This window comes from Ralstonia sp. A12, assembly GCF_000801955.1.
Lineage (GTDB): Bacteria > Pseudomonadota > Gammaproteobacteria > Burkholderiales > Burkholderiaceae > Ralstonia.
Genome location: NZ_JSZO01000006.1, coordinates 170,369 through 222,956 on the forward strand (window position 1 = coordinate 170,369; position 52,588 = coordinate 222,956).

Here is a 52,588-nt window from a genome sequence, read left to right on the forward strand (position 1 = left end):
CGGCCATCTGATAGAATCGCGGCCTCCCAGGCATCCGGAGGCCGTTCGTCGCCTACCTGCCTGGGCAGCACGTGCATCTGCCCATAGCTCAGTTGGATAGAGCATCGGCCTTCTAAGCCGACGGTCGGGGGTTCGAATCCCTCTGGGCAGGCCAAATTCCCTCATACATCAGAGCGCTTGAGCTACATCGCCGCTCGCACCATCGCCCCAGAACGTACCAATCGGAACAATATTCCGATTAATGGCCTTGACACTCCTTTGTCAATGTTTCTTATTGTTAATGTACCAACCGGAACAGAGATGCGATAATCGCGCCCGCGCTGCGGGTCATCCGGCGGCGTGCTCAGCCAATCAACCAAGCTCATCCATCTTGAAGCGACTCCAACTCAAAACAACAGCTGCAAAGGCCACAGCATGCCTGCTGGCTGGTTTCGCCTTGCTCGCGCCGCTGACCGTGCAAGCCAAGCCTTCCTCGCTGGACGACAAACTTGCCGCCACAGTCGAGCAATACGAGCAAAAGCCCAACGAAAAGAAACTGGCGGCCATCCGCGACCTGCTGGCCAAGGGCGCACGTGCGCACCGCGCGCAGCCGGCCGAATACGACGGCCCGCAAGGCATGTCCGCACTGGCGGTGGCCATCTCGAACAACGATGCCGACCTGGTCGACCTCCTGCTCACGCAGAAGAATGATCTGGAGATCCCCGTCTATCGTGATCTGGGCAATCAGCCGCTGGTCTATGCCATCTCGGGCATCGACACCAACGGCAAGGCTTCGCCGCAAAACCTGCGCATCGTCAAAGCCCTGATTGCTGCGGGAGCCAACGTCAATGCATTGAACACCGACGGCAACAACACGCCGTTGCTGCAAGCATCGGGGCTGCGCCTCAATGCCCCGAGCCTGGAGACCATGCGCCTGCTGCTGAGCGCCGGCGCCAACCCGAACCTGCGCAACCAGAATGGCGAGACCGCCCTCATGGGCATGGCTTCAGGCAGCCTGGATGCGACGAAGCTGCTGATCGGCGCTGGCATCGACGTGGGCGCGCGCTCCAAATCCGGCGCCACCGCGCTGAACTACGTGTGCGAACGCCACGTCGATTTGCGCCGAAAACCTGACCCGCAGGCCAGCGAGCGCATCAAGCTGCTGCTCAAACCGGGCACCGACCTCAACTCGGTGGCGTGGATGAAGACATCGGGCGACGCACCGGTGCCGCTGGCATCGGCCGCACTGGTTGGCAACGCCGACTGCGTGCGTGCACTGATCCAGGCCGGCGCCAATCCGGACGCCCGGTACTACTCCGATGCTGTCGCCGCGGCGTCACCGGATCTCAAGAGCGTTACCGTGCGCAAGGACGTGCTGGCGAATCCGAGCTTCCACGATGACAGTACGCTGGCCATCTTCCGCAGCGTCAAGCGCTGAAGCGGAGGGGTGAACTCCCGTGCAAACCAGGGCGGCAGGCAATGGGCCTACCGCCCTTTTTCTTTGGCGACAACGGCACACCAGGTGCCTCAAGACTGGTCTCGGTTGAATACAATCCGCGTCAGCAAAGACGCCGTAGAAGACGACCGCGTCGCCTCTCAACCGATACGGAAGCCCATGGTCCAACTCCGACCCTCCACCCCATCAGACGCCACCCGCGTACTGGAAATCTGGCGCAGCGCCGTCGAAGCAACGCACCACTTCCTCAGCCCCGAAGATCGCCTCGCCATTGAATCGGAAGTCGCCACGTTCCTTCCCGGCGCGTCGCTGGAACTCGCCGTGAATGCCGCCGACGTGGCAATCGGCTTCATGCTGCTCAGCGCGAATCACATGGAAGCGCTATTCATCGACGCGAGCCATCGCGGGTCGGGTGTTGGCCGCTACCTAGTGGAAGCAGCGCTCAGACGTCATCCGAACCTGACCGTCGACGTGAACGAACAGAACACGCAAGCCGTTGGCTTCTATGAGCGCATGGGCTTTGAGCGCTGCGGCCGATCAACGCTGGATGGCCAAGGGCGGCCTTACCCGCTGATCCACCTGCGCTATCGGCCGGCCTCATGAACTCACGTGGTTACGCGGCCGGAAAACCATCGCGTCTCGCCAACCACACCACAGCCCACGCGGCCACAAGCAACACCAGCAGTACCGGAACAAACGCGCCGACCCCAAGCTGTTCAAGCAGCACGCCGCCAACCATGCCGCCGCCGGCAATCGCCGCGTTCCAGGTGGTGACCAGCATGGATTGCGCGACATCCGCGGCGTCCCCCGCCGTCTTGGCAAGCGCCGTCTGGAAAAGCGTTGGCATCCCGCCAAACGCCAGCCCCCAGGCCGCCACCGCCAGATAGACGAAAGCTGGCGCGCGGCCCGCCCAGCCCAGCACCACGGTGGCCGCACCAAACAGCAACAAGCTGGCAAGGGTCAGGCTGCGCAAATGCCGATCGATCAGGGCACCAACGCCGCCGATACCTGCAAGCGATGCGATGCCGAACACCAGCAGCACCCGATCGATCTGCTCGTCCAACTTCGCCGTCGCAAGAAAGGGCGCGATGTAGGTGTAGAGAATGTTGTGCGCGAGCACAAACGTCAGCACCGCGAACAAGACAGGCCGCACGCCGGGGATGAGGAATGTGGCACGCAACGACAGCGGCCGCTTGGCGGCAAGGCCGGCGAAATCCGGCACCTGTACGCGAACCCAGACGATCAGGATCACCGCCAGCGCGCTCATGATCCCGAAACCGGCACGCCACCCCATCACGCTGCCAAGAAACGTACCGACGGGCACCCCCAAGGACAGCGCCAGCGGCGCGCCCAGCATGGCGACGGCAATTGCACGCCCCTGTTGATGCACGGCGACCATGCGTGCTGCGTATCCGGCCGCGAGCGCCCACAGCAGGCCCGCTGACACACCCGCCACGAACCGCGCCAGCATGGTCAGGGCATAGCTCGTCGAGAACGCCGTCACCGTATTGGCAAATGCAAAGCCGACGATAGCGGCGAGCAACAACGGTCTGCGCCGCAACCGTTGCGTGAATGCCGTCAGCGGGATGGCCGCCACCAAAGACCCAATGGCGTAGATCGTGACAAGCTGGCCAACCAGCGCCTCGGAAACCCCCAGCCCGCTGGCCATGAGTGGCAACAAACCTGCCGGCAGCGCTTCGGTCAGAACGGTGATGAATGCGGCCATTGCAAGTGCCAGCAGCGGGCCCATGGGCAAGCAGCCCGTAGCGCGGGAGGGTGCACCACCCTGCTCGCTTGGCCGCAGCGCAAGCTCCTTTGTGGTCCGCATCAGCGCACCTCCTGCAGATCGGTCAGCGCGACAGTGTGACTGAGCAATTGCCGCGACGTGATGTACTCGGGCCGCCCATCGGCCAAACGCGGCCGGAAATCCGGAAGGTAGCGATCAACGCCCTCATCGAGATCCAAACGCCCCCGCGCGACCAGCACAACGGCACCGACCAGCCGCTGCGCGTCGATGGCCTGTTGAACAACACGTTGGATACGTTCGTGCAGAAGCGCGGATGGGGCCTCGGCGCGCTGCAGAAGAGCGGAAGCGGACAAGGTGAACTCCTTTCTCGATCAGACTTCCGCCACGATAGAAAGCCCACGATTCAAGAAAAAGTGGGGTAGATTTCACTTCTATCAGGACATGGATGTCCGCAATCGAGGACGCACCTTGGATAGCCTCAACAACTTTGTCGTGTTCGTGCAGGTGGCTGAGACACGCAGTTTTGTTGCCGCCGGCCGGTTGCTGGGCGTGTCGGCATCTGCCATCGGCAAGAGCATGGCAAGGCTGGAAAACCGGCTTGGCGTACGTCTCTTTCATCGCAGCACACGCAGCGTGACCTTGACCGCCGAGGGCACGTTGTTCCTAGAGCGCAGCCGCCGCATCCTGTGCGAAATCGAGGCCGCAGAGCTGGAGTTGTGTCAGGCCAACGGAGCACCTCGCGGCCGCCTGCGCGTCAGCCTGCCGTTGGTCAGTTCGCTGGTCCTGCCGGTACTCAGCGACTTCATGCGCATGTATCCCGACATCGAACTGGACCTCGACTTCACAGACCGGCTGGTCGATGTCATCGAAGAGGGTTTCGATGCCGTGGTTCGCACGGGCACGCCCGCCGACTCGCGGCTTTCGGCGCGCAGGCTCGGTACGTATCAGGCCATGCTGGTCGCCTCCCCCGCGTATCTGGCACAGCGCGGCACGCCCAAGGTGCCGGCCGATCTGCTCAACCACACCTGCCTGCACTATCGCCTCCCCAACAGCGGCAAGCTGGAGCCCTGGCCATTGCGTCGCGCGCCGGGCGAACCTGAGTTGGTGCTCCCGACATCGATGATCTGCAACAACATCGAGGCGCGCCTGTGCTTTGCGTTGCAAGGTCTGGGGATTGCGTTCCTGCCGGATTTCTCGATCCGGAAAGTATTGGCCGATGGCCAACTGTGCCCGGTCTTGGCGGATCACTTGGAGTGGAAGGGAACCTTCAACGTGCTGTGGCCTGCCAGCAAGCACCCTTCCCCCAAGGTCCGGGCGTTGGTCGATTTTTTGTGCGAGCGCGTGTTCCCCGCTGACAGCGCGGCAACACCCTCGCCTCGCTTGGCCGAAGCCCGTCGCACCCGCCAGAAATCGCGCTAGTCGGTGCTCCGTGCCCGGCGCTGGTGATGACGAGCGTCGTCAACCAAAGACCCCCATGAGGGCGTGACGCAGCAACAGCGCGGCCAGCACCAGCATGGTCGACCCGATCAGGCCATCCAGCACCTGCCACGCTCTGGGCTTGGCAAACCACGGGGCCAGCCAGCGCGCGCCAAACCCGAGCACCACAAACCAGAGCACGCTGGCTGAACTGGCTCCCGCCACAAACCAGCCGCGCAACGCCACCGGATGCTGAGCGCCAATGCTGCCCACCAGCAGCACTGTATCGAGATAAACGTGGGGATTGAGCAGCGTGAATGCCGCCGCCTGCGCCAGTGCAGCACCCCGGCTCAATCCATCGCCACTTTCAGACACCTGCAATTGGCTGGCATGCCGCGCCCGTTGCAGCGCCCGCCATCCGTACACCGCCAGAAAGGCCGCACCTGCCAATGACATTGCGGTGGCGAGGCCAGGGCGCTCACCCAGGGCCTGAGCCATGCCCATGACGCCAGCGGTCAACAGCAACGCATCCATCACCGCGCAGAACAGCACTACGGTGCCCACATGCTCACGACGCAGCCCCTGGCGCAGCACAAACGCGTTCTGCGCGCCAATGGCGACGATCAACCCCAGACACAAGACCAAGCCTTGAAGGGAGACAGATAACGCCAGCGAAGTGGGAGTCAGAAAGGTATCCATGCGCGCAGCTTGCCCGCGCGCATCAATGAAGACAAACTATCTTCTCTTCATTCAGTTTAGTTTTACTTACCTTATGCTGGATTACTCCGCGCTATCTGCGTTGGCCGCTGTGGTTCGGGAAGGCAGTTTCGAGCGTGCTGCCCGCACGCTCCACGTCACGCCATCAGCGATTTCACAGCGCATTCGGCTGCTGGAAGAACGCGTGGGCTGCGCGCTGGTCGTGCGCGATCAACCCTGCCGTGCAACAGAGACAGGGCGACAGCTTTGCCAGCATGTCGACCGTGTCCGATTGCTCGAACAGGAGTTGCAAGGCGCCCTACCCGTACTGGCGCCGGAGGGCATTGCGCGGGTGCCGCTGCCCGTTGCCGTGAATGCCGACAGCCTGGCCACCTGGCTCGCCCCTGCCATCGCTGCCTTTGGCGCACAGCATCCAGTGCTGATGGAGGTGGCCGTGGATGACCAAGACCACACCACGGAATGGCTGCGCAGCGGCGCCGTGCTCGCCGCCGTGACTGCCACGGCCCGCCCGGCTGCGGGCTGCAACAGCCAGCCGCTGGGCGCCATGCGCTACCTCGCAGCCGCCAGTCCGGCATTCGTGCAACGTCATTTCGCGGATGGGGTCGGCGCCGGCAGCTTGGCCCGCGCCCCCAGCCTGCTGTTCAACACCAAGGACGAATTGCAGGCGCGCTGGGCACGGCGCCTGTGCCATCGGCATGTCGATCTGCCCCGGCACATGCTGCCCTCGCCCCAGGCCTTTGTGGCGGCGGCCGTTGCAGGCATGGGATGGGGCCTGCATCCGCAGGCGCTGATCGCCTCGCACCTCAAAAACGGCTCGCTGGTTGAGCTGGTGCCTGACACCCCGCTGGATGTGCCGCTTCACTGGCAATACGCGCGGGCGGCGTCGGCGTTGCTCGATGGGTTGAGCCGCAACGTTCTGGCTGCCGCACACGCTGCCTTGCTGCCCGCCTGAGCGGCGTCACTGCACAGGATTGCGGGAAACGATGCGGCGCCCTGCCCGCAACGAAGTCGTTTCCAATTGTTACTGGCGTGAGGCATGGTCGACTTGGCGCAAGCACAAAGGGTGGTGCGAGAACCAATTGCGGCAGTACAGTGCATGCCATGAAGCCCGCCCTCTACGCCCCGTCCCTCGTCCTGCTGGCCTTGCTTGCCGCATGCGGATCGCCCGCGCCGTCGCAACAGCAGCTTGCCGATCAGGCCAATGCAGGCAACACGGCCAGCACCAGTGATGCCGGTAACGGCTGGCAAGCGCTGCGCGTTCGCTATTTCGACTGCGTCCAGCACCGCGCGGACGAGCAGGCGCTCAGTCAGGCGGATACCAAAGCAGTGGTGTCATCCGTGCTGGACGCGTGCGAAGGGGAGCTCAAGACCATGCACGACGCCTTCCACGACTATCTCAGCGCGCAGATGGTGTCGTCCCACGGCAAATCGGGCGCGCGCCAGGCGGCCAATCAGGTCACCGAGAGCTCACGCGAGAAGGCACGCGTGTTCGCAACGGACTACGTGAAGTACGCGCGCTATCAGCAGGCCAAGGCACGCTGAGCGCTGCATGCCCGGCTGACAGGTCTACAGCATTTCGAGCGGCCGCGGCCCTTTCGGCGGCGGAAAGATGCGGTCCAGCTCGGCCAGTTGCATGGGCGTCAGTTCATGTTCCAGCGCAACGAAGTTCTCGCGCAACCGCTCACGATGGCTGGTCTTGGGAATGGCGATGATGTCCTCGCGCGTCAGCAACCAAGCCAGCGCCACCTGTGCCGGCGTCATGCCGCATTCCTGAGCAAACCGCACCAGCTTCGGATGACGCGTGAGGTGCGCCTGCTCGATGGGCGAATACGCCATCACCGGCACGCGGCGTTCGCGCAGCCAGGGCAGCAAATCCCATTCGATGCCGCGTCGGCCCAGGTTGTAGAGCAGCTGGTTGACCGCAGTTTGATCGCCACCTGGCACATCCCAAAGTTCTTCCGTATCCGACAAGTCAAGATTGCTCACGCCGTAGTGGCGGATCTTGCCTTCGCGCTGCAAGGCCTGCAGACCTTGCACGGTCTCTTCCAGCGGGACACTGCCGCGCCAGTGCAGCAGGTACAGATCAATGCGATCGGTCCCCAGCCGGCGCAGGCTGCGTTCGCACGCCGCAGCAATGCCGCGGCGGCTGGCGTTGTGCGGATAAACCTTGCTGACGAGAAACACCTCGTCGCGCCGTCCGACAATGGCCTCGCAGATCATCTCTTCGGACAAGCCTTCGCCGTACATTTCCGCCGTGTCGATCAGACGCAGGCCGAGGTCGAGCCCCAGGCGCAGCGTGGCGATTTCCTCAGCGCGGGCGGCGTGGCTCTCGCCCATATTCCACGTTCCCATACCGAGCGCTGGCACGCGCTCGCCGTCGGGCAAAGTGACATGTTTCATGCGTGTGGTTCCGGTTGAAGCCGGTGGGCGGCCGCGGCCTGTGCGGCCTTGCTGCGCCCACGCGTGCTCGTTAGCACCTCATGAATCTACAAGACGTCAGCCGCGCGGGTAAGGCCCGATCCGTCCGGTCAGAAAATACGCGGCCCAAGCCCGCTACCGCGCGGTTTGCGCCCGGCGTGCCCGCCCACCTCGGCCAACGACTTCCCGCAGCGCTTGCGCAAACCGCGTGACAACCGGTGCTGCCGCATCCTCGTCAAAGGTGAATTCCACGTCAAAGCGATCCGACACCTCTCGCAGCGGCACCAACTCCACGGTGGGGGGACACAGGGCGGAAAGGCTCTCCGGCACAAACGCACACCCCATGCCTGCCGCCACCAGGCCAACCACGGTTGGGATGTCGCTACCGATCTGCGCCACGTGCGGTGTGAAGCCGGCACGCTCGCACTGCCGCATCAAGAAGCGATGGTGAGCCGAAGAGCGCTCCGGATCGAACCACACGAACGGCTGGTCCGCCACGTCTGCCAGCCGCTTGGGTGTCTTTTGCTGGGCGGATTGCGATGCGGGCATGGCCAGCACAAAGCGGTCACTCAGCAACGCAACGCCAGACAGATGCGGCGCCTCGTCACGACGCCAGGCCATGATGCCGCCGTCGATCTGTTTGCGCGCGAGGGCAGCAGCCTGCTCTGCCGAGAGCATTGGTGTGACCGACACTTTGACTTCCGGGCACGCCGCACGAAACGCCTGCAGCACATCCGTCACAACGGCTGAGCTGAGATAGTTCGGCAGCACACCCAGGTGCAGTTCACCTAGCTGACCGGCTGCGCAACGCAAGGCCCGGTCCCGACCAGTCTGCAGGTCGGCCAGCAGTTGCCTGGCATCGTGCAGAAAACTCTCGCCGGCGGCAGTCAGTTGCACGCCCCGCGCCTTGCGCGCCAGCAGCGGCGTGCCGATGGCGGCCTCCAACTCATGAATCTGCCGCGACAGCGCAGGCTGAACGATGCCAATGGCGCGTGCACCAGCCACCACGCTGCCCGCCTGTGCCACCGCAATGAAGTAGCGAAGATGGCGTAACTCAATGTTTCGCATATCGATTCCGCACGCTCCTATCCATACTTACCAAGCATAGCAAATCCGCCTATAAAGCATTTGTACGCATAACCTTGAATGCCTAGGATGGGTGCCTCCTTGAACATGCGTTGCAGCACGGCACGACGAGACATGACGCTCCACATCCACACGCCCTTCGTACAGTCCCAACCCTACTCACGGCGGCTAGGCAAACCGGTGTGGCTGAAGATGGAGGCAGCACAGCCGTCGGGCTCGTTCAAGCTGCGCGGCATCGGTGCCTTGTGCGAGGCGCAGCGTGCTGCCGGGGCGCAGCGCTTCATCTCATCGTCCGGAGGCAATGCGGGGCTTGCAGTGGCCTACTGCGGACGCAAGCTCGGTGTTCCCGTCGCCGTCGTGGTGCCGGAAAGCACGCCACAGCGGGCGCGCGATCTGATCCGCGAGGAAGGCGCGGGGCTGATCGTGCACGGCGCCGCATGGGCAGAAGCCAACGCCTATGCGCAGTCCTTGATCGGCCCGGGGGATGCCTTCGTGCACCCATTCGACGATCCGGTCATCTGGCAAGGACACGCCACACTGGTGGACGAGATGGCGGCATCCGGACACAAGCCCGGCGCGATCATCCTCGCCGTGGGCGGCGGTGGGCTGTTGTGCGGTGTGATGGAAGGGCTGCAACGGAATGGCTGGTCCAGCGTGCCTGTCATTGCGGTGGAGACTGAGGGGGCAGACTGTTTTGCGCGCTCGATCGCGCAGGGCAAGCCAGTTGAGCTCCCCACGATCTCTAGCGTGGCGACCTCGCTGGGTGCAAAGCGGCCGTGCGACGGTGCGCTTGAATGGGCCGCCCGCCGTGAGATCTACAACGTCGTGGTGTCGGACACGCAGGCGGTGAACGCCGCGCTACGGTTTCTTGACGAGCACCGCATGGTGGTTGAACCCGCCTGCGGGGCCGCATTGGCAGCCCTGGATAGCGGGCACCCTGCCCTCAAGGCGGCCGCCAGCATTGCCGTGGTGGTGTGCGGCGGGGCCACGGTCACGGCCCAGCAACTGCAGGACCTGGCGGCAAGGTTCGATTGATTGCGGCGGCTGACTACCCCATCGGGTTCACGCCAATCCAGCGCACATGGAGATAGAACGCAAACGCAACCCAGGCGACCACACCAATCACAACGGGAATCACATCACGTGAAAGCGTTCCGTCGGGATAGACAACACCTTCCACGCGATCCCGCCGCCGCGCAGCCGCAAAATCAACCAGCGCCCAGACAAGAAACGCTCCAAACAGCACGACCGCGTGCAACGTGCCGTTTGCCAGCAGATGCGCCAGCGCCCACAGCACCACGCTGAGCGCCTGCGGATGCCTGACCCACGTCTTGAAGTGGTTGCCCGGAATGTACGCCGCCACGAAGAGGATGAAGGCCGCAAGCGTGAGCAACCCCGCAAGATGCGGCGCCCACGCTGGCCGGGTCCACAGCATGACCGGTTCGTGCCGCGCGATGCCGTACCCCCAGATGACCAGCGCCAGCCCAATAATGGACGCCACGGAGTACACGCCTTTCCAGCCCTTCTCGCCCATCTGGGCGATCCGCGCCTTGCGCCACCCTTCCGCAAGAATCCGAACGGAATGCACTCCCAGGAAGATCAGCAACCCCAGTATCAAGACGAACATGACGGGCTCCTTGCTGCGGCTGTCGGCAGATGGCGACGATTGTCACGCAGATGCGCGAGCCATGCCAAGATGGGCGCCTCCTCCGGCCAACGGTGCCCTCCATGCCTGCTTCCAAAACGACCATCGCCCTGCCGAACCCGCACCCTGTCTTCGGCAGCACCGAGGTGTTCAAAACGTTCAACTATGCGCCGGCCGTTGCAGCAGGTGGTTTGCTGTTCATCGCCGGCCAGATCGGCGTGCGCGCGGACGGCACCGTACCGGACACGGCAGAAGAGCAGATCGATCTCGCCTTCCAGCGCTTGGGGGCGGTCCTGCAAGCAGCCGGACTGGGCTTTGAAGACCTCGTTGAACTGGTCAGCTATCACGTGGATGTCGGTCAGCAACTCTCGTCTTTCCGCGCGATCAAGGACCGCTACATTCAAGCGGAAGCTCCGGCGTGGACCATCCTTGGCGTGGCTGCCTTGGCCAGACCGACGTTGCTTGTCGAGATCAAGGCGGTGGCCGCAACACGCGCTGCGTAATCAACGACGGATCGCCACAAAACAAAACGCCCTTCGAGTTTGACCTCGCAGGGCGTTTTCGTGACGGCTTACAACGCGTTGAGCGGAATCTTCAGATACTGCACGCCGTTCGGCTCGGCCGGCGGCAATGCACCCGCGCGGATGTTCACCTGGATGGACGGCAGCATCAGCGTCGGCATGCCCAGTGTGGCATCGCGCTTGGTGCGCATCTGTACAAAGTCGTCCTGCGTAACGCCATCGCGCACATGGATGTTGGCGCGGCGCTGTTCGGCCACCGTGGTGTGGCACGTGGCCTCGCGGCCTGCGGGCGGATAGTCGTGGCACATGTAGAGCCGCGTGTCATGCGGCAAATCCAGCAGACGGCGGATCGACTGGTACAGCGTGCCCGCATCGCCACCGGGGAAGTCGCAACGTGCGGTGCCCACATCCGGCATGAAGAGCGTGTCGCCAACAAACACGGCATCCCCCACCTGATAGGCCATGTCAGCCGGCGTGTGCCCCGGCACGGCCAGGGCTTTCGCTTCCAGATCACCAATGCGGAACGTCTCATCCGGCGCGAACAGGTGGTCGAACTGTGAGCCATCGAGCTGGAACGACGGCTCCAGGTTGAAGATCGGCTTGAACACGCCCTGCACCACGCGAATGCGCTCGCCGATGGCAATGTGCCCGCCAAAGCGCCCCCGCAAGTACGGCGCGGCCGACAAGTGATCGGCATGGGCGTGTGTTTCCAGCAGCCATTCGACGCGCAACCCGTGCGCTTCGATAAAGTCGGCCACACGATCGGCCGACTTGGTGCGCGTGCGGCCCGATTTCGGGTCGTAATCAAGTACCGAATCGATCACAGCGCATGGCGTACCCGGCCCAGCATGGACCACATAGGTCATGGTGCAGGTGTCGGCGTCGAAAAACGGTTCGATCTGGGCGTGCATGATGGGGCTTCCGCTAACAATCTATATTTTTATAGAATATCGCCAGACATTCTGTCTGCCAATAGCGCCGAATCGAGCGAACGGCGGACGACACGCTCCGCGCCCTGATGACTGACCCGACGACCGACCCGACCGACATTGTGCCGCTCCCAGAAGCGGCCATTTCCATGCTGCGCGAATCCGCCTCCCAGGCGTGCGCGGTGCTCAAGGCCATGGCCCATGAAGACCGCCTGCTGCTGCTCTGCCAACTCACGCAGGGCGAGCGCAACGTCGGCGAGCTGGAAGCGCTGGTCGGCCTGCATCAGCCCAGCCTGTCGCAGCACCTGGGCGTGCTGCGTGACGAAGGCTTGGTCGCCACGCGCCGCGAAGGCAAGTACATCTACTACCGGCTGGCCAGCTTCGAGGTCATCCAGATCATGCAGACGCTCTCTGCGCTGTACTGCGGCAAGGTTCTGAAAAGCGTCCGATAAGCCACCCTGCATGGCACAGGCTTGCGATGCGCCAACGCCGTGCCAATCATCGAAGCACCAGCCGGTTTGCCCGGCAGCCCCAACTGAAATTGCATGCATTCCGAATCCCCCTCCCTGCCCGCGTCCGTGCCTGCCGTCGACTGTGACGTGCTTATTCTTGGCGGCGGTGCTGCCGGCATCGGCGTGGCGGCAAGCCTGCGCCGCCGAAGTCGCCACCACAGTCCGCAACTCGGCATCACCATCGTCGAGCCGTCTGACGTGCACTACTACCAGCCGGCATGGACGCTGGTTGGCGGCGGTATGTTCGACGCGAAGGCCACGGCACGACAGACAGATTCACTGCTTCCCGCCGGCGTACAGCGCATCCGCGCGGCAGCCACGCGCGTCGATGCCAATGCGCACCGCGTGCAGCTCGACAATGGCCAGACGCTTTCCTATCGCCAACTGATCGTCTGCCCAGGGCTGCGCCTCGCGTGGGAGCGCATTGAAGGCCTGGAAGCGGCGCTCGGCCAGAACGGCGTTACGTCCAACTATAGGTTTGATTTGGCGCCGTACACGTGGTCCTTGGTGCGCAGCCTGCGTTCGGGCCGTGCGTTGTTTACGCAGCCGGCCATGCCGATCAAATGCGCCGGCGCACCGCAAAAAGCGATGTACCTCGCGTGCGATCACTGGCAGCGCACGGGCGTGCTCGATCGCGTCAACGTGGAGTTCAACCTTGCCGGGGCAGCGCTGTTTGGCGTCGAAGCCTTCGTGCCGTCGCTGATGCGTTATGTGGAGCGCTATCGCAGCAAGCTGATCTTCGGCTCCACGCTGGTAGCTGTCGATGGCCCGGCCCGCATGGCCTGGTTCGAGCACAAGAACGCCGCCGGCGAAGTCGTGCGCGTCGCCAAACCGTTCGACATGCTGCACGTGGTGCCGCCGCAGGTGCCACCCGCCTTCATTGCTGAAAGCGGTCTGGGCGATGCCGCCGGCTGGTGCGAGGTCGACCCCGCCACGCTGCAGCACGTGCGCCATGTCGATGTGTTCTCGCTCGGCGATGTCAGCTCCACGCCCAACGCCAAGACGGCCGCCGCGGCGCGCAAGCAGATCGTCGTGGTCGCCGAGAACCTGCTCGCGCATCGCGAAGGTCAACCCTTGCCCACGCACTACGACGGCTACGGTGCCTGCCCGCTCACCGTCGAGCGCGGCAAGGTCGTGCTGGCCGAGTTCGGCTACGGGGGCAAGTTGCTGCCGACCTTCCCGCTGGTGCCGACGGTGGCGCGCAAATCCGCCTGGTGGCTCAAGAAGACGCTGCTGCCGTGGCTGTACTGGAACGCCCTGCTCAAGGGCCGCGAATGGCTGGCGCGGCCGACCACACCTTCGGGGCGCTAAGACATGTCGCCAATGGAAATCGGCTGGATCATCAGCGCGGGGCTGGGCTCGGTGGTGGGGCTCATCCTGGCGCTCACGGGTGCGGGTGGTGCCATCGTCGCGGTGCCGCTGCTGATCTTTGGGTTGCACTTGTCGGTGCCTGAGGCGGCGCCGATCGCGCTGCTGGCGGTGGGCTTGTCAGCGGGGCTGGGCGCCATGCTCGGCCTGCGCGAAGGCAAGGTCCGCTACAAGGCCGCGGGGCTGATGGCGCTGTGCGGCGTGGTGGTGTCGCCATTCGGCATCTGGGTTGCGCACCGTGTGCCGAATACACCGTTGACGCTGCTGTTTGCGGTCGTGCTCGCCTACGTGGCGGTACGCATGTTCCGCCAGGCCCGCGCAGGAGCACCTGCGGCAGCCGCGCCACGACATGCAGCGCCACCCTGCCACCTCGACACCACAACGGCCAAGCTAGTCTGGACGCTGCCGTGCGCGCGTGCGCTGGCCGCATCAGGCGTGGGCGCGGGATTCCTGTCTGGGCTGCTCGGCGTGGGCGGCGGCTTCGTCATCGTGCCGGCCTTGCGCCGCGCAACTGATCTGCCGATGCAAACGATCGTTGCCACATCGCTGGCGGTGATTGCGCTGGTCTCCACCGGTGGCGTGGTGGCGTCGGCTATTGGCGGTCATGTCGACTGGCATATCGCACTGCCGTTTGCAGCCGGCGCGCTGACCGGCATGCTGGCAGGACGCAGCTTTGCAAAGCACCTGGCCGGGCCGGCACTGCAGCAGGGGTTCGCCGCATTTGCCGGCGTCGTGGCGCTGGGATTGATCGCCCGAACTCTGATTTGACCAACGTGTTGTGAAAGCGGTACAATCGCCGGCTTCGGAGCGTAGCGCAGCCTGGTAGCGCAACTGGTTTGGGACCAGTGGGTCGGGAGTTCGAATCTCTCCGCTCCGACCAGAATTTGGCAGTCAACAAAAACGGCTTACGTTTATCGCGTAAGCCGTTTTTGTTTGGGCGGCAGATGGCGTCATACGGTAGTGATATAAACACGGCATCAACGCCATCTCGCACCACCCGTAGAACCGCTCCATGAACCTCATCCTGTGGCGCCACGCCGAAGCCGAAGACGTGGCCGCATCGCTGCGCATTCAGCGCAGCACCGATCTCCAACGTGAACTGACCAAGCGCGGAGAGAAGCAGGCCGAGAAAATGGCCGCCTGGCTTCGCCCTCGCCTGCCGGAAGACACGCGCGTGCTGGTCAGCCCCGCCGTACGCACGCAGCAGACCGCGCGCGCGCTCACCGAGCATTTCCAGACGTTGCCCGAGATCGCGCCGGGCGCGGACGTCAGCGCCATCCTCGCGGCCATCGATTGGCCGTCCAGCACGAACCTGCTGCTGGTCGGCCACCAGCCGTGGCTCGGCCGCTTGGCCAGCCTGCTGATTGCGGGCGTCGAAATGGATTGGAGCGTGAAGAAAGCTGGCGTGTGGTGGCTGTGCCGCCGCATGCGCGAAGACGAGGCGCAAACCGTGCTGCGCGCGGTGGTCAACCCCGACCTTGTGTGACACGTCATCGTTGTCACAACAACGCCACGCAAAATTCACGCAACGGTCACGATTGACTCGCTTTTGTCGCTGATCTGTCATGCAGCGTCTCTAGAATCGCCTCGAAATCTACCCTTGGGGATCCGAATGCGAGACCTGCCGACGCCCACCCAGCCGTTGATCGACGCACTGCCGAGCCTGAACTTGGGCAACGCCAACGCACGGAGGGGTCTTCCTCGCCAATCCGACGCTGTTCCGACGCGTGACAAGCCTGTTCTGGCCGTTTCGTGGGCGCGCCACCAGGATGAAGTGACCGAAGCGCAACGCCTGCGCTACAAAGTCTTTGCCGAGGAAATGGGCGCCCGCCTGCCCTCAGCCCATGCAGAACTCGACGTCGACATGTTCGACGCCGTGTGCGATCACCTGATCGTGCGCGACCAGAAGACGCTGCGCGTGGTCGGCACCTACCGCGTGCTGCGTCCGGACGCCGCCAAGCAAATCGGCTGCCTGTATTCCGAATCCGAATTCGACCTCGTGCGCCTGACGCACCTGCGCCCGAAGATGGTCGAACTGGGCCGCTCGTGCGTGCACCGCGACTACCGTTCGGGCAGCGTCATCATGGCGCTGTGGGCCGGCCTGGGTGAATACATGCAGCGCTACGGCTTCGAATCGATGCTGGGCTGCGCCAGCGTGTCGATGGGTGACGGCGGCCACTTTGCGGCAAGCCTGTATCGCAGCTTCGTCGACGACGGTTCGTTGGCTCCGATCGAGTACCACGCCTTCCCGCGCGTGCCGCTGCCGGTGGAAGAGCTGAACCAGAACCTGGAAGTCGACCCGCCCGCGCTGGTCAAGGGCTACCTGCGCCTGGGCGCCCGCATCTGCGGCGCACCGGCCTGGGATCCTGACTTCAACGTTGCCGACTTCCTCACGCTGCTGCGTCTGTCGGACATCAACCCGCGCTACGCACGCCACTTCCTGCGCGGCTGATCGCACCACCGCTGCAAAACAAAACGGCCCGGTTCGAAAGACCGGGCCGTTTTGTTTGGATCGGCACTGCAGCGTGCCTAGTTTCCGCCTGCTTATACGTAAGTCACCTTGTAGCGGCGGCCAATGCGCTGCCATTCATCGGCTTCTTGCGTGAGACTGTACTCGACCAGCGGGTTCTGCTCGATCCAGCTCTTGGGCAGTTCCACTTCAAAGCCACCTTCGTTGAGCTCGCCTTCGCTCTGGCGCACCTTCAGGCCGGGCAACTGGATCGCCCCGCGGCGGCGGCACAACACAAAGGCCAGACGCAGGCTGAACAGCATCCGCCAATCCAGGAACTTGCCGCCACCCGACAGCTTGCCAAGCTTGCCGGCATGCCCCAGCAGCAGCGTCGCCAGGCGCGCCTGATCGGTCTTGGAAAAGCCCGGCATATCGGCATGGCTGGAAATGTAGGCCGAGTGCTTGTGATAGCCGCTGTGCGAGATGCTCATGCCAATCTCGTGCAGATTTGCAGCCCAGCCGAGCAGTGCGAGATTGTCTTCGCGGCGCTCATCGGGCGGATCGGGAAACTGCGACAACAGCGCCGTCGCCGCATCACGCACGCGATGCGCTTGCGCACGATCCACGTTATAGCGACGCATGAACTGCTCGATCGTCACCGTACGCATGTCTTCGTGGTGACTGCGGCCGAGCAGGTCGTACAGCACGCCCAGGCGCAACGCACCGTCGGTCACGTCCATGCGATCGATGTCGAGCTCGGCAAACACACCAAGCATGATCGACAGGCCGCCCGGCAGCACCGGAATGCGGTCCGACTTCAGGCCGCTCAACTTCAAGCGGTTAGTGTTCTCCGCCTTGATCAACGCACGCTTGAGTCGCTCCAACCCTTCGCGGGTGATGCCGTGCTCGCTGCCCTTGTCGTTGAAACCGTTGAGCTCGATCAGTTCGGCCAGCGCGCGCGCCGTACCCGACGAGCCCACCGCCTGGTTCCAACCGGCCGTGCGGTACTGTTGCACGAGGATCTGGATTTCGCGACGCGCGGCCAGTTCGGCCTGCTTCATCGCGTACTCATCCACATTACCGTTCGGGAAGAAATGGCGGCTGTGCGAAACGCAACCGATGTAGAGCGATTCCATCAGCTTGGGCTTGTAGCCGTTACCGATGATGAACTCGGTCGAACCACCACCGATGTCGACGACGAGGCGATTGCCCTGGCACGCCGGCGCGTCATGCGATGCACCGAGATAGATCAGCCGTGCCTCTTCGCGGCCCGCAATCACTTCAATGGGGAAGCCGAGCGCGGCCTCCGCCTCGATCAGGAACTCCTGCGCGTTCTTGGCCACGCGAAGCGTGTTGGTAGCCACCGCACGCACGTGGTCGGGCGAGAAATCACGCAAGCGGTCGCCAAAGCGGCGCAGTGCATCGACACCGCGGCGGCGCGCAGGTTGATCCAGGTATTTATCTTGCGTAAGCCCGGCGGCCAAACGCACCGGCTCGCGCAGTGCATCGACCTGGAATATCTGGCTGCTGCTGGCGCCATTGGCGGTGACGGTTTCGTCAACGCGACCGATCATCAGACGGAAGCTGTTGGAGCCCATGTCGACAGCGGCCAGCAGACGGGGGGTGGGACTCATGAATGGAAAACGGGTTGAAACGCGATGGGCGTTTTTAGGGATTGTGGTTCGAAGCGCTGCGCCACAAAATATGTCTCTATTGTGTCGTCAACGTGACAATTCAAATGTGTCACAAATTTGACACCAGAATATGAAAAAGTGGCCGGATAGTCATTCGCTGGAACAGAACATGTCGACATTGCCCGCGGGCGATCTGCTCAATCGCGAACTGGGCATCCTTGAATTCAACGCCCGTGTACTGGCCCAGGCGGCCGACCCTGGCGTACCGCTCATGGAGCGGCTGAAGTTCATCTGCATCGTGTCGAGCAATCTGGATGAGTTCTTTGAGATCCGCATTGCCGGGTTGAAGGAACAGATGCGCGACAACCCCTCGTCTCTCACGCCCGATGGCCTGTCGGTGCAACAGGCGTTTGGTGTTGTGACGGAGCAGGTGCGGCAACTGGTCGCGCAACAGTATGCCATGTTGCAAGACGAGATCCTGCCCCTCCTGGAGAAGGAAGGCGTCTTCTTCCACATGACCACCAACTGGAACGAAGCCCAGCGCGCGTGGTGCCGCAGCTTCTTCCAACGCGAGCTGGTGCCCATCCTGACGCCGATGGCGCTGGACCCGGCACACCCCTTCCCGCGCGTGCTCAACAAGAGCTTGAACTTCATCATCGAGCTGTCGGGCAAGGATGCCTTCGGCCGTGAAGCTGAACTCGCCATCGTGCAGGCCCCACGCGCCCTGCCCCGCCTGGTGCAGATGCCGCCGGAGCTGTCGGGCTATCCGTACGGGTTCGTGCTGCTGTCGTCGTTCATGCAAGGCTTTGTGCACGAGTTGTTCCCGCAGATCGATGTGCATGGCTGCTACCAGTTCCGCGTCACGCGCAACTCCGACCTGTTCGTGTCGGAAGATGAAATTACCGACCTGCGCGAGGCGCTGCAGGGTGAACTGTCCACGCGCCACTTTGGTGATGCAGTGCGCCTGGAAATCGCGCATGACACCTCACCGGCGCTGGTGCGCCGCCTGCTGCAGGAATTCGGCCTGACCGAGGCCGACTGCTATCGCGTCAAGGGCCCGGTGAATCTGGTGCGCCTGCTGCAGGTGCCCGACATGGTCGACAAGCCGGTACTCAAGTACCCGCCGCACGTGCCAGCGACGGTCAAGCAGGTGGCCAACAGCTCGAACATCTTCGATGCCATCCGCCAGGGCGATATCCTCCTGCACCACCCATACGAGAGCTTCACGCCCGTGCTGGAGTTGCTGCAGCAAGCCGCGCGCGACCCAGACGTGGTGGCCATCAAACAGACTGTCTATCGCACGGGCAACGAATCGCCGGTGATGGAAGCGCTCATCAAGGCCGCGCGCAACGGCAAGGAAGTGACCGTCGTGGTCGAGCTGCTGGCGCGCTTTGATGAAGAAACGAACATCAACTGGGCCGACCAGCTGGAATCCGCCGGCGCGCACGTCGTGTACGGCGTGGTTGGCCACAAGTGCCACGCCAAGATGCTGCTGGTGGTGCGTCGTGAAGTCTCCGGCAAGGGCAAGACTGTCAAGCTGCACCGCTACGTGCACCTGGGCACCGGCAACTACCACCCCAAGACTGCCCGCCTCTATACCGACTTCGGCCTCATGACGGCCAATGAGCAGATCTGCGAAGACGTGCACCACACGTTTCAGTTGCTCACCGGCACGGGCGCACAGGTCAAGCTGCACCACCTGTGGCACTCGCCGTTCACGATGCACGAGAACCTGGTCGAACACATCCGTGCAGAGGCGCGCGCTGCCCGCGCAGGCAAACGTGCGCGCATCATCGGCAAGATGAATGCGCTGCTGGAACCGACCATCATTGATGAGTTGTACAAGGCGTCGCGTGCTGGGGTGAAGATTGACCTGATCGTGCGCGGCGTGTGTGCGCTCAAGCCAGGCGTGCCGGGGTTGTCGGAGAACATCAGCGTGCGCTCGATCGTCGGGCGCTTCCTGGAACATCACCGCGTCTACTACTTCCATGCTGCCGGCGAGGAAGTCGTCTACCTTTCCAGCGCGGACTGGATGGACCGCAACCTGTTCCGTCGCGTGGAGGTGGCCTTCCCGGTGCTCGACCGCAAGCTCAAGGCACGCGTGATCAAGGAAAGCCTGCAGGTGCATCTGCGCGACAACGCATCGGCTTGGGTGATGCAGGCGGACGGCACGTACGTGCAACGCCAGACGCGCGGCAAACACGTACGCATCAGCCAGCTCGAATTGCTGAACCACTTCTCGCCGCAGGCTGCAGCAGCGGCAGAAACGGCTGCAGCAGTGGCCGCTGCGACAGCGGCTGAACCGACGGCTCGCACACCGGTAGAGATTTCAGCGGGCTGATCCACCCTGCTCCGCAAAACAAAAACGCACGCTGTTGAGCGTGCGTTTTTCATTGGGCGATGTGCTTGCCGTGCGGTTGAATCAGGCAGCGCGCTCGTCGCTGATGCTCACGCTGCGTACCACCGTGCGCTCCGGTGGGAACACCGCGCGGAAGGTGCTGCCCTTGCCGTGCTCGCTTGTCACCTGCAGCTCTCCGCCGTGGCGCGAGAGCACGTGCTTGACGATCGCCAGGCCCAGGCCCGTGCCACCGGTATCGCGTGAGCGGCTGCGATCGACGCGGTAGAAGCGCTCGGTCAGGCGCGGGATATGCTCGGGGGCGATGCCGATGCCCGTATCCGTCACGGAGAACATGCCGTGACCATCCCTCACGCTCCAGTCGAGGCGGATCGTACCGCCATCGGGCGTGTAGCGCACGGCGTTGGAAGCCAGGTTGCTGAACGCCGAGAGCAGTTCCAACTCAGCCCCGCACACACTTACCGTCGGGTCGCACGTCATGCTGATGGTGTGCCGGCCAGCAGAAAGCGCTTCGATGTCGTGCTCAAGCTGCAGCATCATGCGCTGCATCGGCACCGGCGTGACCGACGGCGGCTCGGAGTTGCCTTCCAGCGTGGCCAACGCCAGCAAGTCTTCCACCAGGTGCTGCATGCGCATGGCTTGCGTATGCATCATGTCCAGGTAGCGCTTCTTGTCTTCTTCTGGCAGCGGAATGTCGCGCACCGTCTCCAGAAAGCCCGAGAGCACCGTCAGCGGTGTCTTCAGCTCGTGCGAGACGTTGGCGACAAAGTCGCGGCGCATGGCCTCGGTATTCTCCAGCTTGGTGATGTCTTGCGACACCAGCAGCTTGCGGTCTTCGCCGTACGGCAAGACCTGGACAGAGACGATGCTTTGCTTGTGCGGGCCCACGTCATGCATGGTGAGCGGCTCCTCGAACTCGCCGCGCGCTAGGTAGCGGACGAACTCCGGTCTGCGGATCAGGTGGGTAATGCGCTGGCGCAGATCACGCTTGGCAGAGAGGCCAAAATGCTCCTCGGCCACGGCGTTGCACCATTCGATCTGGTCTTCAGCGTCGAGCATCAGCACGCCATTGGGCGATGCTTGAATGGCCTGGATAAACCGGCTGTGCTGCTGCTCGACCTGCAGCACCTGCGTGCGCCAGCCCTTCATGAGCCGGTGCAGGCGGTAGTAGACCTCGCCCCATAGGCCGAGCGCACTGGGGATCTCGCCGTAAGCCGGCGAGTCCAGCACGCGCCACAGGCGCTGGATCTGATAGACGTAATAGAGGAGCATCGCCAGCAGCAGCGCGCTGAGCACAGCCAGCGCAGCCACATGGTTGGCGAAGACATACAGACATGCCGTCAGGATGCCCATCAGGGCGACGAAGACGACAAAGCGGGTCCAGAAGACGTTCATGAGGGCATTCTAAGCGCTGGACCGCGAGGATCGTATGACAGCGTCGTGTGAACGCGCGGCAGAGAATGAGGGGCTCGCGCGTTCGATCAGGCGACGACGGTTACTGCCCCGGATTGCGGGCCAGACGATAGCCGCTGCCGCGTACCGTTTCGATCATGTTGCTGTAGCCGCCGGGAGCGAGCGCCGCACGCAGGCGCTTGATGTGCACGTCCACCGTACGCTCTTCCACAAATACGTGGTCGCCCCACACCTGATCGAGCAACTGCGAGCGGCTGTGCACGCGCTCCGGATGCGTCATCAGGAAATGCAGCAGGCGGAACTCGGTCGGGCCCAGGTCGAGCTTGATCGGGTTTTCTGCCTCGATGTTCGCGGCCGTCACGCGGTGCGTGGCCGGGTCCAGCTTCAGGCCGTTGATGGCGACCACGTCGTCTGTCAGCTGCGGCGCGCGGCGGCGCAGCACGGCCTTGATACGGGCCAGCAGTTCCTTGGGCGAGAACGGCTTGGTGACGTAGTCGTCAGCGCCGCTGTCCAGGCCCATGATCTTGTCCTGCTCTTCGCTGCGGGCGGTCAGCATGATGATCGGGATCTGACGCGTGCGCTCGTTGGCACGCAGCTCCTTCGCGAACATCACGCCGGACTTGCCCGGCAGCATCCAGTCCAGCAGGACCAGATCTGGCAGCACGTCGCTCATCAGCGACAGCGCCTGTTCAGCGTTGTACGCACGGATCGGGTAGTGACCTGCGTGCTGCAGGTTGACAGCGATCAGTTCGGCGATCGCCGGCTCGTCTTCCACGACCAGAATGCTACTCGGCATACTCACGTCTCCAATCCTGCCTTTTTATTCGCCTTCGCCCAGGATCTCGCGCTCCAGCGCTTCGCGCCCGGCATGCCGGACGTCGGTTCCCTTGACGATGTAGATAATAAACTCGGCGATGTTCTTCGCGTGGTCGCCGATACGCTCGATGGCCTTGGCAATGAAGAGCAAGTCCAGCGCCACCGAAATCGTGCGCGGGTTCTCCATCATGTAGGTGATGAGCTCGCGCATGAAGCCGCGGAATTCCTCATCGATGGCCTTATCTTCCTTCAGGATCGACACGGCCGCGACGGTATCCAGGCGCGCGAAGGCATCCAGCGCGTGGCGCAGGATCGTCGCGGCCATCTCGCCCGAGCGCTCCACGGCGGCGTAGTTCAGTGCGTGTGCCGACGGGTCTTGCATGAGGCGCTTGGTACGCTTGGCAATCTTCGCAGCCTCATCGCCGGCGCGTTCCAGGTTGGTGATGGTCTTGGAAATGGCCATCACCAGGCGCAAGTCGCGGGCGGTCGGCTGGCGACGCGCAATAATGTTGTTGCAGTCGCCGTCGATCTCGATTTCGAGCGCGTTGATTTCCTGCTCCACCGCGAGCACTTGGTCGCTCATGGCGGTGTCGAAGTTGGCCAGGGCGCGCATCGCACGGGCGATCTGCGCTTCCACCAGACCGCCCATCTGCAGCACCTTGGTGCTGATGGAGGTCAGATCGGTATCAAATTGCGATGACAGATGTTTCTCGGACATCGGTTTCTCCTTGCCTTGTGTCTTCGGCTTCAGTGCGTGTTGCAGATCAGCCGAAGCGGCCGGTGATGTAGTCTTCCGTTTCCTTGCGGCGCGGCTTGATGAAGATCTTCTCGGTCTCACCAAACTCGATCAGCTCGCCCAGGTACATGTACGCCGTGTAGTCCGAGCAACGTGCCGCCTGTTGCATGTTATGCGTGACGATAACGACGGTGTAGTCGTCCTTCAGCTCGGCGATCAGTTCTTCGATCTTGCCGGTGGAAATCGGGTCCAGTGCCGAGCAAGGCTCATCCAGCAGCAGCACTTCGGGGCGGATGGCGATGCCGCGTGCGATGCACAGACGCTGCTGCTGGCCACCCGACAAACCGTAGCCCGACTGGTTGAGCTTGTCCTTCACTTCGTTCCACAGCGCAGCCTTGGTCAGTGCCCATTCCACGCGGTCGTCCATTTCCGAGCGCGACAGGCGCTCGAACAGCTTCACGCCAAACGCGATGTTGTCATAGATCGACATCGGGAACGGCGTCGGCTTCTGGAACACCATGCCGACCTTGGCGCGCAGCAGGGCGATATCCATGCGCGAGGTCAGCAGGTTCTCGCCGTCCATGTTGATCTGGCCTTCGGCGCGCTGCTCGGGATACAGCGCGTACATCTTGTTGAACGTACGCAGCAGGGTCGACTTGCCGCAACCCGACGGGCCGATGAACGCAGTCACCTGCTTTTCGGGAATCTGCAGCGAGATGTTCTTCAGCGCGTGGAACTTGCCGTAGTAGAAGTTCAGGTCACGCACATCGATCTTCGGGCTTTGCGTGCGCACTTCGAGGGACGTAGCAGTCATGGTCATTTCTTGGTGAACAAGGCACGCGCGAGGATGTTCAACCCCAGCACACCCAGCGTAATCAGGAACACCCCGGCCCAGGCCAATTGCTGCCACTCGGGGAACGGGCTCATCGCAAACTTGAAGATCACCACCGGCATGGTCGCCATCGGCTGATTCAGATCCAGGCTCCAGAACTGGTTGTTCAGCGCGGTGAAGAGCAGCGGCGCGGTCTCACCCGCAATACGAGCGATAGCCAGCAGCACACCGGTAATCACGCCGGCATACGACGCCTTGAGCGTGATCGACAGGATCATCTTCCACTTGGGCGTACCGAGCGCCATGGCAGCTTCACGCATGGCGTTGGGCACCAGGTTCAGCATGTTCTCGGTCGTACGCACCACGATCGGAATCTGCAGCAGTGCCAGCGCAAGCACACCGGCAAGGCCCGAGAAGTGCTGCACCTTGGCCACCACGATGGCGTAGACGAACAGACCGATCACGATGGACGGTGCCGACAGCAGGATGTCGTTGATGAAGCGCGTGGCGCTGGCCAACATCGACGTCTTGCCGTACTCGGCCAAGTAGATGCCAGCCAGGATGCCCAGCGGCGTGCCGATCAGCGTGGCCATCGCCACCAGCATGAACGAGCCTGCAATGGCATTGGCCAGACCGCCTCCCGGCGTGTTCGGCGGCGGCGTCATCTCCGTGAAGAGCGACAGCGACAGGCCGCCCACACCCAGCGAGAGCGTTGTCCACAAAATCCACGCCAGCCACACCAGGCCGAAGCCCATGGCGGCAAGCGAGAGTGCCAGCGCAATGCCGTTAATGTTGCGACGGCGGGCCTGCAGGCGCGACTTGATCTTCTCGGAGTCGGCGCGAACGGCAGGAATGGATGGCGTACGCATGGTATTGGGTCTCATGGCGTCGGGCAGATCGTGCTGGTTCACTTGTGACCCTCGCTCTTCTGCAGGCGCAGCAGAAGCAGCTTGGACGCCGCCAGCACGATGAACGTGATGACGAACAGGATCAAGCCCAACTCCATCAGCGCGGCGGTGTGCAGGCCCTGGCCCGCTTCCGCAAACTCATTGGCCAGCGCGGAGGTGATGCTGTTGCCCGGCGAGAACAGCGACGCGTCGGACAGCAGGTTGGTGTTGCCGATCACGAACGTCACGGCCATGGTCTCGCCCAGAGCGCGGCCCAGACCCAGCATCACACCACCGATCACACCGGCCTTGGTGTACGGCAGCACCACGTTCCACATGACTTCCCACGTCGTGCAACCCACGCCGTAGGCGGATTCCTTGAGCAGCGTCGGCGTGATTTCGAACACGTCGCGCATCACCGCCGAGATGTACGGGATGATCATGATCGCCAGGATCACGCCAGCGCACAGCAGGCCGATACCGATCGGCGCGCCCTGGAACAGCGCCCCGATGACCGGGATCTTGCCGATAGTCGCAGCCAGCGGCTTTTGAAAGTACTCGCCGAAGATCGGCGCAAACACGAGCAGGCCCCACATGCCGTAGACGATGGACGGCACAGCAGCAAGCAGCTCGATGGCGGTACCCAGCGGTCGGCGCAACCAGGCCGGCGACAGCTCGGTCAAAAACAGGGCAATGCCGAAGCTCACGGGCACGGCAATGATGAGCGCGATCAACGAAGTGACCAGCGTGCCGTAGACGGGCACGAGTGCGCCATAGATGTCGGAGGGCGGATCCCACTCCGAATTCCACAGGAACGACAGGCCGAATTTCTGGATCGAGGGCCAGGAGCTGATGATGAGCGAGACGATGATGCCGCCCAGCAGCAGGAGCGTAACGATTGCAGCAAGGCGAGTCAGACCGCCAAACACCAAGTCGCCAGTGCGGCTTGGCGCCCGCATGCGGGAAGCGCCGGAAGAATCAGAGAGCGTGGCCATGAGGGAAACCGGTCAGCCGTGAGAGAAGCTGTTGAAATGGCGCGGGCGGCCGATCTGCACCGCCCGCCCGCACCTTGTGCTGCACTTATTTACGACACTTAGGCAGCGGGCAACGATCAGTAGATCGCCTTACCCGACGCGTCCTTCACGCTCGACTTCCACGTGGCGCGAATCTGGTTCTTCACAGCATCCGGCAGCGGCACGTAGTCCAGACCCTTGGCAGCATCATCGCCACCCTTGTAGGCCCAGTCGAAGAACTTCATGACTTCAGCGCCCTGCTCCGGCTTGGCCTGGGTCTTGTGCAGCAGAATGAAGGTCGCACCAGCGATCGGCCATGCGTCCTTGCCCGGCTCGTCCGTCAGGATCTGGTAGTACGACTTGCTCCACTCGGCGCCAGCAGCGGCAGCCTTGAACGCTTCAGCAGTCGGTTGCACGGTGGCGCCCGCCTTGTTCTGCAGGTTCACGTGGGTCATTTTGTTCTGCTTGGCGTAAGCGTACTCAACGTAGCCGATTGCGCCACCCAGACGCTGCACGAAAGCGGCCACGCCTTCGTTGCCCTTGCCGCCGGTGCCGATCGGCCAGTTCACGGTCGTGCCTTCGCCAACCTTGCCCTTCCACTCGGCGTTCACCTTCGACAGGTAGTTCGTGAAGATGAACGAGGTGCCCGAACCGTCAGCGCGGCGCACCACCAGGATGTCCTGGTCCGGCAGCGGAGCCTTCGGGTTCAGCTTGACGATGGCCGGATCGTTCCACTTCTTGATCTTGCCGAGGTAGATGTCGCCCAGCACTTGGCCGTTCAGGGTCAGGCCGCTGATGGCTTGGCCCTTGGAGTCCTTCAGGTTGATCACCGGCACCACGCCGCCGATCACGGTCGGGAACTGGATCAGGCCGTCCTTGCTCAGCTCTTCGTCCTTCAGCGGCATGTCCGATGCGCCGAAGTCGACGGTTTTGGCGGTGATCTGCTTGATGCCGCCCGACGAGCCGATACCTTGGTAGTTCACCTTGGCCTGGGTCGCCTTGTTGTAGTCGGCCGCCCACTTGTTGTAGACGGGGGCCGGGAACGTTGCACCAGCACCGGTGATGTCAACTGCGAATGCGGCACCAGCGAAAGCCAGCGCAGCCACGCCCGCGATTGCGGATTTAACCAGTTTCATGTGTTCTCCAGAGGAGCGGTTGAGCGATGACAGATTTTTGACACCCGAACTTTAGGTCGCCCACATGACACTTCTGTGACAACACAAAAACTTCTCAGAACCGGCTTAAAACGCACGAAAGTCGGTCTTAAGGCATAAAAAAAGCGGCGCAAGGGCCGCTTTTTTGTTGCTTCTGCAGCGTTCGTCCGGCAATTTACTGGAACGTTGCCGCCAGGCGCTCTGCGTGCTGTGTAGCAAGGTCGGCATCCTGTGCCTCAACCATCACCCGCACAACGGGTTCGGTGCCGGACGGACGAATCAGCACCCGCCCCTTGCCGTTGAGCTCAGCCTCGCTGGTCTTCAGCGCAGCCTGCAGGCCAGCGTGCGACTTCCAGTCGAAACCCTTCTCGACGCGCACGTTGATCAGCTTTTGCGGAAACAGACGGACACCGTCCAGCATCTCGTCCAGCGTTTGGCCGCTGCGACGCAATGCCGCAAGCACTTGCAGCGCCGAGATGATGCCGTCGCCCGTGCTGTGCTTGTCCAGGCACAGCAAATGGCCCGAACCCTCTCCGCCCAGCAGCCAGCCGTTCTTCTTCAGCTCTTCCAGCACATAGCGGTCGCCCACCTTGGCACGTACAAATTCGACACCCTGCGCCTTGAGTGCCAGCTCCACAGCCAGGTTGGTCATGAGCGTGCCGACGGCACCCGGCACCGCCTGCCCCGCTGCGCGACGCGCCTGCACCATCACGTAGAGCAGCTCATCGCCGTTGTACAGGCGGCCATTCCGATCGACCACTTGCAGGCGGTCAGCGTCGCCGTCGAAGGCCAAACCGATGTCGGCGCCATGCTCGCGCGTCGCTTCAACCAGCTTGCCGGGCGCTGTCGCACCGTAGCCGTCGTTGATGTTGCGGCCGTTCGGCTGATTGCCGATCGACACGACATCCGCGCCCAGCTCGTGGAAGACGTGCGGTGCAATGTGATACGCCGCACCATGCGCGCTATCCAGCACGACCTTCATGCCGAACAGGTTCAGATCATTCGGGAACGTGCTCTTGCAGAACTCGATGTAGCGGCCGGCGGCATCTTCAATACGGCGGGCACGACCCAGCGCGTCCGAAGCCGCGTACGCCATCGGCTTTTCCAGTTCGGCTTCGATCTGCAGTTCGGTCTCGTCCGGCAGCTTGTCGCCGCTGGCCGAGAAGAACTTGATGCCATTGTCATAGTAGGGATTGTGCGAGGCTGAGATCACCACACCCGCCGACAGGCGCAGCGCGCGCGTCAGATAGGCCACCCCAGGCGTCGGCAGCGGACCGCTCATCAGCACATCCACGCCAGCGGCCGTAAAGCCGGCTTCCAACGCCGCTTCCAGCATGTAGCCCGACAGGCGCGTGTCCTTGCCGATCAGCACGGTCGGCCGACCGTGGCCATGTGATTCGGCGCCGTGCGCCAGCACGCGGCCGGCAGCATAGCCAAGGCGCAGCACAAAGTCCGGCGTGATCGGGCTTTCGCCCACGCGTCCGCGAATGCCATCGGTGCCGAAATACTTCCTGGACATGGGGAATCTCTCCTGCAGAATGTTTCTTTATTGTTTGTAAGGTCCCGGCCGCTGCCGGGCAATCGTCTGTTCGCTCGACCCCGACCGCGCTAGGCCAAAACGATCGTCATGCGAGCGGTGGATCAACCCGCTCGTGACGCATCGCCCACCAGACCTGCAGCGCCTCCACCGTCGGTCGCACATCGTGCACACGCACGATAAAAGCGCCCCGCTCCACTGCCAGCAACGCAGCCGCCACACTGGCGGTGATGCGTTCAGCCGGTGGTTTGCCGCCCAGCACTGCACCCAGAGTCGATTTGCGCGACAGACCTGCCAGCAACGGCAACCCGATCCTCTCGAACTGCGCCAAGCGATTGAGCATGGTGAGATTGTGATCCGGCGTCTTGCCAAAGCCAAATCCCGGGTCCAGTGAGATGCGCTCGGCAGCTACTCCGGCAGCCAGCAGCGCCTCGGTCTGCGCGCGCAGGAAGGCCTCCACCTCGCCCATCAGATCCGTGTAACTGGGCGATTCCTGCATCGTTTCAGGATCCCGCTGCATGTGCATCACGCACAGGCCTGCATTGCCCTTGGCCACAGCCTCAATCGCGCCGGGCCGGCGAAAACCCCAGATGTCGTTGATGAGATCAGCGCCGCCATCCAACGTGGCGCGCATCACCTCGGGCTTGTAAGTGTCGACGGACAGTGGCTTGCCGCAATCGCGCAGGGCCTCGACGATCGGCATCACACGGTCCAACTCTTCCTGCAAGCCTAGTGGTGCGGCGCCTGGCCGGCTCGATTCACCACCGATGTCGATCATGTCGACACCCTCGGCGATCAGTAGCTCGGCATGCCGCAACGCTGTATCGCGGGTGGCATGCTGGCCGCCGTCAGAGAACGAATCGGGCGTGACGTTGAGGATGCCCATGACCAGCGGGCGCCGGTTACGTGCATAGCGAAAGCGTCCGCACTGGAAGTGCGTCGTTGCGGGAATGGAAGCAGACAAGATATGCAGATCAGAATGCAGCGCAGGACCGGAATGCTACGCCAGGCATGCCCAAAAAGCGTCAACAAAAAAGCCGGTGCGCGTGCACCGGCTCTTCTGCGCTGCCCTCGGGGCAACAAACTACAACATCATCACGCCGTGGCTGGCACGTTGCCCGGGTTCGCGGCGGGCGTACCGCCACCCGGTGGGGTGCTGCCGCCACCGGTCGAGCCGTAGCGCGGTGGGCGCGGCGGCTTGCCGTCCATGATGTCGTTGACCTGGTCTGCGTCGATGGTTTCCCATTCGAGCAGCGCGGCAGTCATGGCTTCCACCTTGTCACGATTCGCTTCCAGCAGGCCCTTGGCCAAGGCGTATTGCTCGTCAACAATGCGGCGGATTTCCGCGTCGACCTTTTGCTGGGTCGCTTCAGACACCGTCTTCGATGCCATGCGGCCGAAGAAACCGTCCTGCTCGGTGTCGACATACACCATGGTGCCGAGCGTATCGCTCATGCCATAGCGCGTCACCATGTCGCGGGCCATCTTGGTGGCGCGCTCAAAGTCGTTGGAGGCACCGGTGCTCATCGCGCCCAGGAACACCTCTTCCGCAGCACGCCCGCCAAACAGAATGGCGACCTCTTCAAGCATCGTGTCCTTGTAGGCGTAATGCTTGTCGTGCTCCGGCAACTGCCAGGTCAAACCGCCAGCCCAGCCGCGCGGCATGATCGTGACCTTGTGCACCGGGTCAGCCTTCGGCAGCAGCTTCGCAACCACTGCGTGGCCCGACTCGTGGTACGCCGTGGCCTTGCGTTCCTCTTCGCGAATCACGGCCGACTTGCGCTCCGGACCCATGTAGATCTTGTCCTTGGCGTCTTCGAAGTCCTGCATATCGACCACACGCTTGTTACGGCGCGCAGCGAAGAGCGCAGCTTCGTTCACCAGGTTAGCAAGGTCAGCACCCGAGAAGCCCGGCGTGCCACGTGCCAGCACCGATGCGTCGACGTCGTTGCCGATCGGCACCTTGCGCATGTGCACCTTGAGGATCTGCTCGCGGCCGCGAATATCCGGCAGGCCAACGTAGACCTGACGGTCGAAACGGCCCGGGCGCAGCAGCGCCTTGTCGAGCACATCTGCACGGTTGGTCGCGGCGATGACGATCACACCCGAGTTGGCTTCAAAGCCGTCCATCTCGACCAGCATCTGGTTCAGGGTCTGCTCGCGCTCGTCGTTGCCGCCGCCCATGCCAGCGCCACGATGGCGGCCGACCGCGTCGATTTCATCGATGAACACGATGCAAGGCGCTTGCTTCTTGGCGTTCTCGAACATGTCGCGCACACGGGCCGCGCCCACGCCGACAAACATTTCAACGAAGTCCGAACCGGAGATGCTGAAGAACGGCACCTTGGCTTCGCCAGCAATGGCACGCGCCAGCAGCGTCTTACCGGTACCCGGGGGGCCCACCAGCAGCACGCCACGCGGGATGCGCCCGCCCAGCTTCTGGAACTTCTGCGGATCCTTCAGGAAATCGACCAGCTCGACGACTTCTTCCTTCGATTCGTCACACCCTGCCACGTCAGCAAACGTGACGCTGTTGTTGTTCTCGTCGATCAACCGCGCTCGGGATTTACCAAACGAGAAGGCGCCGCCTTTCCCACCGCCCTGCATCTGCCGCATCATGTAGAACCAGAACACGATGATCAGCAGCGTCGGACCGAGATAGGTCAGTATCGAATAGAAAATATTGGGCTCGTCTTCGGCCTTACCGGTCACCTGCACGCCGTACTTCATCAGGTCGCCGACCATCCAGATGTCGCCCGGCGAGATGATGGAATACTTGTTGCCCTCGTTGGGCGTGACCAGCAGCGTACGGCCCTGCACTTCAACGCGCTTGACCTTGCCGGCCTTCGCGTCGTCCATGAATTGCGAGTACGTCACACCTTCTTGGGTGCGCGGCTTGTCGAACTGCTTGAAGACGGTGAACAGCACCAAGGCAATCACCAGCCAGATGGCCGCCTTCTGAAACCAGTTGTTATTCAAGGCGAGACTCCTTTAGAAATGCCTTGACGGGATGCTTGGCATTGTAATGCACGGATACCGCCGCGGGTTGATTGCCCGCAAGACCGTCGGCACCTGACCTTGTCACCCGACCTTTCCTGAGTAACGTCCGTCAGCCCGGATGCTTGAGCTGGCGGCCCAGCAGGAACGTCTCGGACGACTTGTCGCGGGAGGCCTTGGGCTTGCGTGGCGCCACGATCTTGAAATGGCGCTTGAACATCTCGACGATCTGACTATAGCCGCTGCCGTGGAAACATTTGATCAGCAGCGCGCCCTCAGGTTTCAGATGTGCCATGGCAAATTCCACGGCCAGCTCGGCGATGTGCTCCATGCGCGCGGCGTCCGCCGACGCCACACCCGAGAGATTGGGGGCCATATCGGACAAAACAAGGTCCACTTTGCCCCCGCCGGTGGCTTCCAGCGTGATTTCTTCGAGTTGCCGGAAGACCTCGTCCTCACGGAAGTCACCTTGGATGAAAGCGACGTCCGCAATAGCCTCCATCGGCAGGATGTCGATGGCGACGATGGCGCCGTCGATGCGGCCGTCCTTGGCACGCGGCGAGGCGGCCAGCTTGTTGCGCACGTACTGGCTCCAGCTGCCCGGCGCAGCACCCAGATCGACGATGACCTGGCCCGGCTTGATCAGCTTGTCCTGCTCGTCGATCTCCTTGAGCTTGTAGGCGGCGCGCGCGCGGTAACCCTCGCGCTGCGCCAGCTTCACGTACGGATCGTTGATATGGTCGTGCAGCCACGACTGGTTGAACTTGTTCTTTGCCATCGAATTGGTTGCCTCGCCGCCTAAAAATGGCGGCAAGGGCTGATTTTGGCGGATAATACGCGCCGTTTGTCTTTTTGCGCGATCCCGCCCTCATTTATGCCTGCCCTCATCCTCACCCCTGCCCAACGATCGGAACTGCGCTCGGAAGCGCATGCACTGAACCCGGTCGTCATCATCGGTGCGGAGGGTCTGACCAAGGCCGTTCTGGCCGAAATCGACCGCTCGCTGGCGTCCCACGGGCTGATCAAGATCCGCGTGTTCGGCGATGACCGCGAAGCACGCATCGAACTCTATGACACCATCTGCGCCCGCCTGCAGGCTGCACCCGTGCAGCACATCGGCAAGCTCCTGGTGATCTGGCGCGAAGGTCCGGCGTACCTGAAGGAAAACCAGCCGAAGGACCTCAAGCCGCCTCGCAAGACCACCGTTGGCGCCGGCCCGCGTTCCGTCACGGTGCGCAAGGCGAATCCGAACGCCACGCGCCGCCCGAAGCCGGTTCGCCTGAGCGTGCTCGGCAACGAGCGCGTCACCGCCGGTGGCAACGTCAAACGCGCCAAACCGCGCCAAACCAGCCAGAAGAAGAAGGCACTGTCCTGATTCCGCCCTGCACAAAAAACGACCGGCATTTCAGCCGGTCTTTTTTTTTGCCTCAGGCGGACTGCCGCAATCCAGCTGCTTTCCAGATCAGCGCGAGGCCAAGCAGACTTTGCGCCAGATAGAACACGCTCGACACACCATGCAACATGCCGAACCGAGCACGGTAAGGCGAATCGCCCACTGCAACGCCAAGCGCATCAGCCTGCTCGCGCAGCGAGGCCATGAACGGCTGCAGGCCGAAATAGCCCACCAGCACGCACACCAGCATCGCCAGCACCAGCCAGCGCAGCCGCTTGTAACCGTCCTGCCCGCGCCGCACCAACGCCGTGGCAGCCAACAGCAGCAAACAGCCTGCTGCCAGACCGATCCACGCTTCTGCGTGGAACAGCCGGCCAGCAATCGAACCGGCCAACTGACGGTCATCCAGCATGGCAAACAGCGTCGGGGCGACGATGTAGCCGATGGTCCAGAGCGATCCGCACCATACCGTGGCAAGCAACTGAAAGAAGCGCTGGGGCATGGTGGTCGTTCCGGCCGGAGATAGTTAGAGGTACTTGACTGCCAGGACTTCGTACTCGCGCTCGCCGCCCGGGGCGATCACGGTGGCAACGTCGCCTTCGAACTTGCCGATCAGCGCACGGGCAATCGGTGAACTGATCGAGATCTTGCCGGTTTCCAGGTCGGCTTCGTCATCGCCGACGATCTGGTACGTGACGGGCTTGCCCGAGTCCAGGTCTTCCAGATCAATGGTGGCGCCAAAGACCACACGGCCCTCGGCATCCAACTCAGCGGGGTTGATGATGTTGGCGGCAGCCAGCTTACCTTCGATCTCTTGGATGCGGCCTTCGATAAAGCCTTGGCGCTCTTTGGCGGCGTCGTAGTCGGCGTTTTCGGACAGGTCGCCCTGGGCACGTGCCTCGGCGATGGCGGTAACGACAGCCGGACGCTCCTTGGTCTTCAGACGTTGGAGTTCGTCTTTCAGCATCTCGGCACCGCGCTTGGTAATTGGAATGGTGCTCATGTTGAGTAATTCGGGATCACAAAAAAATCAGCCGCTGCGAAGCGGGAGGGCGCGTAGCGCACACCCGCCTGACGGCGGCTGTCGTTGTTTTGACACGGACGCTGTAGTGTAGGCGAACCGCCTAGAGGCGGCAACTGCCGCCCCCAGGGGCTCTAGCCGCGACGCTATGCCGCGTCGCCGGGCCTGATCGACACCTTACAGCGTGGCGTGCAGGCCCTGGAGGTCGTACACATCCAGGTGCTGCATGTGCTTCAGACCCTCCACCGCGGCGCGAGCACCGGCGATGGTGGTGTAGTACGTCACACGCTGTGCCAGCGCCGCTTGGCGGATCGAGCGCGAGTCAGCGATCGCGGTGCGCGTCTCGTCGACAGTCGTGAACACGAGTGCGATCTCGCTGTTCTTGATCATGTCGACGATGTGCGGACGGCCTTCCTTCACCTTGTTGATCACGCGCACCGGAATACCGGCAGCTTCGATGGCCGAAGCCGTACCGCGTGTCGCCACGATCGGGTAGCCCAGCGTATGCAGCGCGCGGGCGACTTCCACCGCGGCAGGCTTGTCGCTGTCCTTGACGGTCATCAGCACGGTGCCCTTCTCAGGCAGGCGCGAACCGGCGGCGAGCTGGCTCTTGAACAGGGCCTCGCCGAAGGTCTTACCGACGCCCATCACCTCGCCGGTGGAACGCATTTCCGGTCCAAGCACCGGATCAACGCCCGGGAACTTGTTGAACGGGAACACAGCTTCCTTGACGCTGTAGTACGCCGGCACGACTTCCTTCTCGATGCCTTGCGAATCCAGCGACTGTCCGGCCATGCAGCGTGCGGCCACCTTGGCCAGCGAGATGCCAGTTGCCTTCGACACGTACGGCACCGTACGCGAAGCGCGCGGGTTCACTTCCAGCACGTAGACGATGTCTTCGCCGCCCTTCTGCTGGATGGCGAACTGCACGTTCATCAGGCCGATCACGTTCAGCGCGCGGGCCATCGCGGCGGTCTGGCGCTTGAGTTCATCCACGGTGGCTTGCGACAGCGAGTACGGCGGCAGCGAGCAAGCGGAGTCGCCCGAGTGCACGCCGGCCTGCTCGATGTGCTCCATCACGCCGCCGATGAAGACATTCTTGCCATCGGAGATGCAATCCACGTCGCATTCGATGGCGTCGTTCAGGAAGCGGTCGAGCAGCACGGGGCTGTCGTTCGAGACCTTCACGGCCTCGCGCATGTAGCGCTCAAGGTCGCGCGGCTCGTGCACGATTTCCATCGCGCGGCCACCCAGCACGTACGACGGGCGCACCACCAGCGGGTAGCCGATTTCTTCGGCCAGCTTGAGTGCTTCGTCTTCAGCGCGCGCGGTGCGGTTGGGCGGCTGACGCAGGCCCAACTCGTGCAGCAGCTTCTGGAAGCGCTCACGGTCTTCGGCCGCATCAATCATGTCCGGCGACGTGCCGATGATGGGCACGCCATTGGCTTCCAGATCCAGCGCGAGCTTCAGCGGGGTCTGGCCACCGTATTGCACGATCACGCCGACCGGCTTTTCCTTATCGACGATTTCGAGCACGTCTTCCAGCGTCACCGGCTCGAAGTACAGGCGGTCAGACGTGTCGTAGTCGGTCGAAACGGTTTCCGGGTTGCAGTTGACCATGATGGTCTCGTACCCGTCTTCGCGCAGTGCCAGCGCTGCGTGCACGCAGCAGTAGTCGAACTCGATGCCCTGACCGATCCGGTTCGGGCCACCGCCCAGCACCATGATCTTCTTGTTGTTGGTCGGCTCGGCTTCGCACTCACCGTGCTCGGCTTCGTACGTCGAGTACAGGTACGCGGTGTTGGTGGCGAACTCGGCGGCGCAGGTGTCCACGCGCTTGTAGACCGGGCGGACCTTCTCGGCGATACGCTTTTCGCGCACGGCCTTGGCGGTCGTCTTCATCAGCTTGGCCAGGCGGCGGTCGGAGAAGCCCTTCTGCTTGAGCAAGCGCAGTTCGGCAGCCGACAGGCTATCGAGCGTGCGAGCCTTGACCAGCGCTTCGGTCTTGACGATGTCTTCGATCTGCGCAAGGAACCACGGGTCAACGGCGGTCTCGGCGTACACCTCGTCAATCGACAGGCCCAGGCGGAACGCATCGCCCAGATACCAGATGCGATCCGGACCGGCTTCGCCGATCTCTTCGATGATCTCGTCGCGGTCGGTCGACTTTTCGTCCAGACCGTCCACACCCACTTCCAGACCGCGCAGCGCCTTCTGGAACGATTCCTGGAAGGTCCGGCCCATGGCCATCACCTCGCCCACCGACTTCATCTGCGTGGTCAGGTGGCTATCGGCCTGCGGGAATTTTTCGAATGCGAAACGCGGCACCTTGGTGACCACGTAGTCGATCGACGGCTCGAACGACGCCGGGGTCGCGCCACCGGTAATCTCGTTCTTCAGCTCGTCCAGCGTGTAGCCCACGGCCAGCTTGGCCGCAACCTTGGCGATCGGGAAACCGGTCGCCTTCGAGGCCAGCGCCGACGAACGCGACACACGCGGATTCATCTCGATCACGATCATCCGGCCATCTTGCGGATTGATCGAGAACTGCACGTTCGAACCGCCCGTGTCGACGCCGATCTCACGCAGCACGGCCAGCGAGGCGTTACGCAGGATCTGGTATTCCTTGTCGGTCAGCGTCTGCGCCGGGGCCACGGTGATGGAGTCACCGGTGTGGATGCCCATCGGGTCCAGGTTTTCGATCGAGCAGACGATGATGCAGTTGTCGGCCTTGTCGCGCACGACTTCCATCTCGTATTCCTTCCAGCCGAGCAGCGACTCTTCGATCAGCAGTTCGTTGGTCGGCGAGAGGTCGAGACCACGCTTGCAGATCTCTTCGAACTCTTCGCGGTTGTAGGCGATGCCGCCGCCCGTGCCGCCGAGCGTGAACGACGGGCGGATCACGATCGGATAACCGCTGGTGCCGGTTTCCTTCGAGATCTTCGACTGCACGGCCAGCGCTTCTTCCAGCGAATGCGCAATGCCCGACTTGGCCGAACCCAGGCCGATCTTGGTCATCGCGTCCTTGAACTTCTGGCGGTCTTCAGCCTTGTCGATGGCCTCGGGCGATGCGCCAATCAGCTCGACGTTGTACTTGGCCAGCACGCCGTGGCGGTGCAGGTCCAGCGCGCAGTTCAGCGCGGTCTGACCGCCCATGGTCGGCAGGATCGCATCCGGGCGCTCCTTGGCGATGATGCGCTCGACCACTTCCCAGGTGATCGGCTCGATGTAGGTCACATCGGCCGTGCTGGGGTCGGTCATGATCGTGGCCGGGTTGCTGTTGACCAGGACCACCTTGAAGCCTTCCTCACGCAGCGCCTTGCAAGCCTGCGCGCCGGAGTAATCGAATTCACACGCCTGGCCGATGATGATCGGACCCGCGCCGATGATCAGGATGGTTTTGATATCTGTACGTTTTGGCATAACCCGCTCGATTCGATTAATTCAGTGTGGCCGTCGCCAGCTTGGCGGAAAAGCCGATAAACATGGCGCCGACGCCGCTGCTCATACCGGCAGACAGACGTCGTCGCGCGCGGAACGCCGCGGCCAGCCGCGCGCCCACGAAGATGATGGTGGTCAGGTACAGGAAGCTGCAGATCTGGCAGACCAGCCCCAGGACGACGAACGACACGGCAGGCATGCCGTAGTGCGGATCGACGAACTGGATGAAGAACGAGATGAAGAACAGGATCGCCTTCGGGTTCAGCAAGCTGATGATCAGCGCCTTCTTGAACGGATGCGATTCATCGGCCGGGGCCGCACTCTGCTCGACAGACTCACCTGCCTTGCGCGCGCGCCAACTGCGCACTGCGCCGCGCAGCATCTGCAGACCGATCCACGACAGGTACGCCGCGCCGATGTACTTCACGACGTAGAACAGCGCCGGACTCGCCTTCAACAGCGAAGCCACGCCCGCCGCTGACAGCACCATCAGGATGGCATCGCCCAGGAACACACCGCACGCACCCTGGTAACCCGCGCGCACACCGCGGCGGGCCGCCACCGACAGCACATACATCGAGTTCGGCCCCGGCAGCAGCACGATGAAGATCGTGCCGAGCAGGAAGGTCCAGAACTCGGTGATGCCGAAGTGGGCGAGCATGAAGGCGTTCATGGCGATGACCTTGGATTTACTGCTTGCGCTCGTCCATCGCCGCGGTAAAGCGATCGAACAGATAGCCGATGTCGTGCGGGCCAGGCGAGGCTTCCGGGTGACCCTGGAAGCAGAACGCCGGACGGTCGGTCAACTCGAAGCCCTGCAGCGTGCCGTCGAACAGCGAGACGTGCGTCACACGTGCGTTGGCCGGCAGCGATTCCGGATCCACCGCAAAACCGTGGTTCTGCGAGGTGATGACCACGCGGCCGTCTTGCAGATCCTTGACCGGGTGATTCGCGCCGTGGTGGCCCGTCTTCATCTTGAGCGTCTTGCCACCGACGGCCAGACCCATGATCTGGTGACCCAGGCAGATGCCGAACGTCGGCAGACGACGCTCCAGGAATTCCTTGGCAGCAGCGATGGCGTAATCGCACGGTTCCGGATCGCCAGGGCCGTTGGAGAGGAACACGCCATCCGGGTTGTGCGCCAGTACATCGGCGGCGCTGGTTTGCGCCGGCACCACCGTCACGCGGCAGCCGCGCTCGGCCAGCATGCGCAGGATGTTGTACTTCACGCCGAAGTCATACGCGACCACGTGGTACTTCGGGGCTTCCTGCTTGCCGTAACCGCGGCCCAGTTCCCATTCGGTCTGGGTCCACTCGTACGGCTGCGTCACGGACACCACCTTGGCCAGGTCCATGCCCGACAGGCCCGGGAACGAGCGTGCCAGGTCGATGGCCTTCTGCACGTTGTCTTCGCCAGCCAGAATGCAACCGTTCTGGGCGCCCTTCTCGCGCAGGATGCGGGTCAGCTTACGGGTGTCGATCCCGGCAATGGCCACGACCTTCTCGCCCTTCAGGTAATGAGAGAGCGAATGTTCTTTACGGAAGTTCGACGCGAGGATCGGCAGATCCTTGATGATGAGGCCGGCGGCATGGACTTTCGTGGCTTCGACGTCCTCACGGTTCACCCCCACGTTACCGATATGCGGGTACGTGAGCGTGACGATCTGGCGCGAGTAGCTCGGATCGGTAAGGATTTCCTGATAGCCGGTGATGGCGGTGTTGAACACCACTTCGCCGATCGTATGACCGGCCGCACCGATGGAATAGCCACGAAAGACCGTGCCGTCTGCAAGCGCAAGAATGGCGGGCGGGAAAGACGGCAACACGGGTAGCTCCTGCTGGATTCACCCTGTGCCGACCTGAACACCTTGGCGCCGAAGCGGAATTCCGGCTGCGCGGAATCCAGGCCGTTTGCGCGTCGGGACTGGGGCTGGGCGAAACTCACCAGAAATCACCAAGAAACGAGGCAGACGGGGCGGTAGGCGGGAGGTAGGAAGCGGTTGGCGCTAGGGTGATGGGTTTCTGAACTCAAACCTGACAAGTATACCCGCGCAGCACAAAAAACTCAATAAAAGGAAGGACTTAACGGCGGGTAGCCCGCCAATTGTGACGTCCCGCCGTGCCCGACGCCTCGCCTCCAGACCGGCGAGAGCGTCACTTTTCCCGATCTCTACCCTTGCATTGCAGCTTGCACCTGCGCCAGCGCAGTCGGGTCCTCAATGGTGGTCAGGTCACCCGGATCGCGCCCTTCGGCCACCGCCTGCATGGCACGGCGCAGCAATTTGCCCGAGCGCGTCTTGGGCAACGCATTGACGAAGAACACACGTGACGGCCGCGCCACCGCGCCCAATTGCGCCTCCACGGTGCGCATGAGCTCCCCCTCCAGCGCAAGGCGATCCGCCGATTCAGCGACGCGTGACGCATCGCGCACGATGGCAAACCCCATCGCCACCTGCCCCTTCAGTTGATCGGCTACACCCACCACAGCCACCTCGGCGATGGCCGGATGCGACGACAGGCTCTCCTCGATTTCGCGTGTGCCCAGGCGGTGGCCCGCCACGTTGATCACGTCGTCGGTGCGGCCGAGGATGGTGACGTAGCCCTCCGCATCACGCACGCCCCAGTCGAAGCTGGAGTAGATCTGACCACCGGGGAACGCCGACCAGTACGTCTTGAGAAAGCGCGCATCATCGCGCCAGACCGTGCTCATGCAGCCAGGTGGCAGCGGCGCCGTCACGGCCAGCAGACCCTTCTCGCCCGGCGCGCACGGCTGGCCGGTCACCTCGTCGAGAATATCGAGCTTGTAGCCATAGACCGGGAAGCCGGGCGACCCCAGCTTTTGCGTTGACGGCTCCACGCCTTGCGGAACGGCCAGCATCGGCCAGCCGGTTTCGGTCTGCCAGTAGTTGTCGACGATGGGCTTCTGCAGCGCTTTGCCGATCCAGCTCGCGGTCGGCTCGTCCAGCGGCTCGCCGGCCAGGAACAGGCGGCGCAGGCTGGACAGGTCATGCCGATGCAGCAGCGCAGGATCCTGCTTCTTGAGCACGCGAATGGCCGTCGGCGCCGTAAACATCACGTTCACCCGGTGTTGCTCGACGATGCGCCACCAGGTGGCGCCGTCCGGACGGATGGGCGTGCCTTCGTACATCACGGTCGTCAGACCAGCGAGCAGCGGCGCATAGACGATGTAGCTGTGGCCCACCACCCAGCCAACGTCCGATGCAGTGAACATCGTGTCGCCCGCCTGCGCGCCGAAGATCAGCGGTATCGATGCCGCCAGCGCCACCGCATAGCCACCGGTATCGCGCTGCACGCCCTTTGGCTTGCCCGTCGTGCCCGAGGTGTAGAGGATGTATGACGGCTCGCTCGACTCCATCCACTCGCACGGCACGTCGGCGTTCGCATGCTGATCGGCGAGCGCGGCGTAGTCGACGTCGCGTGCGTTGTGCCGCATTGGCGCGAGCTTGCGATTGACGAGCAGCACGCGCTCCGGCTTGTGCGCAGCTAGGTCAATGGCAGCATCGAGCAAGGGCTTGTACTCAACCACCTTGCCCGCACGCGAGCCCGCGTCGGCACTGACGATGACACGCGGCGTGGCATCGTCAATGCGCGTAGCCAGGCTGTTGGATGCAAAACCGCCAAACACCACCGAGTGGATCGCCCCGATGCGCGCACAGGCCAGCATGGCAAAGGCCGCCTCGGGAATCATCGGCAGGTAGATCAGCACCCGATCACCCCGTTTGACGCCCAGCGCTTGCAGACTGGCTGCCATGCGGTTGACCTCGCGATGCAACTGACGATACGTGTATGTCGTCTCGATACCGGTTTCGGTGGAGACATATATCAGTGCCGCCTGCTCGCCACGGGTGGCGAGATGCCGATCGACCGCGTTGTGGCACAGGTTGGTGCGCCCACCGACGAACCAGCGGGCAAACGGCAGGCGCGAATCGTCGAGCACGGCGGAATATGGCGTCTGCCAGTCGATGCGCTGGGCCTGCTCGTGCCAGAAGCTGGAAGGATCGTCGACGGAACGCTGATACAGCGCGCGGTATGCGGCGGACATGGGCATGACGTTGTCTCCTGGCCGGCGCACTACGTGGCGTGCCGACTCTATGTTCGATGTGCTCGATGCGGCTACTGTGCGACCGCCAACTTACGCAGGTCTTACCGCAGCTCAAAAAGAAAACGGCGCCCCGCAGGACGCCGTCTCAGTTTGCCAGCTTCAGCGCTTCTTGCGCTTGGCCGGTGTGCTTGCCACCGGCCTGGCCTTGACCACCGGTTTGCCGGCCACCTTGGCCGTCGGTACCCGCCCGGTCGATGCCGTCGCCGTCGTCGCCGATACGCGCACCGCACGCACGCGGCCACCGCCCCGCGCCTGCGGCAACATCAGCACCACGCTGTGCCCCCGGGGGATCGCATCACCCGGCAACTGGTTCCAGGCACGAATCTGCGCCACCGACACGCCATAGCGCCGCGACAGGCCTGCAACCGTGTCGCGCTTGCCCGCGCGCACCACGACCTTTCTCAGGTCAGGCATATCGGGTTCGACGGCCATGGTGGCGTTCTCGGCCAGTTCGGGGCTGATGTCCGGTGCATCTTCCTTGGCGCCATCCGAGCGCGGCACAACCACCGTGGAACCCGCCTTCAGGCGCATGCCCTTGGGAATGCGGTTGATCTCGCGGATGGTGTCGGGGTCGACCTTCAATCGCGCCGCCAGGGCTTCCACACGCTCACGGTTGCCGACCGTCACGGCCGTCCAACTCGACAGGCCACCGCGATACGTGTTCAGGTTGTACTGAAACGTTTCCGCGTTGTCGTACGGCAGCAGAATCTGCGGGTTCGAGGCGCCCAGGATCACCGGCCGGTTGAACGACGGGTTGAGCGCCTTGAACTCATCCATCGGCAGATTGGCCAGCTTGGCCGCCAGCGTCACGTCAATGTCACGCGAGGTGGTGACGGTAACGAAGTAAGGATGGTTCGGGATGTCCGGCAACCTAACGCCATAGCGATCCGGATTGGCGATGATGTTCTTGACCGCCTGGAGCTTGGGCACGTACATGCGCGTCTCGGCCGGCATGTTCAGGTTGACGTAGTCCGTCGACAGGCCCGCCGCCTGGTTGCGCGCAACCGCCCGGGCGACGGAGCCCTCGCCCCAGTTGTAAGCGGCGAGCGCCAACTGCCAGTCACCAAACTGATCGTGCAGCTTGGAGAGATAGTCCAGCGCGGCGTCAGTCGAGGCGAGCACATCACGGCGCTCGTCCTGGAAGACGTTCTGCTTGAGGTTGTAGGTTCTGCCGGTGCTGGGGATGAACTGCCACATCCCGGCTGCCTTGGCACTCGACACTGCCTGCGGGTTGAACGCACTCTCCACGAACGGCAGCAGGGCCAGTTCGGTGGGCATATTGCGGCGCTCCAGCTCTTCGACGATGTGATACAGGTAGCGGTTCGAGCGCTCGACCATGCGCTGAAACGCTTCCGGGCGCTGCGCATACCAATCGGCTCGGTCATCCACGGCCGAGCTTTGCAGGTCGGGCATGGAGAAACCTTGGCGAATGCGCGCCCAGAGATCCTTGGCCGGCCCTTTCAGGGAAGCCACGGGCTGCTGATCAACATTGACGACCGGCGCATTTTTGCCGGAAGTGGAGGCAGAGGCGCTTGTGCTGGCAGTGTCGGCATTCGGAGCGGGAGCCGTAGCACAGGCCGCGAGAAGCAGACTGAGCACAGATGCCGCAAGAAGTCGCACGGATCGCATCAAGTTCTGAGGGGTTGGACCTAAAAATTGCCCCAGATAGTAAGAAACGCATCCCGCCACGTCAACCCGCGTAGACCCGGCGATTGCCTCGGCAAGCATCTTGGCGCGCAGGCGATGATCCCCGCGCGGCGCGTAATCTCAACGGAAACCGTTCTTCCACTCGCGCAAAGCGGCGAATACGGCCACCGGATCTTTTGTGCCGATACCGGCGTGGCGGGCCACCGCTTGCGTCACGTCAGCCTCATCCGATCGCATGAACGGGTTGGTCGCGCGCTCGTGGCCGATGGTGGTGGGCACGGTCGAGCGGCCCTCGGCCCGCAACGCCGCAACCTCATCCTCCCAGGCCGCCAGATCGGCGTTGCCCGGCTCGACTGCACGCGCAAAGCGCACATTCGACGCGGTGTATTCGTGTGCACAGTAAACACGGGTGTCCGGCGCCAGCGCGGCCAGCTTGGCCAGCGATGACCGCATCTGCGCAGGCGTGCCCTCGAAGAGCCTGCCGCAACCGGTCGCGAACAGCGTGTCACCGCAGAAGAGGCTGGCGGGCGCATTGTCGCCCTGCAAATGGCCGACATACGCAACGTGTCCGCTGGTATGGCCCGGCACGTCAATCACGCGGAACGTGGCGGCCGGTTGGGCGAGCGTGACGACATCATTTTCGCGTACCGCCTGGGTGCGGCACGGGATGGATTCGCCCGCCGGACCAATCACGGGCAGCGGCGCACCCTCGGGATTCTCCGGATACGCCGCGACCAGTTCTCGCACCCCGCCAATGTGATCGCCGTGATGATGTGTGATTACAATGGCACCGAGCGCGAGCCCGCGCTCCTGGAGGAAGCGCAGCACGGGTTGCGCGTCGCCTGGGTCCACAACAGCAGCCACGCGGCCATCGTGAAGTGCCCAAATGTAATTGTCGGCAAACGCAGCGATTGCCTCTACCTCAAGTGCTACTTCCGACGGCACACCACCCTGGACCATGCCTGACTCCTCTAACGATCGCCGCATTATAGATTGGCACCACTGGCTGGCTTCGCCGCCTGGACAATACGTCCTGCGTTGGGAGCAGGCACAATTCGATCGCACCGTCGCCGACATGTTCGGCTTTCACGCGCTGCAGCTGGGTCACCCGGGCTTTGGCGCGCTGCGCGAGAACCGCATTCCGCTGATAGCGCGCGTGATCGACGATATCGACCCGACCGCCCCCATTGAGACGCTCGACCCGATGGACGGCGATCCCGCCGAACCTGCAGACGCCTCTGCCGACGGCGAGACCGACGCCAGCGCCCCGCAGCGCCAGGCCAAGCCCCGCGTGATCTGCCGCTACGACGAACTGCCCTTCGCCTCGCAAAGCATCGACCTGGTGGCCCTGCCCCATGTGCTGGAGTTCACCGACGACCCGCACGAAGTGCTGCGCGAAGTGGCACGCGTGCTGATGCCCGAGGGGCGATTGATCATCACAGGCTTCAACCCGTTGAGCCTGTGGGGCATGCGCCAGGGCATGCGGCGCCTGGGTACGGAATCGTTCCTGCCGGCGCAGAGCCAGATGATTGCCTTCACCCGCCTGAAGGACTGGCTCAAGCTGCTCGGATTTGATATCGTGCGCGGCCGTTTCGGTTGCTACCGCCCGCCTAACCGCACCGAGAAGTGGCTGCAGCGCACGGCCTTCATGGAGAAGGCTGGCGACCGTTGGTGGCCGATCTTCGGGGCGGTCTACATGCTGCAGGCAGTCAAGCGCGTGCGCGGCATGCGTATGGTCGGCCCCGCGTGGAAGACCCGCAAGTCGCCCTCGCTGGTGCCGGCCGGCACGCCAGTCGCCACGCCATCGGGTTCGCATTCGACCAAGACACCGCCGGCCGCTGCGTGCGACGGCAAATCGGGCGCGTAGCTTTGGCAGACATGCACAGCCGCCCTCTCACTACTACTCACTGATCGCGTTCGTTTTATTCATGCAGGAAGTCACCGTCTATTCCGATGGCGCATGCAAGGGCAACCCCGGCCTTGGCGGCTGGGGCACCGTGCTCGTCTCGGGCGGCCACGAAAAAGAGCTCTTCGGCGGCGAGGCCGTCACCACCAACAACCGCATGGAGCTGATGGCCGTGATCGAGGCGTTTCGTGCGCTCAAGCGGCCGTGTCGGGTGAAGGTCTACACCGATTCGCAGTACGTGCAGAAAGGCATCAGCGAATGGCTGGCCGGTTGGAAGGCACGCGGCTGGAAGACCGCCGACAAGAAGCCCGTGAAGAACGACGACCTGTGGCGCATTCTCGATGAACTCGTCGTCACGCACGAGGTGAGCTGGCACTGGGTCAAGGGCCATGCCGGCCACCCCGGCAATGAACGCGCCGATGCGCTCGCCAACAAGGGCGTGGAGCTGGCGCGCCAGGCAATCCAGACCGGTGCCTGACGCGCTGGCGCTCACTTGCCGGCGCAGCGCTGCGCCGGAATCTTCGGCGCATTGGCAGCGATGGTGGTGACATAGAGCGGCTTGCCGTCTGGTGCAAAGATCAGGCATAGCGGGCCGCGCTTGGACATGCCGTCATCAATGTCCACCTGCCGCAAATTGATCCCCTCCCATGTATCTCCGCCGATGCTGCGCTTCTGCATCATGACCGGGCGATTGGCACCTGCGGGCCAGTTGGCGTCGCGCTCCGGCACATAGCGCTTGGGCGGCGTGCCGTAGGCAGAGAGCTGGTTCAGCGTGCCGCAAGGTATCGCCCAGCCGGTTCATTGAAGCCAGGCAGATCCCGGCGCCCAAGTTCGGCGCCGATGCGCTGGACTTCGGCCACATAACGGGAGGGGGGATCGGTGGCTCATCACCCCACCTAGTGCAGGAGAAGAAACCCCAGGTTTGACGCCAGTCCAAACCACTTTGCAACGACATTGCATTCATCCACTCGCGCCATACACTGGAGCAAAGGCGGCGCACAGTGCATCGCCGTTTTTTCATGGAGGCCGGCCATGAAATCGATCGAATTCCACACAGGCACGCCACGTTACTGCGCGGCAGATCTCACCCTCACCTGTTCCGCCAGCGTTGACGGCACTTACGCCTGCTATGCGGTGACGGCGGAGGCACTGGAAGAGCACTTCGGCGCCCGCTCCTGGCGGCAGGAAGATCTGCTGCAAGCCATGGAGACCCACCGGGGCACCATTGAAGACATGGCGCGCTCGCTGTTCAAGCTGACCGATTCGCACGACATCGTGCTGCGCAGCGGGCACTTCCGCTTCGGCATGTAACCCAGCATCAACGGAGATGACGTTGCTCGGGCAGCGTCATCTTCCAGGCACGTCCGCACGCACAAGAACAGCGAACGCCTGGGGGACTGGGGGAGATCGGGGCGCCATGCGGGACGACGGGACAACATCGGCAGGGCCTCGCCACCCATCCACTTTGGAGGCTCGCCGTGGAAGCACCGATCGATCTCTCTCTCGAAGTCTTTCGCACCCAGCTACAAACCGCCTTGCACACCCTGACCACATTGGAGGAAACCCAGGAACGCGCGCTCAAGATCACGCTCAAGGGCGTGGAAGATGCAGAGCGGCGTGCACTGCAAGCCTGCGCCTCGGTTTCCGAGGCCGCTAACTGGGAAGACCTGGCCGCGCTGCCGGCCACCCTGCTGCAAACCCGCATCGAGCAAAGCAGCCGCCTCTTCCAGACGTTCCTGAGCATGGTGACCGAGCAGCAGAACGCGCTGCTGCAACAGGCCACCACATCGGCAGAAGCCTGGCGCACGCTGGCCACACATTGGGGAGATGAACCGATGATTGCGCCAGTCCGTGCGCTATTCGGCGCGCTGGGCACCACGGGGCTGCCGAGCATGCCGCAGGCGCATCAGCCTGGAGACAAGAAGAAGACCGCCACCAAGGATGCGGAGCCCGCAACCCCGGCGGCTTAAGCCAGGCAGCTTGTAGATAGTCGACGTGCGCTAGTCAGGTTTGCACTCGTACTTCATCTCGCGCCGGCCGTCTTCGTACACCACCTCCAGCCGGCAGGTGAAGCCCCAGAGCCGGGTGACGTGGCGCACCATCTCTTCGTAGTTGCTGCCCAACGGGCGGCGGTTGTTCTGCTGATGCCGCATGGTCAGCGACCGATCACCGCCCACGTCCACATTGGTCACCTGGATGTTCGGCTCGATATTCGACAGGTCGTACTGACTCGCCAGCAACTGGCGAATCATGCGATAGCCCTCATCGTCGTGGATGGCGGTCACGCGCAGCTTGGGCTCACGATCGTCATCCAGCACCGAGAACAGCTTCAGTTCGCGAATCACCCGCGGCGACAGGAACTGCAGCAGGAAACTCTCGTCCTTGAAGTTGCGCATGGCAAAGTCGAGCGTCTCCTGCCAATCGCTGCCGGCAATCTCGGGCGCCCAGCGGAAATCCTCGTCGGTGGGTTCTTCGCAAATGCGGCGGATGTCCTGAAAGATCAGGAAGCCGAGCGTGTACGGATTGAAACCGCTGTAGTACGGGCTGTTATACGGCGGCTGGTAAATCACATTGGTGTGCGCCTGCAGCAGCTCCAGCATGAAGGCATCGTTGACGAGCTTTTCGTCGTACAGCTTGTGCAGGATCGTGTAGTGCCAGAACGTGGCCCAGCCCTCGTTCATCACCTTGGTCTGCCGCTGCGGGTAGAAGTACTGCGCGATCTTGCGCACGATGCGCACGATCTCTCGTTGCCAGGGCTGCAACTTCGGTGCGTTCTTCTCGATGAAGTAGAGAAGGTTCTCCTCCGGCTCTGGCGGAAACTTCGGCTCCGGCTCGGGCGCCTCATCGGCCGTTGCCAATGCACGCGAGCGGTGCGTGGGCAATGTGCGCCACAGATCGTTGACCTGCGCTTCGAGATACTTCTCGCGCTCGGCCTGCAGCGCCATTTCCTCCGTGATCGACAACTTCTTGGGCCGACGATAGCGATCCACGCCGTAGTTCTGCAGCGCGTGGCACGAATCGAGCAGCAGTTCCACCTCCTGCTCGCCATACCGCCGCTCGCACTCCGCCACGTAGCTCTTGGCAAAGAGCAGGTAATCGACGATGGCGTCTGCGTTGGTCCAAGTGCGGAACAGGTAGTTGCCCTTGAAGAAGGAATTGTGGCCGTAACAGGCGTGCGCGATGGTCAGCGCCTGCATCGGCATCGTGTTCTCCTCCATCAAATAGGCGATGCAGGGGTTGGAGTTGATGACGATCTCGTAAGCCAGCCCCATCTGGCCGCGCTGGTAACCGCGCTCGGAAGCCAGGAAGTGTTTGCCGTATGACCAGTGGTTGTAGCCCAGCGGCAAGCCGGATGACGCATAGGCATCCAGCATCTGCTCAGCGGTGATGATCTCGATCTGATTCGGATAGGTGTCCAGACCAAACTCGCCAGCAATCTGGGCGATCTTCTGGTCATAGAGCCGGATCAGATCAAAGGTCCATTCCGAGCCTGTCGAAAGGTAGGCCATGCTCGTTCCCCGTTGACTCCGTCACACGTTGGGCGCGCGTTTGCTGCCTGTTTGCCAAACCCGCGCCGCGGGCACTGCCACTCAGGTGGTGCGCTTCTGGAACAAATCGTGCAGCACCGGGTAGATTTCGTCGGCCTTGAGGATGCGCTGCATCGCGAAGTTTTCGTATGCAGCCTGCACCGTAAGATACTCCTCCCACAAGTTCTGTGGCTCCGTGGAAACGACCTCGATGTAGGCGAAGTACTGTGTCACCGGCAGGATCGATTCGCGCAGCAGCGTGGCGCACAACTCCGAGTCACCCGCCCAGTTATCGCCGTCCGATGCCTGTGCGCAGTAGATGTTCCATTGGCTGGGGGGATACCGCTCCTGAATCACTTCAGCAACCAGTTTGAGCGCGCTCGACACCACCGTGCCTCCGGATTCGCGGGAGTGGAAAAAGTCTTCCTCGCTCACCTCCTTGGCCACCGTGTGGTGACGGATGAAGACGACGTCGATGCGCTCGTAGTTCCGCTTCAAGAACAGGTAAAGCAGCATAAAGAAGCGCTTGGCGAGGTCCTTGCGCTGCTCATCCATTGAGCCCGACACATCCATCACGCAGAACATCACGGCCTGAGCCTGTGGGCGCTTGCGTTGCACACGGTTGTTGTAGCGCAGGTCGAGCTTTTCGATAAAGGGCACGCGGTCCAGGCACGAGCGCAGGTGCCGCATCTCCTTCATCAACTCCATTGCGCGCGCGCAGTACGGCCCGTCGTTCTGGAGCACCTCGTTGTATTCCGTCTCCAGCTCATGCAGACGCCGCTGATAGGGGCTGGACAGCGCGATGCGGCGGCCGATGGAGCTGCGCATCGTGCGCAGGATGGAGAGGTTGGATGGCGTGCCGTCCAGCGAGTAGCCCGCGCGCACCTTGCGCACTTCCGCGATCTTGGCCAGGTGCCGCTTGGCCATGTCGGGCAGTGCCATGTCCTCGAAGAAGAAGTTGAGGAAATCCTCGCGCGAAAGCGTGAAGACAAAATCGTCTTCGCCCTCGCCCGAATCACTCGCCTGGGAGCCCGTGCCGCCGCTGCCTTGCTGCTGGCGGTCAAAGCTGTCACCCCGGACAAACTGCCGGTTGCCTGGGTGGACGCCTTCCCGGCGCCCGCCCGAGCCGTGGTGGAACATGGGCTCGGAGATGTCCTTGACCGGAATGGACACCTGCCCGCTCTGCTCGATGTCCATGATCTTCCGGCCGGACACCGCCTTGGCCACCGCACGACGAATCTGGTCCTTGTAGCGCTTGATGAAGCGCTGCTTGTTGACGGTACTCTTGCCGCCGCCGTTCTCTCGCCGGTCGATGATCGTGCCCATGTGGCTGCCCTCGGTTGGAAGTTGTCTGCTTCGCGTCTCTCCTTAAGACGACTTCCGTACGCGCAGGTACCACTCCACCAACAGGCGCACCTGCTTCTCCGTATAGCCCTTTTCCACCATGCGGTTGACGAAGTTCTCGTGCTTCGCCCGGTCATCGTGCGACGATTTGGCGTTGAACGAAATCACCGGCAGCAGATCTTCCGTGGTCGAGAACATCCGCTTTTCGATTACGGCGCGCAGCTTCTCGTAGCTGGTCCAGTTCGGGTTCTTGCCCGCATTCTTGGCCCGCGCCCGCAGCACGAAGTTGACGATCTCGTTGCGGAAGTCCTTCGGGTTGGAGATGCCCGCGGGCTTCTCCACTTTCTCCAGCTCGTCGTTCAGTGCACTGCGATCGAGAATCTCGCCGGTGTTCGGATCGCGGTACTCCTGGTCCTGGATCCACAGGTCGGCAAACACCACGTAGCGATCGAAGATGTTTTGCCCATACTCCGAATACGATTCCAGGTAGGAGGTCTGAATCTCCTTGCCGATGAACTCCACATAAGGCGCTGTCAGATACTCCTTGATGTAGGACATCAGCTTGGATTCCGTCTCCGGCGCAAACTGTTCGCGCTCGATCTGCTGCTCGAGCACGTACAGCAAATGCACCGGGTTGGCCGCCACCTCCGCCCCATCAAAGTTGAAGACCTTGGACAGCACCTTGAACGCAAAGCGCGTCGACAACCCCGTCATGCCCTCGTCAATGCCGGCAAAGTCGCGGTACTCCTGATACGACTTGGCCTTCGGATCGACATCTTTCAGGCTCTCACCGTCATACACGCGCATCTTGGAGAAGATGTTGGAGTTCTCGGGCTCCTTGATGCGTGTGAGCACCGCAAACTGCGCCATCATCTTCAGCGTGTTCGGTGCACACGGCGAGTTCGACAGCGAGCTATTACGCAGCAGCTTGTCGTAGATCTTCACCTCATCAGACACGCGCAGGCAGTACGGCACCTTGACGATGTAGATGCGGTCGAGGAAAGCCTCGTTGTTGCGGTCGGACTTGAAGCTCTGCCACTCCGCCTCGTTCGAGTGCGCCAGGATCACGCCATCAAACGGGATCGCACCAAAGCCCTCGGTGCCCTTGTAGTTGCCCTCCTGCGTGGCCGTCAGCAACGGGTGCAGCACCTTGATAGGCGCCTTGAACATCTCGACAAACTCAAGCAGCCCGCGATTGGCCAGGCACAGCCCGCCGGAATACGAATACGCGTCCGGATCATCCTGCGGATAGTCCTCCAGCTTGCGGATATCGACCTTGCCGACCAGCGACGAGATGTCCTGATTGTTCTCATCGCCAGGCTCGGTCTTGGAAATCGCAATCTGCGACAGCACCGACGGATGCAGCCTCACCACGCGAAAGCGCGTGATGTCGCCGTTGAACTCATGCAGCCGCTTGACCGCCCATGGCGAGGCGATCGAGTTCAGATAGCGACGTGGAATGCCGTAGTCTTCCTCCAGGATCTTGCCGTCTTCGTCGGGCGAGAACAGCCCGAGCGGGGACTCGTGAATGGGCGAGCCCTTGAGCGCGTAGATGGGAATCTGCTCCATCAGCGCCTTCAGCTTTTCAGCCAGAGAAGACTTGCCGCCGCCCGGAGGCCCGAGCAGATAGAGGATCTGCTTGCGCTCCTCAAGGCCCTGCGCGGCATGCTTGAAGAACGAGACGATCTGCTCGATCGTGTCCTCCATGCCATAGAACTCGCGGAAGGCCGGGTAGATGCGGATGACCTTGTTGAAGAACAACCGCGACAGCCGAGGATCGTGGTGGGTGTCCACCAGTTCGGGCTGGCCGATTGCAGCAAGCATGCGCTCGGCTGCGGTCGCATAGGCGGTGGCGTCCTTCTTGCAGATATCCAGGTACTCCTGGATGCTGTACTCGTCCTCTTTGCGAGCTTCGAAACGCGTAGCGTAGTGGCGGAAAATATCCATATCTCCCCCGTAGATTTCTTCCTCACCTCCAGCATGGTCATGCTGGAACAAGGCTAGTTCTTGCGTGCGTTGAATGCGGTACTTAATCCACTGTAGACGAATCGTGGATGAGCACAAGAACGGTTGAAGACCTTAAGCGGTGGACAACAATCGTTATCGCGTTAGCGCTCGACGTGGTGCAGTGCTAAATCGCAGCCACTCGCACTCGCATCAACGCCCTCTCGCGAAGCCATCCATTGCCGCCGCTCGCGCCATCAGTGCGCTCACTCCGGGTACAGCAGAAAGCGTACCCAGTGCCATCGAGCACGCTCGCATGTTTGTACGTAACCAATCTACTTGAGTTCCCGCCAACTGCCCCATCAGGAGCAGGGGTTATCCCGGCCCTCTTGCGTGAGGTTTGCTGCAGCATCGCGTGCGCAGCAAGGTCGGCAGCCTTCCGGTTGTGCGGGCAACTTTCTCGCAGTTGTGCAACGGCCAATTGCACAAAACAGGGTGGCGTGGTTTCCGAGCTTGGCGTCGATTCGGTGCATGGGCTGCACGCACCGTCCGGGGGCGCTGATTGTCGTTTTTTTACGCCAGGAGGAAGGTTCTGCGGAGTGCGCGGGCCTGTCCGAGATTTTG

49 protein-coding genes and 2 tRNA genes are annotated in these 52,588 nt (G+C 62.8%); 20 read left to right on the top strand and 31 right to left on the bottom strand.

Going from position 1 to position 52,588, the window contains the following annotated elements:
* Nucleotides 1–77: 77 nt before the first annotated feature.
* The 3 genes from PI87_RS09835 to PI87_RS09845 all read left to right on the top strand — a co-directional run bounded on the left by PI87_RS09835 (nucleotide 78) and on the right by PI87_RS09845 (nucleotide 2,038).
* Nucleotides 78–154 (top strand) — tRNA-Arg (locus tag PI87_RS09835).
* A 216-nt stretch (nucleotides 155–370) separates the two neighbouring features.
* Nucleotides 371–1,417 carry an ankyrin repeat domain-containing protein gene (locus PI87_RS09840; protein ID WP_198139540.1) on the top strand — a complete coding sequence of 349 codons (1,047 nt, stop codon included), beginning with the start codon at nucleotides 371–373 and terminating at the stop codon, nucleotides 1,415–1,417.
* A 177-nt stretch (nucleotides 1,418–1,594) separates the two neighbouring features.
* Nucleotides 1,595–2,038 carry an acetyltransferase gene (locus tag PI87_RS09845; RefSeq protein ID WP_039597524.1) on the top strand — a complete coding sequence of 148 codons (444 nt, stop codon included), beginning with the start codon at nucleotides 1,595–1,597 and terminating at the stop codon, nucleotides 2,036–2,038.
* 10 nt (nucleotides 2,039–2,048) lie between these two features.
* On the opposite strand, the gene PI87_RS09850 is transcribed toward PI87_RS09845, so the two are convergent.
* Both PI87_RS09850 and PI87_RS09855 read right to left on the bottom strand, forming a co-directional pair.
* Entirely contained in the window at nucleotides 2,049–3,185 is a 1,137-nt protein-coding gene (locus tag PI87_RS09850) for an MFS transporter (RefSeq protein WP_039597582.1), read from the bottom strand.
* A 77-nt stretch (nucleotides 3,186–3,262) separates the two neighbouring features.
* Nucleotides 3,263–3,535: a serine hydrolase gene (locus PI87_RS09855; RefSeq protein ID WP_039597525.1), complete on the bottom strand. Its 273-nt coding sequence runs from the start codon at nucleotides 3,533–3,535 to the stop codon at nucleotides 3,263–3,265.
* 115 nt (nucleotides 3,536–3,650) lie between these two features.
* On the opposite strand from PI87_RS09855, the gene PI87_RS09860 reads away from it, so the two are divergent.
* A complete protein-coding gene (locus tag PI87_RS09860) occupies nucleotides 3,651–4,601 on the top strand; it encodes a LysR family transcriptional regulator (RefSeq protein WP_039597526.1) in 951 nt (316 codons plus the stop codon).
* Nucleotides 4,602–4,640: 39 nt separating this feature from the next.
* Here PI87_RS09860 and PI87_RS09865 read toward each other — a convergent pair whose 3' ends face one another.
* Complete coding sequence (locus tag PI87_RS09865) at nucleotides 4,641–5,297, bottom strand: LysE/ArgO family amino acid transporter (protein WP_039597527.1); 657 nt, start codon at nucleotides 5,295–5,297, stop codon at nucleotides 4,641–4,643.
* Between the two features lie 73 nt (nucleotides 5,298–5,370).
* On the opposite strand from PI87_RS09865, the gene PI87_RS09870 reads away from it, so the two are divergent.
* Both PI87_RS09870 and PI87_RS09875 read left to right on the top strand, forming a co-directional pair.
* On the top strand, nucleotides 5,371–6,267 hold the full coding sequence (locus tag PI87_RS09870) for a LysR family transcriptional regulator ArgP (protein WP_039597528.1): 897 nt from the start codon (nucleotides 5,371–5,373) through the stop codon (nucleotides 6,265–6,267).
* A 149-nt stretch (nucleotides 6,268–6,416) separates the two neighbouring features.
* Nucleotides 6,417–6,857, top strand: a complete 441-nt coding sequence (locus PI87_RS09875; protein WP_039597529.1) for a hypothetical protein — start codon at nucleotides 6,417–6,419, stop codon at nucleotides 6,855–6,857.
* 24 nt (nucleotides 6,858–6,881) lie between these two features.
* Here PI87_RS09875 and PI87_RS09880 read toward each other — a convergent pair whose 3' ends face one another.
* On the bottom strand, nucleotides 6,882–7,715 hold the full coding sequence (locus PI87_RS09880) for an aldo/keto reductase (protein ID WP_039597530.1): 834 nt from the start codon (nucleotides 7,713–7,715) through the stop codon (nucleotides 6,882–6,884).
* 153 nt (nucleotides 7,716–7,868) lie between these two features.
* Nucleotides 7,869–8,801, bottom strand: a complete 933-nt coding sequence (locus PI87_RS09885) for a LysR family transcriptional regulator (RefSeq protein ID WP_039597531.1) — start codon at nucleotides 8,799–8,801, stop codon at nucleotides 7,869–7,871.
* A gap of 132 nt (nucleotides 8,802–8,933) precedes the next feature.
* Here PI87_RS09885 and PI87_RS09890 point away from each other — a divergent pair, with 132 nt between their 5' ends.
* Complete coding sequence (locus PI87_RS09890; protein ID WP_039597532.1) at nucleotides 8,934–9,854, top strand: pyridoxal-phosphate dependent enzyme; 921 nt, start codon at nucleotides 8,934–8,936, stop codon at nucleotides 9,852–9,854.
* Between the two features lie 13 nt (nucleotides 9,855–9,867).
* Here PI87_RS09890 and PI87_RS09895 read toward each other — a convergent pair whose 3' ends face one another.
* Complete coding sequence (locus PI87_RS09895; RefSeq protein WP_039597533.1) at nucleotides 9,868–10,446, bottom strand: NnrU family protein; 579 nt, start codon at nucleotides 10,444–10,446, stop codon at nucleotides 9,868–9,870.
* 101 nt (nucleotides 10,447–10,547) lie between these two features.
* Between PI87_RS09895 and PI87_RS09900 the strand changes: the two genes are divergently transcribed.
* Nucleotides 10,548–10,967: a RidA family protein gene (locus tag PI87_RS09900; RefSeq protein WP_039597583.1), complete on the top strand. Its 420-nt coding sequence runs from the start codon at nucleotides 10,548–10,550 to the stop codon at nucleotides 10,965–10,967.
* A gap of 68 nt (nucleotides 10,968–11,035) precedes the next feature.
* Here PI87_RS09900 and PI87_RS09905 read toward each other — a convergent pair whose 3' ends face one another.
* The gene (locus PI87_RS09905; RefSeq protein WP_039597534.1) at nucleotides 11,036–11,896 is read right to left on the bottom strand and encodes an MBL fold metallo-hydrolase; all 861 of its coding nucleotides are present in this window, start codon (nucleotides 11,894–11,896) and stop codon (nucleotides 11,036–11,038) included.
* Between the two features lie 107 nt (nucleotides 11,897–12,003).
* Between PI87_RS09905 and PI87_RS09910 the strand changes: the two genes are divergently transcribed.
* The 6 genes from PI87_RS09910 to PI87_RS09935 all read left to right on the top strand — a co-directional run bounded on the left by PI87_RS09910 (nucleotide 12,004) and on the right by PI87_RS09935 (nucleotide 16,246).
* Complete coding sequence (locus PI87_RS09910) at nucleotides 12,004–12,366, top strand: ArsR/SmtB family transcription factor (protein WP_039597535.1); 363 nt, start codon at nucleotides 12,004–12,006, stop codon at nucleotides 12,364–12,366.
* A gap of 93 nt (nucleotides 12,367–12,459) precedes the next feature.
* Nucleotides 12,460–13,737 carry an NAD(P)/FAD-dependent oxidoreductase gene (locus PI87_RS09915; protein WP_052321467.1) on the top strand — a complete coding sequence of 426 codons (1,278 nt, stop codon included), beginning with the start codon at nucleotides 12,460–12,462 and terminating at the stop codon, nucleotides 13,735–13,737.
* A 3-nt stretch (nucleotides 13,738–13,740) separates the two neighbouring features.
* Nucleotides 13,741–14,562: a sulfite exporter TauE/SafE family protein gene (locus tag PI87_RS09920; RefSeq protein WP_039597536.1), complete on the top strand. Its 822-nt coding sequence runs from the start codon at nucleotides 13,741–13,743 to the stop codon at nucleotides 14,560–14,562.
* Nucleotides 14,563–14,597: 35 nt separating this feature from the next.
* A tRNA-Pro gene (locus tag PI87_RS09925) sits at nucleotides 14,598–14,674 on the top strand.
* 132 nt (nucleotides 14,675–14,806) lie between these two features.
* On the top strand, nucleotides 14,807–15,280 hold the full coding sequence (gene sixA / locus PI87_RS09930; protein ID WP_039597537.1) for a phosphohistidine phosphatase SixA: 474 nt from the start codon (nucleotides 14,807–14,809) through the stop codon (nucleotides 15,278–15,280).
* Nucleotides 15,281–15,406: 126 nt separating this feature from the next.
* On the top strand, nucleotides 15,407–16,246 hold the full coding sequence (locus PI87_RS09935; RefSeq protein ID WP_039597538.1) for a GNAT family N-acetyltransferase: 840 nt from the start codon (nucleotides 15,407–15,409) through the stop codon (nucleotides 16,244–16,246).
* Nucleotides 16,247–16,338: 92 nt separating this feature from the next.
* On the opposite strand, the gene ppx is transcribed toward PI87_RS09935, so the two are convergent.
* Entirely contained in the window at nucleotides 16,339–17,877 is a 1,539-nt protein-coding gene (gene ppx, locus PI87_RS09940; RefSeq protein ID WP_039597539.1) for an exopolyphosphatase, read from the bottom strand.
* A gap of 169 nt (nucleotides 17,878–18,046) precedes the next feature.
* On the opposite strand from ppx, the gene ppk1 reads away from it, so the two are divergent.
* Entirely contained in the window at nucleotides 18,047–20,218 is a 2,172-nt protein-coding gene (ppk1, locus tag PI87_RS09945; RefSeq protein ID WP_039597540.1) for a polyphosphate kinase 1, read from the top strand.
* A gap of 81 nt (nucleotides 20,219–20,299) precedes the next feature.
* On the opposite strand, the gene phoR is transcribed toward ppk1, so the two are convergent.
* From phoR to PI87_RS10000, 11 genes are all read right to left on the bottom strand, one after another.
* Complete coding sequence (gene phoR / locus PI87_RS09950) at nucleotides 20,300–21,628, bottom strand: phosphate regulon sensor histidine kinase PhoR (protein ID WP_039597541.1); 1,329 nt, start codon at nucleotides 21,626–21,628, stop codon at nucleotides 20,300–20,302.
* Between the two features lie 100 nt (nucleotides 21,629–21,728).
* The gene (gene phoB, locus PI87_RS09955) at nucleotides 21,729–22,442 is read right to left on the bottom strand and encodes a phosphate regulon transcriptional regulator PhoB (RefSeq protein ID WP_039597542.1); all 714 of its coding nucleotides are present in this window, start codon (nucleotides 22,440–22,442) and stop codon (nucleotides 21,729–21,731) included.
* Nucleotides 22,443–22,466: 24 nt separating this feature from the next.
* Nucleotides 22,467–23,180: a phosphate signaling complex protein PhoU gene (phoU, locus tag PI87_RS09960; RefSeq protein WP_039597543.1), complete on the bottom strand. Its 714-nt coding sequence runs from the start codon at nucleotides 23,178–23,180 to the stop codon at nucleotides 22,467–22,469.
* 46 nt (nucleotides 23,181–23,226) lie between these two features.
* Nucleotides 23,227–24,018 (bottom strand): phosphate ABC transporter ATP-binding protein PstB, encoded by a 792-nt coding sequence (pstB, locus tag PI87_RS09965; RefSeq protein WP_052321468.1) that lies wholly within the window; start codon nucleotides 24,016–24,018, stop codon nucleotides 23,227–23,229.
* Entirely contained in the window at nucleotides 24,015–24,899 is an 885-nt protein-coding gene (gene pstA / locus PI87_RS09970; RefSeq protein WP_039597544.1) for a phosphate ABC transporter permease PstA, read from the bottom strand. Before pstA ends, pstB begins: the two co-directional genes overlap by 4 nt.
* A gap of 38 nt (nucleotides 24,900–24,937) precedes the next feature.
* The gene (gene pstC, locus PI87_RS09975; RefSeq protein ID WP_039597545.1) at nucleotides 24,938–25,912 is read right to left on the bottom strand and encodes a phosphate ABC transporter permease PstC; all 975 of its coding nucleotides are present in this window, start codon (nucleotides 25,910–25,912) and stop codon (nucleotides 24,938–24,940) included.
* A gap of 116 nt (nucleotides 25,913–26,028) precedes the next feature.
* Nucleotides 26,029–27,066 (bottom strand): phosphate ABC transporter substrate-binding protein PstS, encoded by a 1,038-nt coding sequence (pstS, locus tag PI87_RS09980; RefSeq protein WP_039597546.1) that lies wholly within the window; start codon nucleotides 27,064–27,066, stop codon nucleotides 26,029–26,031.
* A 193-nt stretch (nucleotides 27,067–27,259) separates the two neighbouring features.
* Nucleotides 27,260–28,603 (bottom strand): phosphoglucosamine mutase, encoded by a 1,344-nt coding sequence (glmM, locus tag PI87_RS09985; RefSeq protein ID WP_039597547.1) that lies wholly within the window; start codon nucleotides 28,601–28,603, stop codon nucleotides 27,260–27,262.
* A gap of 106 nt (nucleotides 28,604–28,709) precedes the next feature.
* Nucleotides 28,710–29,573 carry a dihydropteroate synthase gene (gene folP, locus PI87_RS09990; RefSeq protein WP_157003107.1) on the bottom strand — a complete coding sequence of 288 codons (864 nt, stop codon included), beginning with the start codon at nucleotides 29,571–29,573 and terminating at the stop codon, nucleotides 28,710–28,712.
* Between the two features lie 143 nt (nucleotides 29,574–29,716).
* Entirely contained in the window at nucleotides 29,717–31,600 is a 1,884-nt protein-coding gene (gene ftsH, locus PI87_RS09995; RefSeq protein WP_039597549.1) for an ATP-dependent zinc metalloprotease FtsH, read from the bottom strand.
* Nucleotides 31,601–31,730: 130 nt separating this feature from the next.
* Nucleotides 31,731–32,396 carry an RlmE family RNA methyltransferase gene (locus PI87_RS10000; protein ID WP_039597550.1) on the bottom strand — a complete coding sequence of 222 codons (666 nt, stop codon included), beginning with the start codon at nucleotides 32,394–32,396 and terminating at the stop codon, nucleotides 31,731–31,733.
* 96 nt (nucleotides 32,397–32,492) lie between these two features.
* Here PI87_RS10000 and PI87_RS10005 point away from each other — a divergent pair, with 96 nt between their 5' ends.
* Nucleotides 32,493–32,993 carry a YhbY family RNA-binding protein gene (locus PI87_RS10005; RefSeq protein WP_039597551.1) on the top strand — a complete coding sequence of 167 codons (501 nt, stop codon included), beginning with the start codon at nucleotides 32,493–32,495 and terminating at the stop codon, nucleotides 32,991–32,993.
* 52 nt (nucleotides 32,994–33,045) lie between these two features.
* Here PI87_RS10005 and PI87_RS10010 read toward each other — a convergent pair whose 3' ends face one another.
* From PI87_RS10010 to gloB, 8 genes are all read right to left on the bottom strand, one after another.
* A complete protein-coding gene (locus PI87_RS10010) occupies nucleotides 33,046–33,513 on the bottom strand; it encodes a DUF4149 domain-containing protein (RefSeq protein WP_039597552.1) in 468 nt (155 codons plus the stop codon).
* Between the two features lie 24 nt (nucleotides 33,514–33,537).
* Nucleotides 33,538–34,014, bottom strand: a complete 477-nt coding sequence (gene greA / locus PI87_RS10015; RefSeq protein ID WP_039597553.1) for a transcription elongation factor GreA — start codon at nucleotides 34,012–34,014, stop codon at nucleotides 33,538–33,540.
* Between the two features lie 195 nt (nucleotides 34,015–34,209).
* Complete coding sequence (gene carB, locus PI87_RS10020) at nucleotides 34,210–37,455, bottom strand: carbamoyl-phosphate synthase large subunit (RefSeq protein WP_039597554.1); 3,246 nt, start codon at nucleotides 37,453–37,455, stop codon at nucleotides 34,210–34,212.
* 16 nt (nucleotides 37,456–37,471) lie between these two features.
* Nucleotides 37,472–38,146, bottom strand: a complete 675-nt coding sequence (gene leuE, locus PI87_RS10025; RefSeq protein ID WP_039597555.1) for a leucine efflux protein LeuE — start codon at nucleotides 38,144–38,146, stop codon at nucleotides 37,472–37,474.
* Between the two features lie 16 nt (nucleotides 38,147–38,162).
* Complete coding sequence (gene carA / locus PI87_RS10030; RefSeq protein WP_039597556.1) at nucleotides 38,163–39,299, bottom strand: glutamine-hydrolyzing carbamoyl-phosphate synthase small subunit; 1,137 nt, start codon at nucleotides 39,297–39,299, stop codon at nucleotides 38,163–38,165.
* A gap of 344 nt (nucleotides 39,300–39,643) precedes the next feature.
* Nucleotides 39,644–41,542 (bottom strand): propionate--CoA ligase, encoded by a 1,899-nt coding sequence (gene prpE, locus PI87_RS10035; RefSeq protein WP_039597557.1) that lies wholly within the window; start codon nucleotides 41,540–41,542, stop codon nucleotides 39,644–39,646.
* A gap of 153 nt (nucleotides 41,543–41,695) precedes the next feature.
* Nucleotides 41,696–43,225, bottom strand: coding sequence for a transglycosylase SLT domain-containing protein (locus PI87_RS10040; RefSeq protein ID WP_039597558.1), 1,530 nt, complete (start codon nucleotides 43,223–43,225; stop codon nucleotides 41,696–41,698).
* Between the two features lie 138 nt (nucleotides 43,226–43,363).
* Nucleotides 43,364–44,203 carry a hydroxyacylglutathione hydrolase gene (gene gloB / locus PI87_RS10045; RefSeq protein ID WP_039597559.1) on the bottom strand — a complete coding sequence of 280 codons (840 nt, stop codon included), beginning with the start codon at nucleotides 44,201–44,203 and terminating at the stop codon, nucleotides 43,364–43,366.
* On the opposite strand from gloB, the gene PI87_RS10050 reads away from it, so the two are divergent.
* Together PI87_RS10050 and rnhA are read left to right on the top strand one after the other, a co-directional pair.
* Nucleotides 44,202–45,110: a class I SAM-dependent methyltransferase gene (locus PI87_RS10050; protein WP_198139541.1), complete on the top strand. Its 909-nt coding sequence runs from the start codon at nucleotides 44,202–44,204 to the stop codon at nucleotides 45,108–45,110. The two genes, gloB and PI87_RS10050, sit on opposite strands and share 2 nt — an antisense overlap.
* A 61-nt stretch (nucleotides 45,111–45,171) precedes the next feature.
* A complete protein-coding gene (gene rnhA / locus PI87_RS10055; protein ID WP_039597562.1) occupies nucleotides 45,172–45,627 on the top strand; it encodes a ribonuclease HI in 456 nt (151 codons plus the stop codon).
* Nucleotides 45,628–45,638: 11 nt separating this feature from the next.
* On the opposite strand, the gene PI87_RS29555 is transcribed toward rnhA, so the two are convergent.
* On the bottom strand, nucleotides 45,639–45,830 hold the full coding sequence (locus PI87_RS29555) for a hypothetical protein (protein ID WP_232313968.1): 192 nt from the start codon (nucleotides 45,828–45,830) through the stop codon (nucleotides 45,639–45,641).
* A gap of 351 nt (nucleotides 45,831–46,181) precedes the next feature.
* Here PI87_RS29555 and PI87_RS10065 point away from each other — a divergent pair, with 351 nt between their 5' ends.
* Together PI87_RS10065 and PI87_RS10070 are read left to right on the top strand one after the other, a co-directional pair.
* Nucleotides 46,182–46,460: a DUF1488 domain-containing protein gene (locus tag PI87_RS10065; protein WP_039597563.1), complete on the top strand. Its 279-nt coding sequence runs from the start codon at nucleotides 46,182–46,184 to the stop codon at nucleotides 46,458–46,460.
* Nucleotides 46,461–46,627: 167 nt separating this feature from the next.
* Nucleotides 46,628–47,119: a hypothetical protein gene (locus PI87_RS10070; RefSeq protein ID WP_052321469.1), complete on the top strand. Its 492-nt coding sequence runs from the start codon at nucleotides 46,628–46,630 to the stop codon at nucleotides 47,117–47,119.
* Nucleotides 47,120–47,149: 30 nt separating this feature from the next.
* Here the strand turns inward: PI87_RS10070 and PI87_RS10075 are convergent, their stop codons facing one another.
* The 3 genes from PI87_RS10075 to PI87_RS10085 all read right to left on the bottom strand — a co-directional run bounded on the left by PI87_RS10075 (nucleotide 47,150) and on the right by PI87_RS10085 (nucleotide 51,967).
* Nucleotides 47,150–48,658, bottom strand: a complete 1,509-nt coding sequence (locus tag PI87_RS10075; protein ID WP_039597564.1) for a SpoVR family protein — start codon at nucleotides 48,656–48,658, stop codon at nucleotides 47,150–47,152.
* Between the two features lie 81 nt (nucleotides 48,659–48,739).
* Nucleotides 48,740–50,002 carry a YeaH/YhbH family protein gene (locus tag PI87_RS10080; protein ID WP_039597565.1) on the bottom strand — a complete coding sequence of 421 codons (1,263 nt, stop codon included), beginning with the start codon at nucleotides 50,000–50,002 and terminating at the stop codon, nucleotides 48,740–48,742.
* 42 nt (nucleotides 50,003–50,044) lie between these two features.
* Entirely contained in the window at nucleotides 50,045–51,967 is a 1,923-nt protein-coding gene (locus tag PI87_RS10085; protein ID WP_039597566.1) for a PrkA family serine protein kinase, read from the bottom strand.
* Nucleotides 51,968–52,588: the final 621 nt, after the last annotated feature.

Excerpts from the sequence above, each read along its gene's own strand:
- PI87_RS10065 (WP_039597563.1), top strand. The coding sequence starts at position 46,182 with ATGAAATCGATCGAATTCCACACAGGCACGCCACGTTACTGCGCGGCA.
- PI87_RS09905 (WP_039597534.1), bottom strand. The coding sequence starts at position 11,896 with ATGCACGCCCAGATCGAACCGTTTTTCGACGCCGACACCTGCACCATG.
- ppk1 (WP_039597540.1), top strand. The coding sequence starts at position 18,047 with ATGTCGACATTGCCCGCGGGCGATCTGCTCAATCGCGAACTGGGCATC.
- PI87_RS09870 (WP_039597528.1), top strand. The coding sequence starts at position 5,371 with ATGCTGGATTACTCCGCGCTATCTGCGTTGGCCGCTGTGGTTCGGGAA.
- PI87_RS10005 (WP_039597551.1), top strand. The coding sequence starts at position 32,493 with ATGCCTGCCCTCATCCTCACCCCTGCCCAACGATCGGAACTGCGCTCG.
- pstB (WP_052321468.1), bottom strand. The coding sequence starts at position 24,018 with ATGACCATGACTGCTACGTCCCTCGAAGTGCGCACGCAAAGCCCGAAG.
- pstS (WP_039597546.1), bottom strand. The coding sequence starts at position 27,066 with ATGAAACTGGTTAAATCCGCAATCGCGGGCGTGGCTGCGCTGGCTTTC.
- prpE (WP_039597557.1), bottom strand. The coding sequence starts at position 41,542 with ATGCCCATGTCCGCCGCATACCGCGCGCTGTATCAGCGTTCCGTCGAC.
- greA (WP_039597553.1), bottom strand. The coding sequence starts at position 34,014 with ATGAGCACCATTCCAATTACCAAGCGCGGTGCCGAGATGCTGAAAGAC.
- ppx (WP_039597539.1), bottom strand. The coding sequence starts at position 17,877 with ATGAGTCCCACCCCCCGTCTGCTGGCCGCTGTCGACATGGGCTCCAAC.
- PI87_RS09865 (WP_039597527.1), bottom strand. The coding sequence starts at position 5,297 with ATGGATACCTTTCTGACTCCCACTTCGCTGGCGTTATCTGTCTCCCTT.
- PI87_RS09935 (WP_039597538.1), top strand. The coding sequence starts at position 15,407 with ATGCGAGACCTGCCGACGCCCACCCAGCCGTTGATCGACGCACTGCCG.
- PI87_RS10075 (WP_039597564.1), bottom strand. The coding sequence starts at position 48,658 with ATGGCCTACCTTTCGACAGGCTCGGAATGGACCTTTGATCTGATCCGG.
- PI87_RS10050 (WP_198139541.1), top strand. The coding sequence starts at position 44,202 with ATGCCTGACTCCTCTAACGATCGCCGCATTATAGATTGGCACCACTGG.
- rnhA (WP_039597562.1), top strand. The coding sequence starts at position 45,172 with ATGCAGGAAGTCACCGTCTATTCCGATGGCGCATGCAAGGGCAACCCC.
- PI87_RS10040 (WP_039597558.1), bottom strand. The coding sequence starts at position 43,225 with ATGCGATCCGTGCGACTTCTTGCGGCATCTGTGCTCAGTCTGCTTCTC.
- PI87_RS10000 (WP_039597550.1), bottom strand. The coding sequence starts at position 32,396 with ATGGCAAAGAACAAGTTCAACCAGTCGTGGCTGCACGACCATATCAAC.
- PI87_RS09910 (WP_039597535.1), top strand. The coding sequence starts at position 12,004 with ATGACTGACCCGACGACCGACCCGACCGACATTGTGCCGCTCCCAGAA.
- PI87_RS10010 (WP_039597552.1), bottom strand. The coding sequence starts at position 33,513 with ATGCCCCAGCGCTTCTTTCAGTTGCTTGCCACGGTATGGTGCGGATCG.
- PI87_RS10085 (WP_039597566.1), bottom strand. The coding sequence starts at position 51,967 with ATGGATATTTTCCGCCACTACGCTACGCGTTTCGAAGCTCGCAAAGAG.
- PI87_RS09915 (WP_052321467.1), top strand. The coding sequence starts at position 12,460 with ATGCATTCCGAATCCCCCTCCCTGCCCGCGTCCGTGCCTGCCGTCGAC.
- PI87_RS29555 (WP_232313968.1), bottom strand. The coding sequence starts at position 45,830 with ATGATGCAGAAGCGCAGCATCGGCGGAGATACATGGGAGGGGATCAAT.
- glmM (WP_039597547.1), bottom strand. The coding sequence starts at position 28,603 with ATGTCCAGGAAGTATTTCGGCACCGATGGCATTCGCGGACGCGTGGGC.
- PI87_RS09920 (WP_039597536.1), top strand. The coding sequence starts at position 13,741 with ATGTCGCCAATGGAAATCGGCTGGATCATCAGCGCGGGGCTGGGCTCG.
- phoR (WP_039597541.1), bottom strand. The coding sequence starts at position 21,628 with ATGAACGTCTTCTGGACCCGCTTTGTCGTCTTCGTCGCCCTGATGGGC.
- PI87_RS09845 (WP_039597524.1), top strand. The coding sequence starts at position 1,595 with ATGGTCCAACTCCGACCCTCCACCCCATCAGACGCCACCCGCGTACTG.
- sixA (WP_039597537.1), top strand. The coding sequence starts at position 14,807 with ATGAACCTCATCCTGTGGCGCCACGCCGAAGCCGAAGACGTGGCCGCA.
- PI87_RS09880 (WP_039597530.1), bottom strand. The coding sequence starts at position 7,715 with ATGAAACATGTCACTTTGCCCGACGGCGAGCGCGTGCCAGCGCTCGGT.
- PI87_RS10080 (WP_039597565.1), bottom strand. The coding sequence starts at position 50,002 with ATGGGCACGATCATCGACCGGCGAGAGAACGGCGGCGGCAAGAGTACC.
- PI87_RS09875 (WP_039597529.1), top strand. The coding sequence starts at position 6,417 with ATGAAGCCCGCCCTCTACGCCCCGTCCCTCGTCCTGCTGGCCTTGCTT.
- PI87_RS09850 (WP_039597582.1), bottom strand. The coding sequence starts at position 3,185 with ATGGGCCCGCTGCTGGCACTTGCAATGGCCGCATTCATCACCGTTCTG.
- leuE (WP_039597555.1), bottom strand. The coding sequence starts at position 38,146 with ATGAACGCCTTCATGCTCGCCCACTTCGGCATCACCGAGTTCTGGACC.
- PI87_RS09900 (WP_039597583.1), top strand. The coding sequence starts at position 10,548 with ATGCCTGCTTCCAAAACGACCATCGCCCTGCCGAACCCGCACCCTGTC.
- pstA (WP_039597544.1), bottom strand. The coding sequence starts at position 24,899 with ATGCGTACGCCATCCATTCCTGCCGTTCGCGCCGACTCCGAGAAGATC.
- phoB (WP_039597542.1), bottom strand. The coding sequence starts at position 22,442 with ATGCCGAGTAGCATTCTGGTCGTGGAAGACGAGCCGGCGATCGCCGAA.
- PI87_RS09890 (WP_039597532.1), top strand. The coding sequence starts at position 8,934 with ATGACGCTCCACATCCACACGCCCTTCGTACAGTCCCAACCCTACTCA.
- PI87_RS09895 (WP_039597533.1), bottom strand. The coding sequence starts at position 10,446 with ATGTTCGTCTTGATACTGGGGTTGCTGATCTTCCTGGGAGTGCATTCC.
- gloB (WP_039597559.1), bottom strand. The coding sequence starts at position 44,203 with ATGGTCCAGGGTGGTGTGCCGTCGGAAGTAGCACTTGAGGTAGAGGCA.
- phoU (WP_039597543.1), bottom strand. The coding sequence starts at position 23,180 with ATGTCCGAGAAACATCTGTCATCGCAATTTGATACCGATCTGACCTCC.
- carB (WP_039597554.1), bottom strand. The coding sequence starts at position 37,455 with ATGCCAAAACGTACAGATATCAAAACCATCCTGATCATCGGCGCGGGT.
- PI87_RS09885 (WP_039597531.1), bottom strand. The coding sequence starts at position 8,801 with ATGCGAAACATTGAGTTACGCCATCTTCGCTACTTCATTGCGGTGGCA.
- pstC (WP_039597545.1), bottom strand. The coding sequence starts at position 25,912 with ATGGCCACGCTCTCTGATTCTTCCGGCGCTTCCCGCATGCGGGCGCCA.